Consider the following 56,108-nt stretch of genomic DNA (forward strand, 5'->3'; position numbering starts at 1 on the left):
GGTGGGCGGGGTGTTCTACGAGGGGTATCCCGGCGGCTCGGGCCTGACCTCGGGCGCGGTGTTCGGCCGCCTCGCGGGAGCCGGCGCGGCCGGCTAGTCAGGGGGTCGCGTCGGGCGTCTTCTTCAAGGGCACGCCCTCCGTCTCGCCCCCGGAGGAGTCCTCGGTGGTGGCGATGGCGACCATCATGCGCTTCTTGGCCGCGTCGACGTGGTGCCAGCCGGCGAGGTGCGCGGCGTCGGCGTCGCCCGCCTCGAGCGCGGCGAGGATGCGGTGATGCTCGGTGTTGGAGACGGGCAGGCCGCCGCCCTGAACGAGACTGCGGGCGCGGAACAGGTGCAGCTTGCTGACCAGCCGCAGGTACTCGGCCTCCATCGTCTTATTGTCGGCCCGCTGCATGATCGTGGCGTGGAACTCGAGGTTCAGCGGGTAGTAGGCATCGAAGTCGTTGGCGTCGGCGGCGGCCTGCATCGCGTCGACCTGCGCGCGCAGGTCGGCCATCAGCTCGGGCGTCATGTTCTCGCAGACGAGCCGGGCGGCGAGGCCGAAGAGCGTGCCGCGCACCTCGTAGATCTCGCGCGCCTCCTCCAGCGTGAGCTGGCGGACGAAGACGCCCCGGTTGCGGATGACGTTGACGAAGCCCTTCGCCTCGAGGCTGCGCATCGCCTCGCGCAGCGGGCCGCGGCTGGTGCCGAAGCGATTGGCGAGCTGGATCTCGTTGAGCCGTTCGCCCGGCGACAGCTCCCCCTTGATGATCAGACGTTCGAGCTCGCGCTCGAGAGCGCTGGTCAGGGAGACCGTCTTCAGGATGGCGAGATCACCGCTTTCGTTCGACATGGGCAGGGTTCAACAATTCGACGACCGCAGACGGCCAATGATCGCAGTTGTATCTGCCTATAGGCCCGATTCGCTCCCGGCAACCCTCGCGGGCCGCCGGGCGGTCTGTTGCGGCGGGGGTGTGGCCCGTCATGCCGCCTTCGCCCGTTCGATTCCGGCAACGATGCCGGCGACCATGTCGGCGGTGCCGCCCGTGCCTTTGATGTCGCCGGTGCGGCTTGCGGGATCGGCGAGCGCGGCGTCCAGCCCCTCGCGCATGTAGGCGGCGGCCCGCACCGCTTCGGGCAGGTCGTGGGCACGGCCGAGGTGCTCGATCAGCATCCGGGTGCTCTCGATCATCGCGTAGGGGTTGGCGATGCCCTTGCCGGCGATGTCGGGGGCCGAGCCGTGCGTGGCCTGCGCCATCGCCTTGGCCCCCCGGCCGATGCACAGGCCCGGCGCCATGCCGAGCCCGCCGACCATCCCCGCCGCCTCGTCGGTGAGGATGTCGCCGAACATGTTGGTGGTCACGACCGTGTCGTAGGCCCAGGGGTCGCGCAGCAGCCGCATCGCGAAGGTGTCGACGATGCACTCGTCGACCTCGACGTCCGGGTACTCCTTGGCCACCTCGTAGGCGGTGTCGACGAACATGCCGCAGCCGAGCTTGAACACGGTGTTCTTGTGCACCAGCGTCAGCTTCTTGCGCGGCCGCGAGCGGGCGATGTCGAGCGCGGCGCGCACCACCTTGCGGCAGCCCTCGACGGTGATGACGCGCACCGAAATCGTCACGTCCTCGGTCGGACGGAATTCGCCCGACCCGGCGACCACGTTGCGGTCGGGCTGGAAGCCCTCGTTGTTCTCGCGCACAATCACGAGGTCGATGTCGTCGAACAGGCAGCCGATCCCGGGATAGGAGCGGGTCGGCCGCACGTTGGCGAAGAGGTCGAAGCCCTTGCGCAGGATCGGGTGCGGATTGATCGCCCCGGGCACCTTCGGGTAGTCGCGGTGGCCGATGGGGCCGAGGATCCAGCCGTCGAGCCCTTCCAGCGTCTCCATCGTGCCCTCGGGCATGGTGTGGCCGTGGCTCTCGAGCGCGGCGGCGCCGATCGGCACGTCGGTCCAGTCGATGCCCAGCCCCGCCTTGCCGGCCGCGGCGCGCGCGACCTCGACGGAGGCGGGGACGATCTCGTGGCCGATGTCGTCGCCGTTGAGGATGCCGAGCTTCAGGCGCTTGCCGCTCATTCCGCGGCCTCCTGGCGGCCCGGGACCGAAGCCCGCGCGATGGCCGCGGGATCGGCGCTCTCGATCTTCCAGGCCTCGCCCAGCAGGCTCCGTGCGATTTCCTCGCCGACGACCAGCTTGGCCTGGTTGACGAACTTCGTCTCGAGCTGCTCGTTGCTCAGCGGCCGCTCGAGGCTGCCGATGGCGCGCTCGACGAACTTCTCCAGCGTCGTGCCGTCCTTGAAGGTGACGAGGATGCGCACCGACGCCTCGTACATGTCCGGATCGGTCTCGGCGTGGATGCGGTCGCGCAGGTCCACGATCTCGGGCAGGTTCACCACCTCGTCGGTGAAGGCGGTCGGCGCGCCGTCGCCGCGCAGCAGGGCGCTGGCGGCGGAGTGGAAGACGGAGAACTTGCCTTCGAGCCCGGTCCTGGGCGTGCGCTTGCCGGTCAGCTCGAGCACCAGCGGGTGCGACTTCAGATCGACCCGTTCGATCTCGGCGACGCGCTCGGGGCCGATCTCCTCGCGGATCTGCTGGCAGCCGTCGATGGTCGGGTGGATGACGATGCCGCAGGCGAACGGCTTGTAGCTGTTGAGCGCGCTCTCCCAGCGGCTGCCGAGCTCGCCCAGCACCTCGTCGTAATCCTGCTTGGTCGAGGTGACGTTGGCCCAGCCGCGCAGCGCCTCGATGGCCTTCTCCGAGCTGTCGTAGCCCGCCTCGGCGAGCAGCGCGGCCTTGAGCCCGTTCTGCGCGGCGCTGCCGGGGTGGAACGACTTGGTCATCGTGCCGAACATCTCGCGCAGGCCGGCGGACTGGGTCGCGGCGAGGCCGAGCGCCCACTGCATCTTCTGCTGGTCGAGCCCGAGCACCTTGCCGCAGGCCGCCGCGGCGCCGAAGACGCCGGCGGTGCCGGTGATGTGCCAGCCGCGGTCGTAGTGGTCGGGATAGACGCAGTTCGCGAGGCGGCACTCCACCTCGACCCCGACGATCAGCGCGGTCAGGAAGTCGGTGCCGCTCATCGCGCGGTGTTCGGCCAGGGCGAGCAGGGCCGAGGCGACGGGGCCGGCGGGGTGGACAATGGTCTTCAGGTGGGTGTCGTCGTAGTCGAGAACGTGGCTGGAGATGCCGTTGACGAGCGCCGCGTGCAGCGGGTCGAGCCGTTCCTGCCGGCCGATCACGGTGGAGTCGCGCGGGCCCGAGAAGGGCATGACGGCGCGGAGCGCGGCGTCGACCGTCTCGTGGTCGGCCCCGCCGACGGCGCAGCCCAGCCAGTTGACGAAGGTGCGGACACCCTCGGTGCGCACCTCGGCGGGAATGTCGGCATCGCCCAGGTTCACGATCCAGGCCGCGAGTTCGGCGGTGACTTGGCGCTCTGTCATGGTGGGGTCTTTCTCAGGTTCGAGGTGGATCAGGAGGCCCGCGGGCCGCCGAGGCGGCGCAGGGCGGTGTAGAGGCGATAGACGACGAGGATGGTCGAGCAGACGAGGAAGATGCGCATCACGTGGAAGGCGGTGACGATCTCGGCGTCGAGCTGCATCGCCTTGGCGGTGATGACCATCTCGGTCACGGCCGCCGGGGCGAGGGCGAGGAACGACGTGGTCAGCGGCAGTCCGGTCAGCAGCGCCAGCACGTTGGCGCCGCCGAAGGCGGCCGCGATCATGAACAGCGCGACGACGATCCCGGCCATGGCCACGCGCGGCAGGCCCAGCAGTACCTCCCGGCGGAAGCAGCAGCCGAGCCAGGTGCCGATCAGCAGCTGGGCGGGCAGGACGACGAATGGCGGGACCGGCACGCGGGCGATCCCGCTCGCGCCGAGGCCGATGGCGAGGAACATCGGCCCGATCAGCCAGGGGTTCGGCAGCGGCGTGCGCTTGAGCAGCCAGACCGCGCCGAAGCAGCCGGCGATGACGAGGGGCAACAGCAGCAGCGTGCCGGGATCGGCCGAGGGCGCGCCGATGACGCTGCCGCCGGTGCCGAAGGTGATGGCGAGGATCGGCACGATGGCGACGGTGCAGGACACCCGCAGCGCGTGGACCACCGCGACGGAGGCGGCGTCCGCCCCCTTCTGCTCGGCCACGTTGGCCATGTCGGCCACGCCCCCGGCGGCGGTGGCGAAGAAGGCGGTCGAGGCCCGGCATCCGGCCAGCGGGCGGAACAGGAAGGCGCCGATCATCGTGTAGGCCATGACGTAGACGGTCGCGCCGAGCATGGCCGGCAGCAGCGACAGCGTGGCGACCAGCGTCGCAGCGGTGAAGCGCATCCCCACCGCCAGCCCGATGGCGAGCTGGCCGAGCTCGCGCCCCAGCGGCACCGAGACCAGCGTCACGCCGGTGGCGGCCACGAGGCCGCAGAGGAAGAAGGGCCCCAGCATCCAGGGCAGGGGCAGGCCGACGGCGTCGGCGAGCAGGGCCCCGGCGAAAGCGAGCGCGTAGGTCAGCGCCGCCCGGCGCCACCAGGACGGGTCGCGCCACCAGCGTGGCGCGCCCCCTGTTTCGCTATCGCCGGTGACCGACACGCGGTCAGTCCAGCCGCAGCGCAGCCATCAGCTCGTCAAGCGAGGACTGCTTCTCGAAGCCGGCCACGATCTCGACGACGCGCTCGGCGCGGCTGCGGTCCCAGCCGGCGAACTCGGCGCATTCGTGGAACTTGCCGGCCACCTCGTCGTAGCTCATCGGGTGGGCGGGGCTGCCCTTGCCGAAGTCGGCCATGCCCGAGATCGTGCGGCCGTCCTTGAGCTTGATGTCGATGTAGGTCGTCATCTTGTGGTAGCCCGCGGCCTCGGCGCGGTCGTCCACGACGAAGTCGACCTTCTCGATCATCGCCTGCACGTCGGGCCGGTTGACGACCTCGTCGGTGAACTCGTTGAGCCCGCCGCGCCCTTCGATCAGCAGGATCGCCATGCAGAACTCCATCGAGAACTTCGCCTGAAGCTCGTTGGTGGGGCGATGGTGGATCAGCGCGTTGGGCATGTTCGAGTTGGTGCCGACGCGGACATGCTCGACCTGGTCGGCCTTGATGTCGTTCTCGGCGATGAGGCGCAGCATCTCGGTCATGCCGGGGTGGGTGAGCGAGCCCGACGGGTGCGGCTTGATCGAGACGCCCGGCTCGTCGAAGGTCCAGGGCGCGCCGAGCTTGCCGCGGATCGCGCCGCCGTCGTAGCCGCCGCCCGCGGCGCGGAAGAAGCCGCGCATCGCCTCGAGGATGTTGGGGCTGGCGGACCAGCCGAGATCGGCCATCTCGACGGCGACCACGCCGGATTCCGACGAGCGGCCCGCATGGAAAGGCTTGGTCATCGTGCCGAAGTTCTCGCGCAGGCCGGCGGACTGGCTGCCGGCGACGGAGAGGGCGCGCAGCAGCGTCTCCTTGTCGAGCCCGGAGAGACGCCCGGCGGCGCTGGCGGCGGCGAAGGTGCCGCAGGTGGCGGTGGCGTGGAAACCGGTCTGGTAGTGGCGCGGGTTAATCGCCTCGGCGATCTTGCACTCGACCTCCACGCCCAGGTGGTAGGCGAGCATCACGTCCGCGCCCGAGGCGCCGCGGGATTCGCCGGCCGCGAGCGCGGCGGGCAGGGCAGGGGCCGTCGGGTGCGTGAGCAGGCCGTAGACCCGGTCGGGCGCGACGGCGAGCTGCGTGTCGTCATAGTCGTCGGCGTGGATGCCGACGCCGTTGGCGAACGCGGCGAAGCGCGGCGCGACCTTCATGGACGAGCCGATGACCGTGGCACCACCGGCGCCGAGGTTGAGGGATTGCAGGTGCCGGCGCACCTTGTCGCCCGAAGCGGCGACCGAGCCGGAGAGCGCGAGGCCGAGACCGTCGAGGATCGACTTCTTGCCGTTCTCCACCACCACGCCGGGCAGGTCGGAGATGCTGGTGCCGAGCACGAAATCCGCGACTTCGGCGGTCAGGCCATCGCCCACCGCGTGCCACTCTTCCGCGCTGCTGTCGTTGTCGACGATCTTGTTCATACTGGTCCTTTCCTCATACATGCGGCGCTGCCCTCTCGGGCCTGGCCGGGTCAGCGCTAGCTAATGCGCCAAGGTGTAAACTGTCAACAGTTAGCTGATGGCAGAGAGGTCAAAGGCCGCATGCTCGTCTTCCGAGAGGCGCGCGAGCAGGCCGGTTTCCCAGCGGAGGTAGGTGCGCGAGGCCTCCATGTCGCCGTCGTGCCGGCCATGCGCGAACCACGTCACATCCTCGCGGTCGCGCAGCCTCGGCAGGCCCCCGGTCTCCACCGCCGCCCCCGCATCGCGCAGCGCGGCCATCCCGCCGGCCACCGCGACCGCGCCGCCGAGATCGCGCGCGGCATTCGCCGCGCGCCCGTCTCCGCCGTCCACCAGCATCAGGGATGTCCCCGCCCGCTCGAGCGCGGGAAGCGCTGCCCGGCAGGACCAGATCGCGCCGGCCACATGCCCCTCGCGGAAGGCTGCGGAGCTGCGCAGGTCGACCAGCCTCCCGCGGCCCCCCTGCGCCGCGAGCAGCGCCCCGGCAGCCGTCATCGTCGTCGCCGTCGTCGCGAGCTCCGGCACCGGCGCCGGCGGCACCGCGAGGTCGCGCAGCGCGTCGTCGACCCGCGCGACATGCACCTCGTAGCCCAGCGCCCGGAGCCAGAGGGCCGTGATCGCGCCGCGCAGGCCGGTGTCGTCGGCCAGCACCAGCCGCGCGGAGCGGACGGCGCAATAGGCGTCGGTCGCCTGCGCCAGCTGCACCGCCGGAACCACGCGGAAGCCGGGCAGGGGATCGGCCCCGGCCTCGCCGACGCTGCGCAGATCGAAGAGGAAGGTGCTGCGCGTCTCCTGCGCAACGAGGCGCGCGACGTCGCCGGCCGTGGCGAGGGGGATGCAGGCCTCGCCCAGCAGCGCATCGGCGCGCGCGCGGCTGACCTGCCTCTGGTCCTCGTCCAGCGTCGGCAGCTTGTTCGGTGCGCGCCCGCGCTCGAGCGGGTGGCCGGCCAGCGCCCAGCCCTGCGTCCCGTTCTCGAGCGCGAGGACCTCGACCCCGGGCGCGACCCGCCGCAGCGCCGCGGTGCCGAGCAGCCCGCGCGTGCGGCCCGCGCAGGTCAGCACGATCGGCCCGTCGAGCTCGAGCGCCGCCAGCCGATGCGGCAGCTCTGCGTTCGGCAGCCACGTCGCGCCGGGGATGGTCATCCTGGCGAACTCGTCGGCGGGCCGGCAGTCGAACACCCGCACCTCGCGCCCCTCGGCGCGCCATGCGGCGAGCTTTTCGGCGGTGATCGTCGGCGGGTGCAGTCGGGCCTCGACCAGCTCGCCGAGCACCTTCGACGGCACGTTGACGCCCTCGAACAGCGTGAGCCCCGCCGCACGCCACGCCGGGGTGCCGCCGGCGACGATGGTCAGGTCGTCGTAGCCGGCACGCGCCAGCGCCGCCGCGGCACGTTCGGAAACTCCGTCGCCGGCGTCGATCAGCAGGATCGGCACCGAGAGTCGGGGCGCCAGCTCGCCGATCCGCAGCTCGAGGGTGGTGAAGGCGCAGGGCGTCGCGAACAGCGGGTGCCCCATCGAGAACGGCCCGGCCTCGCGCAGGTCGAGAAACGCCCGCTCGCCCGGCCGGGCGAGCCAGTCGCGGGCCTCTTTCGGTGCCAGATGTCGGATCACGTCACGGCTCCCCAGATCAGGATCGCGCCGCCGCAGGCGATCAGCGCCTCGATCAGCACGGTGTGGACGCGCAGCGGCGTGCGCCGCACCAGCCAGGCTCCGGCCCAGGTGCCGGGCAGGGCGCACAGGCCCATCCCGGTGGCCAGCAGGAACATCTGCTCGGACAGCGCGCCGAGGTTGACGAGCACGGCGACCGCCGCGTCCGTCGCCGGCACCGCGGCCGGCCCGAACGACGGCAGCAGCTCCACCTCTCAGCGGCCGAGGCGGGCGAGGGGGCTGGCGTCGAAGCGCTCGCCGGACGCGAAGATGCCGGCGGCGAACGCGGCCAGCTCCCCCGACGCCTCGCCCCGCCGGCCCGAGAAGGCGAGGTTGGCCGCCGCCTTGGACCGCAACTCGTCCCGGCTCAGCGGTTCGCGCACGCCGCCGCGCAGCTGCGGCTGGCGCTCTTCGACGACCGTGCCGTCCTTGAGCTCGGCGCGGATGTGACCGGTGTAGTTCTTCGGGTACTCGTCATCGGGGTTGATGACGTACGACACCTTCGCCGCCAGCGCGCGTGCCTCCGGGTCCTGCACCGCCTCCTCGGTGAACTCGGCGAGCCCCGCGCCGCCGTGGATCAGCCCGGCGGCGATCGTGTAGGGGGAGGAGAACTTGGCCGCGTAGGCGGTCGGCGGGCTCTGCTTGAGCGCGAGCGGCTCCCACAGCCTGTGGACGGTGCCCTCGCCGACCTCGCAGGTCATCCGCTCGATCTGCTCGGGCCTGACGCCGCGCGCCTTCAGGCGGATGGCGCAGTCGATGAAAGGCTGGGTCATGGTCCCGCAGGCATAGGGCTTGAACGCGATGCGCGCGGCCTCCCAGCGGCTGCCGAGGTCGCCGAGCAGGGGGGCGAAATCGGGCTCGATCGACGGGGCGAAGGCCGCGTAGAGCCCGTGCACCCCCTCGAAGACGGAGCGCGGTCCGCGAAAGCCCGCCGCGCCCATCTGCGCGGCCTTCAGGCCCGATTGCGCCGCCCAGCCGGCGTGCATCCGCTTGGTCCAGCTCCCGTCCGCAAGGTACTCGATGATCCCCGCCGCCATCGAGGCGGCCACGCCGAGCGAGTCGCGGATTTGCTGCGGCGTCTGGTTCATGGCCGCGGCGATGCCGGCGGCGGCACCCATGGTGCCCATGATGGCGGTGGGGTGGAAGCCGGCCTTGTGGGTGGCCTTGCCCGCGACGAGGCCGAGGCGGTTGCAGACCTCGCTGCCGACGACGATCCCCTTGCCGACGTCGCGCCTCGCCAGCCCCAGCGCTTCGCCCGCGGCGAAGAGCGCCGGCACGATGACCACGCCGGCATGCATCGGGCAGCCCTCGAAGGTGTTGTCGTAATCCTCGCCATGCCCGCAGGTGCCGTTGATGAGCGCGGCGGCGGCGCTCTCGCGGCCTTCCTCCAGGCCCCAGACGGTGCAGGTCCCGGGCGTGGCGAACGCCTCGCGCGCGGCGCGGCCGTAATCCATCTCGAGCGCGGCGATGGTGAGCGCGACCGTGTCGAGTACCGTGTCCTCGGCGGCGATGCGCGCCTCCTCGGGGATGGCGTCGGGCGACAGGCCGGCGATCCACTCGGCGAGCCGGTCGGAAACGGTGGTGTCGGACTGGTGGTTCATGGCGCGCTCCTCATCCCGCTTGCGGGGGACGGTTTCACCGGGGTCGCGAATTGTCAACATTTGACGATCCGTGTGCCGGGTGGCATATCCCTGGGCGCATCAATACCCGGAGAGACGCCATGACCGCCCCCGCTTCGCTGCAATCGCTGGACGGCAAGGTCGCCGTCGTGACCGGCGCCTCGCGCCGCATCGGCCGTGCCACGGCGCTCGGCCTCGCGCGGTGCGGCGCCGACGTCGTCGTGACCGCGCGCTCCGCCCGCGACGAGATCGAGGCGGTCGCCCGCGAGATCGAGGGGCTGGGGCAGCGCGCGAAGGTGGTGATGGGCGACGTCTCCGACGAGGCGGAGGCGCGGCGCATGGGCGCGGAGGTGCGCGACGCCTTCGGGCGCGTCGACGTGCTGGTGAACAACGCCGCGATCCGGCGGCAGGTCTCCCTGCTCGAGATGTCGTTCGCGGACTGGCGCGAGATCCAAGGCGTGATCCTCGACGGCGCGTTCCTGATGGCGCGCGAGCTTCTGCCGGCGATGATCGAGACCGGCGGCGGCACGATCGTGAACATCGGCGGCCTGACCGGCCATACCGGGGCGCGCGAGCGCGCGCATGTCTGCGCCGCCAAGGCGGGGCTGGTGGGGCTGACCAAGGCGATCGCCGTCGAGTTCGCCGACAGGGGCATCAACGCGAACTGCCTCGTTCCGGGCAAGATCGGCGGCGCGCGCTCGGCGACGTCGGGCGCATCGCCGATCTCGGCCGACATCCCGCTGGGGCGCGAGGGCGACGTCGAGGAGGCGGCGGCGATGGTGGTGTCGCTCTGCCTGCCGCAGGCACGCTTCATGACCGGCCAGACGGTCCACGTGTCGGGCGGCCTCTACATGCCGTGACCTTCGCCGGCCGCCGGGGTCAGCACGGCGGCCAGCTCGCGGCAATCGTCAAGCGCCGCCACGTCGCGCAGGGCCTCCAGCATCCGCGCGGCGCCCGCATCCCCGAGCACCGGCGCGACCAGGTCGCGCGCCTTCGCCTCCACGTCCCTCGCCGACATCGGGTTCTCCGGCGTACCGTACACCGCCTTGGCGTGATGGCGCAGGCGGCGCCCGTCGGTGCAATCGATCTCGATGATCGCCTGCCGCGCCGGGGTGGCGCGGGTGAGGTCCGGGCTGGGGATGGCCTCCATCCGGGCCCGCAGCGCGCGGACCTCCGGGTCCTGCATCCGCGCCGCCTCGTGGCTGCTCGCGAAGGTGACGCCGCCGTCGATCAACGCGATGGCCAGCAGGTGCTGCAGGCAGACGTCGGGCATGTCGCGGCCGTCCACGATCGGCAGCCGGTCGTCGGGCATGATCGCGCGCAGCGCGGCGACGTCGTGGGCGCGCAGGCCATGCTCCGCGATCAGCGCCGTCACCGCGTCGAGCGCCGCCTGGATCGGTGAGCCGACGCACCACTTCTTGATCGACGCCGCCATGATCTCGTGGCGCGCGCCCAGCCCCTCGGCCAGCAGTCCGGGCGCGGCGTTCTGGGCGAAGGCGGAGATGTAGGAGTGCGTGCCGGTGAGCGCGCCGTCGCAGCCGCTCGCGCCCGAGGCGACGAAGAGGGCGGCGAAGGTGCCGTTGCGCGCGCCCATCCCGCCGAAGTCGAAGGCCTTCTCCACGTGCTCCGCGTCGCGCTGCCAGTAGGCGATGCCGGACGCCTGCTGCGTGGCGTAGGAGAGCAGGTGCTCGGCCTGCCGCGCGTCGAGCCCCGCCAGCGCTCCGGCCGCGGCGGCGGCGCCGAAATTGGCGCCGAGGCAATGGGTGGAATGGGTGCCGCTGCGCGGGCTCGTGTAGCCGAGCGCCAGCGTCGCGCGCGCGCCGATATCGTAGCCGGCGGCGATGGCGCGCAGCAGTTCGGCGCCGGTGGCGCGGCGGTGCTCGGCGACGGCGAGGGCGGCGGGCACGATGGCGCAGCCGGGATGGAAGCGCCCGCCGAGGTGCGAGTCGTCGGTTTCGTCGGCATGGGCGGCCATCGCCCCGGCGAAGGCCGCTTCGACCGGCGGCAGGCGCAGCGGCGTGCCGGGGAGGCTGACCCCGTCCGGGCGTGCGTAGGCCTCCACGTAGGCGCGCGCGCGCAGACCCGCCCGCAGCCCGCCGCCGCTGATCATCGCCGCCAGCGTATCGAGCAGATGCAGCCGGGTCTTCTCCATCACCTCCTGCGGAAGCGGCCTTCTCGCCGCGGCGGCGATATGGGCCGCGACCTGTCTGGTGACGTCGTCCGCCATGCCTGCACTCCCTCCACCGTCCGTCTCGGCTCGGCCGGATAAGATGCAAATTGTCGGCAGTTGACAAGAGCGCGGGGCCTGCCGCAGTCTTCCGGCGTGCGGACGGAGCAGGAGGCTCCGCCGCTCGAATAGGGAGGAGAAGAACCATGAACAGCTATCTGTGCAAGCTCACAGGGGGGGTCGCGCTCGGCCTCATGACCGTGGGAGCTGCCGCGCCCGCGCTGGCTCAGGACTATCCGCACGACACCGTCACGCTCATCACCCACTCGCGCGCCGGCGGCGGCACCGACGTGTTCCTGCGCGAGATGACCAAGTACCTGGGCGAGTATCTCGGGGCCGACTTCGTCGTCGAGAACGTCCGCGGCGGCTCGGGCGCCAAGGCCATGGCCGAACTGGCCCAGTCCCCGGCCGACGGCTCGAAGTTCTACGGAACCACGCCGACCTTCATCAACACGTCGCTGCTGTCGAACCCCGAATACACCTACGAGGACCTCGCCGGCGTCGCCAACGTCTTCCTCGACCCGCAGGTCGTCTACGTCCGCGCCGAGAGCCCCTACGAGAACCTGACGCAGGTCGTCGAAGCGGCGACCGCGGATCCCGGCTCGGTGGTCTTCGGCGTGACCACGCCCGGCTCCCTCGACCGGCAGGTCATGGAGAAGTTCAAGGCGCTGACCGGCGTCACCTCGCCCGTCATCACCCACGACGGCGGCGGCGAGCTGCTGATCTCGGTGCTCAACGGCACCGCGGCGCTCGGCATCGGCGAGATCCAGGAGCTCGACGCGCAGCTCGAAGCGGGCGAGGTGCGGCTGATCACCACCTACACCGCCGAGCGCCTCGAGGGCTTCCCCGACGTGCCGACGGCGCAGGAGCAGGGGATCGACCTCGTCGTGAACAAGTTCCGCGGCATCGCCGGCCCCGCCGGTCTGCCCGACGAGATCTTCGAGGCCTGGGAGACCGCGCTGCAGGAGGTGCTCGAGGACGAGGCGTTCAAGGAGTGGTACAGCGCACAGGCGCTGGTGCCGGCCTTCATGCCGCACGAGGAATACGATGCCTTTCTGGAGGACTTCGCCGCGGATCAGCAGGCGTTCTTCGTCGAATACGGCATCATCGAGTAGGCCGGGACCGGCAGGAGGAGCGTCAGCGCCATGAAGCGTCTGGACAAGGACATCTGGATCGGCCTCGTCATGCTGATCGTCGCCGTGGGCTTCTGGCTGGAGGCGGGCAAGATCCGCGTCAGCCCGCTGGACGACCCGGTCGGCGCGGCGGGCCTGCCGAAGATGCTGGCCTACGCGCTCGGCGCGCTGGCGATCCTGCTGATCGCGAGAAGCCTGATCGGAGCGGCGCTCGCCGTCGCTCCGGCCCCCGCGGTGCTGGACGAGACACCGCCCGTCCGCGAGCGGATGAAGCCGCACCTGCGCGCCATCGGCATGCTGGGCATCGGCGTCGGCTACCTGCTCGTGGTGGCGACGCTGGGCTACGCGATCTCCGTGATGGGACTGATCCTGCTCGTCTCGATCTATATCGGCGCACCCCTGGGCCTGCGCACCGTGCTCGTCGCGGTCGGAGGCGGCATCGCCTTCCACCTGCTGTTCGTCGAGTTCCTCGACATCCCGCTGCCTGCCGGTCTGCTCGGCAGAGTCGTCCCCGGCCTCGCCGGCTGATCCAGTTCGAAAGTCGAAAAGATGGAACCTTTCTCTCACGCCTGGTCGGCCCTGACGACGACTCCGGCGGCCTTCGCGGCCGTGGGCGGGGTGATCTGGGGCATCCTCGGCGGCGCGCTGCCGGGCATCTCGCCCTCGATCGCCATGGCCCTGCTGCTGCCCTTCACCTACACGATGGACCCGATCCCCGCGATCGTGCTGTTGGCCGCCACCTACGTCGGCGCCGAATACGGCGGTTCGATCCCGGCGATCCTGATCCGCACCCCCGGCACCAACGCCGCCGCCGCCACCGCCATCGACGGCTACGAGATGCAGAAGCAGGGCCGGGGCGGCGAAGCGCTCGGCATCTCGCTGGTCTCGGGCGTGATCGGCGGCATGATCGGCCTGTTCTTCCTCGTGCTGCTGACCAAGCCGCTCGCCACGGTCGCGCTCGCCTTCACGCCGCCGGCCTATTTCGCGCTCGGCGTGCTCGGGCTCAGCGTCATCGCGTCGCTGTCGTCGGGCTCGCTGATCAAGGGGCTGATGGCGGGGATCATCGGCCTGATGATCGCCACCGTCGGCACCGACCCGATCTCCGGCGTCAACCGCTTCACCTACGGCGCGCCGAACCTGCTGGGCGGCATCCCCTTCATCCTCGTGATGGTCGGCGTCTTCGCCGTCTCCGAACTGCTCGTGCAATCGGGCAAGAAGGAATATCGCCGCTCGAGCGACAGCCGCCAGATGCGCATCCGCCTGCCGAGCTGGATGACCCTGAAGCGCCTGCGCAAGCCGCAGGCCATCGGCTCCGGCATCGGCCTGTTCGAGGGCTGCATGCCCGGCGCGGGCGGCTCCATCGCGGCCTTCATGGCCTACAACGAGGCCCGCCGCTGGTCCAAGAACCCCGAGGAATTCGGCAAGGGCTCGCCCGAGGCGATCGCCGCGCCCGAGAGCGCCAACAACACCGTCGCGGGCACCGCGCTGGTGCCGATGCTGTCCTTCGGCATCCCCGGCTCGAACTCCACCGCGATCCTGCTGGGGGGCCTCTTGATCCACGGGCTGCAGCCGGGGCCGATGCTGTTCGAGCAGCACCCCGACTTCATCTACGGCCTGTTCGGCGGCCTGTTCGTGGCCAACCTGTCGCTGTTCTTCGTCGGCCTGCTGATCCTGAGCCCCGCGATCTGGCTCGTGAACCGGCCCAAGCCCTACCTGATGGCGGCGATCTACGCGCTGATCTTCTCGGGCATCTACTCCATCGATAACACGCTGTTCGACCTCTACATCGTGCTCATCGCGGGGGCGGTGGGCTACGTGATGCGGCTGCTCGGCTTCCCGTTCCTGCCGCTCGTGCTCGGCCTCGTGCTCGGCTACCTCATCGAGTCGAACTACCGCCGCTCGCTGCTGCTGACGGGCGGCGAGCACCGGGTGTTCATCGAGGACCCGATCTCGCTGGGCCTGCTGATCGTCGCGGCGCTGTTCGTCATCGGCTCGACGCTGCGCGACCTGCGCGACGCCCGGCGCAAGCGCGCGGCGGCGATGGAACTGCAGGAACCGGAGGCGTGAGGCTGCACGCGGTCCGCCCGCTGAAGCCGCAGGAGCGCCGCCCGCGCGAGGACGAACTCGCCTGGAAGATCGCCGAGGTCGCCGCCGACGGCGCGCCCGACGATCCCGCGGCGCTAGAGATGGCGGCGATGCGCATCGTCGACGACTGGGCCGTCGCGGCCGCCGCGCTCAACCGGCCCTCGGTGATCTCCGCGCGCGGCGCGGCGCTCGATACCGGGCTCCGGCCGCGCGGCGCGACGGTCATCGGCTGCGGCGACGCGCTGTTCGATCCCTACCGGGCCGGCTACGCCAACGCCACGGCGATCCGCGAGCTCGACTTCAACGACAGCTTCTTCGCCGCCGACTCCAGCCACCCCGGCGACGTGATCGGCCCGCTCGCCGCCGTCGCGCAGGGGCGGGGGCTGGATGGCATGGCGCTGCTGCGCGGGATCGTCACCGCCTACGAGATCCAGGTCGACCTGGTGAAGGGCATCGCCCTCAACCGCTACCGCATCGACCACGTCGCCCATCTCGGCCCGGCGGTGGCGGCGGGGATCGGGACGATGCTGTCGCTGCCCGTACCGGTGATCTACCAGGCGGTGAACCTCGCGGCGCAGCTCGCGGTCTCCACCCGGCAGACCCGCAAGAACCGGATCTCGTCCTACAAGGCCAACGCCCCCGGCCATGTCGGCCAGATCGCCATGCTCGCCGTCGACCGGGCGATGCGCGGCGAGAGCAGCCCGGCCCCGGTCTACGAGGGCGATTACGGCATCCTCGCCATCCTGCTCGGCGGACCCGAGGCGGAGGTGCAGGTGCCGCTACCCGAGCCGGGCGAGCCGAAGCGCGCGATCCTCGAGACCTATCCCAAGGAACACTCGGCCGGCTACCACGGGCAGGCCCTGATCGACCTCGCCTACAAGATGCGCGACCGGATCGGCCCCGAGGACGACATCCGCGACATCGTCATCCGTACCAAGGAGCTGACCCACCTCGTCATGGGGTCGGGCGCGGGCGATCCCGAGAAATGGGATCCGCATGCGAGCCGCGAGACGCTCGACCATTCCGCGATGTTCATCTTCACCGTCGCGCTGCAGGACGGCGTCTGGGACCACGACAACAGCTACGCCCCCGACCGCGTCGCCCGGCCCGACACGGTGGCGCTCTGGCGCAAGGTGCGGACCGAGGCCGACGACGCCTGGACCCGCGCCTTCACCGATCCCGCGCCGCTCGACAAGGCGCATGGCGGGCGGGTCGTGGTCACCTACGCCGACGGCTCGACCTACGAGGAAGAGCTCCGCGTCGCCAACGCCCACCCGCGCGGCGCGCGCCCGTTCGGGCCGGCTGAATACCGGGCCAAGTTCCTCGATCTCGCCGGGCCGGCGGTGGACGGGGTGGAATGCGCCCGTTTCCTCGGTGCCGTGGAGCGGATGATGGCCGGCGGGCTGGACGACCTGACGCAGCTCTCGCTGCAAGCCAGGCCCGGCATCCTCAGGGAGGCATCGCCGGGCCTGTTCTGACCCTCGCGCCGTCAGGCCGCCGCGCGCGCCTTCTGCCGGACGAGCGTCGCGGCGAGGCGGAGCGCGGTCTCCGATGCCCCGGTGTCGGCCTTGCCCTGACCGACGATGTCGTAGGCGGTGCCGTGGGCGGGGGTGGTGAAGATCGTCTCGAGCCCGGCCGTGACCGTGACGCCCTTGTTGAAGCCACGCAGCTTCGTCGCGATCTGTCCCTGGTCGTGATACATCGCCAGCACGCTGTCGAACTCGCCCGCGAACGCCTTGAGATAGACCGTGTCCGAGGGGAAGGGGCCGGTGCAGTCGATGCCCTTGGCCGCCATCTCCTCGACCGCGGGGCGGATGATCTCGATCTCCTCGCGGCCGAACAGCCCGCCCTCTCCGTTGTGCGGGTTGAGCGCGGCGACGGCGATGCGCGGCGTCTCGATCCCCGCCTTGCGCATCGTGTCGTGCGCCAGCTGCAGCGCCCGGCAGATGTTGGGCCCGGTGATCTGATCCACCGCCTCGCGCAGCGAGACGTGGCTGGTCACGCGGGTCATCCACTGGCCCTCGAGCACGTTCATCTCCGAGAACGGCCCCTCGTGCGCCAGCAGGTGGGCGAACATCTTGTGCTCGTCGGGAAACTCCCAGCCACCCAGGAACATCGCCCGCTTGTTGAGCGGGGCGAAGCTGATGGCGTCCACCTTGCCCGCCCTGGCGAACTCGATGGCGCGCGCGAGCGTGTCGCCGGTGAGGCGGCCCGACGTGGGGTCGGGCTCGCCGAGGGGCAGGGCGTCGGGGTCGATGTTGCCGAGGTCCACGATCGGCACGGCATCGCCGTCGAAGGTCGCCTTCGCCGGGCTCTCGACCGGGGCGAGCGTCAGCTCCACCCCGGCGAAGCGGGCGCCGCGCTCGATGACGCGCGCGTCGCCCACCAGCACGATCCGCGCCACCTCGGCCAGGCGCCCGTCGTGCACGATGCGCGCGACGAGTTCGGGTCCGATCCCGGTGCAGTCGCCCGGTGTGAGGGCGATGACGGGTCTGTCGTCTTGCATGCTCGCCTCCTCAGCTCAGCGCGTCGGCGATGGCCTTGCCGCAATCCACCGTGCCCAGCGGCCCGCCGAGGTCGCCGGTGCGCAGCTTCTGCTCGCTCAGCACCGTCTCGATGGCCTGCACGATGCCGTCGGCGGCCTCCTTGTGCCCCAGGTGCTCGAGCATCATCGCCCCGGCCCAGATCTGGCCGACCGGGTTGGCGATGCCCTTGCCCGCGATGTCGGGCGCCGAGCCGTGGACCGGCTCGAACAGCGACGGGAAGCGGCCGGTGGGGTCGATGTTGCCCGAGGGGGCGACGCCGATGGTGCCGGTGCAGGCGGGGCCGAGGTCGGACAGGATGTCGCCGAACAGGTTGGAGCCCACGACCACGTCGAACCAGTCGGGGTTGAGCACGAACTGCGCGGTGAGGATGTCGATGTGGTACTTGTCGACCTTCACGTCGCCGTAGTTCTTGGCCATCTCCTCCACCCGCTCGTCCCAGTAGGGCATGGTGATCGAGATGCCGTTGGACTTCGTCGCCGAGGTCAGGTGCTTGGCCGGGCGGCTCTGGGCCAGCTCGAAGGCGAACTTCAGGATGCGGTCGGTGCCGTGCCGGCTGATGACGGTCTCCTGCACGACGATCTCGCGGTCGGTGCCCTCGTACATCTTGCCGCCGATGGAGGAATATTCGCCCTCGGTGTTCTCGCGCACGACGTAGAAGTCGATGTCGCCCGGCGCGCGATTGGCCAGCGGGCTGGGCACGCCGGGCATCAGCCGGACCGGGCGGAGGTTGACGTACTGGTCGTACTCGCGGCGGAACTTCAGCAGCGAGCCCCAGAGCGAGACGTGATCGGGCACCACGTCGGGCCAGCCGACCGCGCCGAAGAAGATCGCGTCGCTGCCCTCGAGGCGGGTCTTCCAGTCCTCGGGCAGCATCTCGCCGGTGCGGCCGTAGTAGTCGCAGGAGGCGAAGTCGTGCTCCTTGAAGTCGAAGGAGAGGTCATAGCGCTTGGCCGCGGCCTCGAGCACGCGCAGCCCCTCGGGCACCACTTCCTTGCCGATGCCGTCGCCGGCGATGACGGCGATGTTGAGCTTGTTGGATGTCATGTCGTCTCCTTGTCGAAACCTGGGGCGCGCCGCGTGGGGCGGGGCCTGCGATACTGGTGATGGGTGGCGCGGCCCTCGCCGCGAAGCGCAGGGGCCGCCGCGGCGGCCCCTGTCGTCGTCTCAGTCGCCCGGAGGCAGCGACGAGGCCCGTCGCGCCATCCTCGCCCGGCCGGCGCGCAGGGCGCCGCCGATGAGCGGGCTGGCAAGGCTGAGCGCGGTGAGCACGTAGAACAGGTTGGCGATCCAGCTGTGGAAGAACAGCGTCCAGTCGCTGTCGAAGATGATCATCGCCTGGCTCCAGTTCTTCTCGAGCAGGCCGCCCAGCACCAGTCCCATCACGAAGGGCGCGGGCCCGAACCCGTGGCGCATCGCCACGAAGCCGATGAGCCCCGAGCCCAGCATCACCCAGACGTCGAACATCTGCTGCTGGTAGGCGTAGGCGCCCACGATCGAGAAGCAGAACACCGCCGGCCACAGGAAGGTGCGCGGGATCAGGGTGATCATCGAGAACACCTTGGCGCCGGCCAGACCCACGAACAGGAAGGCGAAGTTGGCGATGAACATGGCGATGAAGATCGCGTAGAGGATCTCGGGCGTCTCGCGCATCAGGAACGGGCCGGGACGGAAGCCGTGCATGATCAGTGCCGCCAGGATCACCGCCGTGGTGCCCGAGCCGGGGATGCCGAGCGCGAGCGTCGGGACCATCGCGCCGGAGGTGCCGGCGTTGTTGGCGGCCTCCGGGCCGGCGATGCCCTCGACCGAGCCCTTGCCGAACTCCTCGGGCGTCTTCGACCAGCGCTTGGCCTCGTTGTAGCCCATGATCGCGGCGACGGTGGTGCCTTCGGCGGGCAGGATGCCGACGATGGTGCCGATGCCGGACGAGCGCAGGATCGTCTTCCAGATGCGGCGGACGTCGTCCATGCTCGGCAGCCGGATCGCCACGTCGCGGATCCGCTCGAGCGCGGTGGTGTGCAGGCTCGCCTGCTTGAGCAGCTCGGCGATGGCGAAGACGCCGATCAGCACCGGCACGAAGTCGATCCCGTCATAGAGGAACGTCGTGCCGAAGGTGAACCGCTCGACCCCGGTGACGAGGTGGATGCCGACGACGCTGACCAGCACGCCGAACATCCCCGAGATCAGGTTGCGCGGCGCCGACTTGCCGCTGATCGCGGCGAGCATCGACAGGCCGAACAGCGTCAGGGCGAAGTATTCCTGCGGCCGGAAGCTCAGGGCGACCTTCGCCAGCAGCGGCGCGGCGATGATGAAGGCGACGAGGCTGAGCAGGCCGCCGCTGACGCTCGAGATGGCCGCGATGCCGAGCGCGCGGCCGGCTTCGCCGCGCTGCGCCATCGGGTAGCCGTCGAGCGCCGTCGCCACCGCGGGGGGCGCGCCGGGCGCGTTGATGAGGATGGCCGTGATCGAGCCGCCGAAGGTGCCCGCGCAGTAGAGCGCGGCCATCATCGAGATGGCGACGACGGGCTCCATGCCGATGGTGAAGGGCAGCAGCAGCGCTACGGCCATGGTGGAACTGAGGCCGGGCAGGGCGCCGATCACCACACCAAGCAGCACGGACATGAAGATCAGTCCGAGGCTGGTCGGCGTAAGGATCAGCTCCATGCCTGTCATGATGGCGTCGATATTCAAGTCCGTCTCCTATAACGGGGTAGGCTCCGGGCACGCATCAGCGCAGCAGGTCGCCGAACAGGCCGCGGGGGAAGGTCACCTGCAGCACTTCCGAGAACAGGAAGAGCACGGCGAGCGGGAAGATCACGATGAAGGGGATCAGCAGTTTCCACCGGCGTTCGCCCCACAGCAGGGGAAGCGCGGCGGTCACGAGGACCAGCGCCGGCAGGGCGCCCAGCAGGGGCATGGCGGCCACGAGCGCCAGCAGCAGGCCGGCGGTGATCAGGACGATCGGCTTCAGCGGCTCCGCGCGCTCCTCGTCGAGGTCGATGCCGCTCTTGAGCTTGCGATGGTACTCGAACGGGATCAGCAGCGAGATCGCCGCGATCACGCCCAGCACGAGGCGGGGAAAGGTCGGCGGCTGGACGTTCTGTGCCAGCGAGTCGGGCACGGAATCGAACCAGAAGGTGCGCAGGTAGAGCGCGGCGCAGATGCTCAGGACGATGAAGGTGACCCAGATGTCGGGCCGGTGGACCCGGAAATTGGGGGAGCCATCGGCCCCCCCGTTCCCGATCCCGGCCTTGCGGGATGTCTCGTTCATGGCTTGGTCCGTTCAGCGGTCGGTCATGCCGAGGTCGCGCAGGGCCTCGAGCGAGACGTTGTACTCGTCCTTGAGCTGGGCGTCCCACTCCTCGGCACCGGCCACGTTGCTCTCCGGGTCGAGACCGCTGGAGCGCAGGTAGTCCTCGAACCGCTCGCTCGACATCGCCTCGAGGATCATCTCCTCGATCTCCGCGACGATGGCCGGATCGGTGTCGCCGTGGACGAAGTAGCCGCGCGTGGTGGTCACGGAGACGTCGTGGCCGTTCTCGTAGGTCGAGGGGACGTCCGGCAGGTCGCCGACGCGCTCGGGGTAGAGCACCGCGATGGCGCGCAGGTCGCCTTCCTGGATCTGCGGCAGCGCTTCCGAGATGTTCGCCAGCGAGGCGTCGACGGCGCCGGAGCGCAGCGAGGTGATCATGTCGCCACCACCGCCGAAGGGCACGACGCGGATCTCCGCGTCGGCCGCACCGGCCCAGCGCGAGATGCCGATGTGCTCGGTGCCGCCGACCTGCGCCACGCCCCAGGTCAGGGCCTGGTCCTGCGAAGAGTCGACCAGCTGGTCGTAGCTCTCGATGTCGCTGTCGGCGCGCACCACGATGACGGACGGGTCGTCCATCGCGCGGGCGACGCCCTGCAGCTGCTCGATCTCGACGGGCGAGTTGCCGCGCGCGATCGTGTAGAGGTGGGTCTGGGTGAGCGCGAAGATGGTGTGGCCGTCGGGGCCGCGATCCACGAGGTACTCGTGCGCCGCGCGGGCACCGCCGCCCTGCTTGTAGACAACGCGGATGTCCTCGTCGATCAGGTCACGCGCCTCTTCCATCCACATGCGGATGGTGGTGTCCGTGCCGCCACCGGCGGAGGAGTGGGAGACCACTTCCACAGTGTCGCAGGGCCATTCTTCCGGCGAGCAGTCGTTCTGCGCGCTGGCCGCGAACGGGGCGAGCGCGAAGGCGGCCAGGCCCGGGATAAACGTCTTTGCAATCGTCATGTCTTAGGTTTCCTCCCTAGTTTGCACCACCAGCGCCGTCCGTGTTCGGCGAGGCAGCGAAGGGGGGCTGACGAGTCCCCCTCACGGCCGGACGCTAGAGACTGAATCGCAAACTGTCAACAATAGGCAGAAGCGCTCGCCGCGTGACGTGGATGGCCGATGGTGGCGGGCTCGGCAAGCGAGGGCGAACAGCAGGCGGCCCCCGGTGGGCGAATCCGCGCCGATGGGTTTCACCTGCCGCCGGCGGCGCGGGGCAGGCCCGGCACCCGGACGGCGGGATCGGCTGATCGCCGGGCCGTCAGGCCGGGCGGAGCGGGCCCGGCCGGCTGGCGTTCAGCAGCTGAGGCAGGATCGCCTTCCAGGCCTCGAGGATGGCGCGGAAATAGGCGGGGTCGTCCTTGAGCACGGTCTGCACGCCCATCCCCCGCACGAGGCAGACGGTCATGTTGAGCGCCACGCGGGTCGTCGCCGGCTGGCCCTCGGCCTGCTTCTCGAACTCGCTCCAGATCCCGTCGAGCGCGGCGTGGAAGTCGCGCACGACGGGCTTCATGCGGCCGCGCAGCTCGCTGTCGGTGCGGGCCTCGTTGATGAATTCCAGCGACAGGAAGAAGAAGCGGCCCGAGAACATCTGCCAGAGGAACTCGACGAATTCGCCGAGGCTGATCTCCTGGGCCGCGACCGCTCCCGCGAGCTGGCGGATCTCGCGGGTGTTCTCGCGCAGCAGCTCCTCCATCGCCGCCACGATGATGTCGGAGCGGGTCGGGAAATGGTGCAGCAGCGCGCCGCGCGACACGCCGGCGCGGCGGGAGAATTCGGGGGTGGAGGCGGACTTGAAGCCCACGTCGTAGATGACCTCGAGCGCGGCCTGCACCAGCTTGCGCCGCGTGGTGGCGCTGCGCGCCTGGGCGGGCCTGTCGCCGCGCCTCGTGGATGTCGTCTCGTTCGTCACGGGCTCCTCCTCTCCTCGCCGAACCGGGGACGGGCGGTCAGTAGGCAAGCGACGGCAGCCACAGCGAGATGATCGGGAAGGCGATCAGGATGACCAGCGTCAGCAGGTCCATCGCCAGGAACCAGGTGATCCCCCGGAAGATCTCGGGCAGGCTCACCCTGTTGTTGAGCGCTCCGTTGATCATGTAGACGTTCAGCCCGATCGGCGGCGTGATGAGGCCGATCTCCAGCAGCTTGATGACGATGATGCCGAACCAGACCGGGTTGATCTGGGCCTCGTTCACGAGCGGCACGAGGATCGGGAGCGTCAGCAGCAGCAGGCCGATGCTGTCGATCAGCATTCCCAGCACCAGGAAGATCACCGCCACCGCGAAGAGGATCCACCAGGTCTCGGTGCTCACCGAGAGGATCGCGTCGGAGAAGGCGCGCGGGAAACCCGACAACGCGAGGAAGCGGGTGAAGAACAGCGAGCCGATGAGGATGAGGAAGATCGACGCGGTCGAGACGACCGCCTGCGTCACCGCCTCGAACAGCGCGCTGCGCGTCAGCTTGCGCCGAACCACGGCGATGACCAGCGCCGCGAAGGCGCCGAGGGCGCCGGCCTCGGTCGGCGAGAACACCCCGGTGAAGATGCCGCCCAGCACCACGAGGATCAGCGTCGGCAGCGGCCACACGTCGCGGAACGCCTCGCGCCGCTCCTCAGGGGTCGGGTTGATCTCGACCGCGCCGGCGAGGGACGGGTTCAGCTTCACGCGGATGACGATCATCGCCATGTAGATCAGCGCCGACAGCAGCCCCGGCAGGAAGCCCGCCATGAAGAGCTGGCCCACCGAGACCTGCGCATAGACCCCGTAGAGGATCAGCAGCACCGAGGGCGGGATCAGCGAGCCGAGCGTGCCCGACGCGGCGATGGTGCCGGTGGCGAGGCCCCGGTCGTAGCCGTTGTTGAGCATCTCCGGCACCGCCATGCGCGACATCGCCGAGGCGGTCGCGACGGACGAGCCGGAGGCGGCGGCGAAGAAGGCGCAGGCGCCGACCGAGGTGATGGCGAGGCCGCCTGGCAGGCGGGCGAGGTAGAGCCGCAGCGCCAGGAACAGGCCGCGGGTCATGTCGGTGGAGGAGCAGATGAAGCCCATCAGCAGGAACATCGGCGCCGCCGACAGCTCCCACTGGCCGACATAGTCGAACGGCGTCGCCGAGATCATCCCCCAGGCGACGTTCATGTTGAACATGACCGCGATGCCGCCGATCGAGACCAGGCCGAGGGCGAGCCCGATCGGAACCCGGATCGCGATCAGCACGAGCGCCAGGACGACACCCGCGATGCCGATTTCGAGATTGCTCATGTCGTCCTCTCCGGGAGCGCGCCGCGCGATGTCACAGCGGCTGCCGCCGCACGACCGCCCGCAGCAGGTTCGCCATCACCGCCAGCAGGACGCCGGCGAATCCGATGGGCAGCGCCCAGCGCGCCGGCCAGATGTAGAAACGGAAGTTGCTCATCGCCTCCTCGGCGCGCCCGGTGGCGCGGATGGCGTCGTCGAGCGATTGCCAGAAGAGCATGCCGAAGAACACCAGCCCGAGGATGCAGGCGAAGATGTAGAGCCCGAGCTGCACCGGCGCGGGCATCATCTGGGCGAACAGGTCGACCCGGATGTTCTCGTTGCGGAACTCGACGTAGCCCAGCGCGAGGAACACCAGCGCCACCATGTAGTAGAACGAGACCCACTCAAGGGTGCCGACGATCTGCCCGTTGACGAAGTAGCGCACCCCCACGTCGATGGTGATGTGCGCCATCATCAGCAGCATCACGACGCAGGCCGCGGCGACGGTGCCGATGTTGAGCCAGCGGATGATCCCGAGGATGAGTTGCATGGCGGGGCTCCGCGTGCTGGTCGTGGGGGCGCGGGCCGGTCCGGAGACAGGCCCGCGCTGGATCTCAGTTCACGCCGTAGGTGGTGGCGTCGATCTTGCTGAAGATCTCTTCCATGGCGAGCGCGGTCAATGCGTCCTCGTCGGTCGTGTCGACGTCCGCCAGCAGGTCGTCCCACTTCTGCATCGTCGCCTCGAAGTCGCTGATCAGCGCTTCGGGATCGGCGACGCCGAAGTCGGTGCCGGCCTTCTCGGCGGCGGCGGAGGAGGTGCGATCGCGAAACTCGGCGACGTGATCGGCCAGGTCCTGCTCGGGTTCGTAGACGTTGCCGCCGGCGGCCTGCGAGGCCTCGAGGCCGGCCTCGACCTTATCGTTGTAGGCGATGACCATCCGCGCCATCGACCGCGCCGAGGCTTCCATCAGCACTTCGCGCTGCTCGGGGGTGAGGCCGGCCCAGAAGTCGGGGTTGTAGCCCCATTGCGGACCCGACCAGTACATGCCGGTCGACAGCAGCGTCGTGTGCTCGGCCACCTCGAGCAGCGAGCGGTCGACGAGGTCGCTGGCGGCGTTCGTCGCGCAGTCGAGCGTGCCGCGCTCGAGGCCGGTGTACATCTCGCTGGAGGGCACGTTGACGGGGATGCCGCCGGCTTCCTCGACCCAGACCGACACCGCGGAGCCGGCGGTGCGGATGCGCTTGCCGCGCATTTCCTCGAGGTTGCGCACCGGGCTCGAGCACATCAGGACGTAGGCCGGGGTGGCGTAGGCGCCGAGGTAGACGAGGCCCTTGTCCTCCCACTCCTGCAGCTGCACCTCGTTGTTCATCGAGAAGTCGGTGACCGCGAAGATCGCCTGCACCGGGTCGGAATAGGCGAAGCCCAGCTCCTGCACGGCGTTCGAGACCGGCAGGTCGGAGGGCGTGTAGATGGCGGCGTGGTGGGCCACCTGCACGACGTTGTCCTGGATCCCCTGGAGCGCGGCGCGCGGGGCGAGCAGGACGGTGCCGGTGTAGACCTCCGGATCGAGGTCGCCGCCGGACAGCTCCTCGACGAGCTCGGCCCAGCGGATGTAGCCTTCGCCCGACATCGGCACCGCGCCGTCGTAGAAGCTGTTGGCGATGAAGGTCGTCTGCGCGCTCGCGGCGCCGGTCGTCAACAGACCGGCGAGCGCCGTGTAGGTGAGCAGTTTCTTCATGGTCTTCTTCCCCGTTGGTTGGTGGTTCTTCGCGTCAGCGCAGGCTCGAGGCGACCTTGACCGCCTCGCCGCCCTTGAGGATCAGCGGCATGTGGGCGCCCTGGCCCGTCAGCAGCTCCAGGTCGTCGAGCGGGTTGCCCTCGACGGCGATGATGTCGGCATGGGCGCCGGGGGCGATGGTGCCGATCTCGCCCTCCATCCGCAGGACCTTCGCGGCGTCCACCGTGGCCGAGCGGATGACCGCGTCGGCGGGGATGTAGCGCCCGCGCAGGGGGAACTCGCCGGACTGCTCCGTCTGCATGCCCCCGAGCAGGTCCGAGCCGTAGCCCATCAACACGCCGGCGGCGTGCATCTTCTCCAGCCGCTCCAGCCCGTGCTCGCGCACGTCGGCGACCTTCGCCACCGATTCCGGCGGCAGCCCGAACTCCGCGCCACGGCGGGCGAGCAGGTCGTAGGTGATGTTGGTGGGCACGACCGGGATGCCCTCCCGGGCGACGCGGGCGATGGTGTCGTCGCCGATCAGGTTGCCGTGCTCGATGCACTCGAAGCCGCAATCGAGCGCCCGCACGATGGCCTCGTCGGCGTAGAGGTGCCCCGTCGCGTAGGTGCCGAAGTTGCGGGCGATCTCGACCAGCGCCTTCAGCTCGTCGATGGAATAGACGAGGTAGCCGATCGGGTCGGAGGGCGAGGACACGCCGCCGTCGGCCATGACCTTCACGAACTGCGCCCCGTTCTTGATCTCCTCGCGGGCGGCCCGCTGGACCTCGGCCACGCCGTCGCACAGCCGGCCCATCGCGCCGAGGCTCTGGTCGTACCAGGCCGCCGAGCGGTTGTCGTAGGGCCCGCGATAGTCGGTGTGCCCGCCGGTCTGCGACAGGGCCTTGCCGCAGATCACGAGCCGCGGGCCGAGGAAGATGCCCTCCTCCACGGCCTGCTGCAGCCCCCGGTCGGCGCCGCCGAGATCGCGCACGGTGGTGAAGCCGCGCATCAGCATGTTGCGCATCAGCACGCTGCTGCGCGCGGCCACGAGCGAGTCGGGCAGGGAGGCGTTGAGGCCCAGGTCGGCCGTGGTCGCGATCACGTGCACGTGGCAGTCGATCAGCCCCGGCATGACCGTCAGGCCGGCGAGATCGAGCACCTCGTCGGTGTCGGTCGCGGCATTGGCCCCGACCTCGCGGATGCGGCCGTCCTCGATCACGATGTTCATCGGATCGGTGGGTTCGCTCGCCGTTCCGTCCACGATTCGCGCGTTCTTCAGTAGTCTGGTGGTCATGTCGCCTCTCTGGTCGGGCGCACGGCGTCGCCGCGGCTCCGGTCGTCGTTCGCGGGCTGCCGTTCAGGCCGCCGCCGTGGCCTTGCTCGCGTGCCAGCTCTCGATGAAGGCCAGCGCGGCCTGCAGGTCGACCACGTCGACGTAGCGCCGCCCGAGGTCGCGCAGGTTGTCGCGGTGGGGCTGCTCCTCGATGTCGCCCACGCAATCCTCCGGAACCAGCGTGCGGTAGCGGTGGCTGAAGGAGTCGATGGAGCTGGCCCGGATGCAGCCGCTGGTGTTGCAGCCGGTGACGATGACGGTGTCCACCCGCTCCTTGGCGAAGTAGTCGGCCACGCCGGTGTTGAAGAAGATCGACGGGCCCTTCTTGGTGACGAAGAGGTCGTAGTCGGGATCGAAGATGCGCGGGTCGAGCGCGGCGCTGGGGTGGTCATGGCGGAAGGTCTCGCGCACCGCGGTGATCTTCCAGTAGGGCATCTCGCGTTCGTTCATGTAGGCGGTGTTGCAGGTCGCGACCGGCACGTCGCACGCCCGCGCCACGTCCAGCAGCTTCGCGGTGTTCTCCAGCGCGCGCATCACCAGCGGCGCGCCGCCCAGCGGATACTGCGACTCCGTAAAGCCCTTCTGGAAATCAACCACCACGATGCCCGGCTTCGACCCGGTCCCGACCGGGATCTCGCCGTAGCTCCGCTGCTTGTAATCGTCCTGCGCCGACATGCGTCCATCCTCTCGTGAAAACTCCGCCGATCCTTCTCCGGCAAAAACAATCAGTCAAGACTGTTTTTACCGACCGCCGGCCATCCCGGCCCCCGGCTGCCGGAATCGCGGCTGGTTGCCTTCGGGATGGGCGAAATGGCGACGCACTCTGCCGGGGCGGGGAGGGGGCAGAACGAACCGGCCGGGCTCGCCGCGCGTTCGCTGTGAAGCCACCGCCGCCACACGGAAAAAGCCATGGACCGGACCCCGCCGCCCCGGGAGCGCATCGGCGTCATTTCCGACACCCACGGCCTGCTCCGACTCGAGGCGCTCGACGCGCTCGACGGGGTCGGCCACATCCTGCACGCCGGCGACATCGGCGAGCCGGCCCATCTCGAGACGCTGGGACGGATCGCGCCGGTGACGGCGATCCGCGGCAACATCGACCGCGGCCGCTGGGCCGAGGCGCTGCCAGAGAAGGTGACCGTCACCCTCGGGGGGCTGCGGATCCACATGATCCACGACCGCAAGGCCCTGCGGACCGATCCGGTCGCCGAGGGATGGGACGTCGTGATCTCCGGACATTCCCACAAGCCGGGCATCGACGGCACCGGCACGCCGCTCTGGCTCAATCCCGGCGCCGCCGGCCCGCGCCGCTTCCGCCTGCCGATCACGCTGGCATTCCTCTGGAGCGAGGCCGGCCGGCCCCGCGCGACGATCCACCCGCTGCCGGTCTGACCCGGCCAGCCGGCGAGAAAGGCGGGCTCAGTCGCGCCCGGAGAGCGCCGCGCGCATCTCGGCGATGAGCTCGCCGATCCGGTCGCCGGCGCGCAGCAGGCTGCCGCCGAGCAGGTAGACGCAATCCTCGCCGTATTGCGCCATCATGTCGGGCAGGCGCTCGGGCGACATGCCGCCGCCGGGGCTGGGCAGGATCGCGGGGCCGAGGCCCTCGGGGTCGCGGCAGGCGCGCACGATCTCCTCGCACTCGTCCACCGAAAAGCCGAAGCGGCCGCCATGGTTGGGGAAGACGGAGATGTCGGCGCCCGCCAGCCGCATCAGCTGGCCGAACAACATGCCGTGCCCGTAGCCGTGGTCGGGCGAGAGCACGTAGGGGCCGAGGTGGCTCGGATGGGCCATGATCGGCAGGTCGAAATCGGGGTCCTGCGCCAGCTCGAACATCGCGTCGAACCCGTGAAGGCCCGGGATCAGCAGGATGCCGTGCGCGCCGCTCTCCTTGGCGTAGTAGGCCTGGTCGCGGAGCTGGTGGGGCGGGCCGCAGAGGTTGGCGAAGTAGAGCGCCTGCGTCGTGTCGCCCTGGTCCCGGCGCTCCGCGTTGGCCCGGCCGACCGCCTCGGCGCAGGCCCCGATCCGCTCCCGGAAGGGCGCGGCGTCCTGGTTGGCGAGGCCGTGGTCTTCCTTCACGATGTCCGCGCCGGCGACCGCCGAGAGGTAGCAGAGCCGGGCGAGGGTCTCGGCCGAGCTGCCCTGCGGCTTGATGACCGGACAGACGAACCCGCCGCTGGCGCGGCCGGTCAGCCGGCGCACCCCGGCCGCGCCGAACCGGGCCCCGGGGAAGCGCTCGGCGAGCGCGGCGTCGGGCGCGAGGTCCACGGCCTTCACGCCGCGCAGGATCGAGGCGTTGCCGAGGATCACGTTGAGCAGCTGCGGCAGCTCGCGCCCGACCGCGTCGACATGGTAGCCGATCAGCGCCGTCCACACGCCGCCGCCGCGCGCCGTCACCGACTCGACCCGCCCGAGGACCACGTCCTCGACATAGCCCGCCGGCACCACGTCGCGGGGGATCTCCACCGTGTCCTCGAGCGCGATGGAGGCCGCCCGGGCCGCGGCGTCGGCCTCGTCCTCGGCGACGATGCGGTAGGTGACGACGAAGCGATCCATCAGAGGCCCTCGGCCTTGGCCAGCGAGTGCACCGCCTCGACCCGCGCCTGGGCGAGGTCTTCCTCGGTGATGCCGAGCGGCTGGCCGAGCAGGTCCTCGACGCCGCGGGTCAGGGCGAGCGCGTCGAGCCCGTAGTAGCGCATCAGGTAGGCGCGGCTGCCGCCGTGGGCGTAGGTGTCCTTGAGCCCGAGCCGGCGCAGCTTCTTGCCGATGCCGTTGTCGGCCATGACCTCGGCCACCAGCGAGCCGATGCCGCCCTCGGTGACGTGGTTCTCCAGCGTGATCACCCCGCCCCTGACCGCGCCGATGTGGTCGAGCAGCGCGCCCGCGTCGAACGGCTTGATCGTGTGCAGGTGCAGGTGGCGCACCGAGACGCCGGCGGCCTCGAGCGCGCGGGTGGCGCGCATCGCCTCCTCGGTGGTGATCCCGGCGGTGACGATCAGGACGTCGTCGCCGAGGCTGATCTCGCGCATCTCGCCGACCTTGATCGGGGTGTCGAACAGCCGCGGGACGGAGCCGCGCAACACCCGGCAATAGACCGGCCCATCGATGCTGTCGGCGGCGGCGCAGATGCTCTCGACCTCGGTGGCGTCGCCGGTCTCGAGGATGGTCATGTTCGGCATCGAGCGCATCACCGCGATGTCCTCGATCGCCTGGTGGGTCATGCCGCCCGGGGTGGTGATCCCCGGCAGGAAGCCCATGATCCGCACCTTGCGGCGCGGATAGGCGATGGAGGCCATCAGCTGGTCGTAGGGGCGGCGGTAGGTGAACACCCCGAAGGTGTGCACGAAGGGCCGGAAGCCGGCGAGGCCGAGGCCGCCGCAGAAGCTCATCATGTTCTGCTCGGCCATGCCCATCGACAGGAACTGGTCGGGGTGGTTGTCGCGGAACTTGTCGATCTCGCAGGACGAGGTCAGGTCGGCGGAGATGCAGAGCACGTCCGGGTTGGCGAGGGCGTGTTGCTCGAACGCGCGCTCGTAGGGGCGGTTAACCATGTCTACCATCGGGTGGCCTCCGGCTCAGTGGGCGTAGTCGATGGGATCGACGCCCAGCGACTGCGCGATCGAGGTGTTCATGCGGGCGCGTTCCTCCTCGGACTTGAAGCGCACGTAGTGCAGGCGCGGGAACCGCTCCTCGAGGATCGGCATCGTGTGGAACGGGTTGGTCTGCGCCAGGATGATCAGCGGCTTGCCCTCGTGCGGGGTCTTCACCGCCTCGCGCATGGCGTCGAGGTCGTGGCCGTCGATCTCGACCGCGACGGCGCCGAAGGCCTCCATCTTGGTCTTGATGTCGCCGACCTCCATGACGCTGTCCATGGCCCCGTCGCATTGCTGGTTGTTGACGTCCATGATCGCCAGGACGTTGTCGATGCGGTGGTGCGCGCAGGCCTGGATCGCCTCCCAGGTCTGGCCCTCCTGGACCTCGCCGTCGGACATGAACACCCAGACCCGGCCGCTCTCGCCGCGCCGGCGGCGGCCCCAGGCGAGGCCGGCGGCGGTGGAGAGGCCGATGCCGAGGGTGCCGTTGTGCACCTCCATGCCGGGGCTGTGCTCGGCGCCGATCATCTCGACCGACGAGCCGTCCTGGTTGAACATCTCGAGCCCCTCGGCCGCCATCCGCCCGGTCTCGACCAGGGTGGCGTAGGCGACGAGCGCGTAGTGCGCGGGCGCGATGAACAGCCGGTCGAGGTCGGGCTCGAAGGGGCCGTTGTAGCCCGCCCCGGTGTGGTAGTCGGGATTGTCGGCGTGCGGCACGCCGCCGAAGGGCTTCGGGATCATCGGCAGGGTCGGCGCGCCGAGATTGAGCTCTTCGTTGTAGAGCCAGGCCAGCTGCTCGGCCGCCGAGCAGGCCTGCGACAGGTAGCCGCCGTTGTTGCGCATGGCGTGCTCGAACACCCGCCGCCGGATGCCGAGCGCGATGTCTTCTGTGGTCTGGTGGTTTCTCATGCACTCTCCTCGAGGAAGGTCTCCTGCGCCCGCTTCATCGCCAGCAGGCTCTCGGCGAAGGGCGGGCGGGCAATCCCATGTTCGGTGATGATCCCCGCGATCAGCCGGTGCGGCGTGACGTCGAAGGCGGGGTTGAAGGCCGGGGCGCCATCGGGGGCGATGGATTGGCCGTTGATGGCGAGGATCTCGCTGTCGTCGCGCTCCTCGATCTCGATGTCGTCGCCGGTCGCGGTCGAGAAGTCGATCGTCGACATCGGCGCGGCGACGTAGAAGGGCACGCCGTTGTCGGCGGCCGCGAGCGCCAGGTTGTAGGTGCCGATCTTGTTGGCGACGTCGCCGTTGGCGGCGACCCGGTCGCAGCCGACCACCGCGATGTCGACGTCCCTGGTGCGCATGATGTGGGCCGAGGCGCCGTCGACGACGATGGCGTGGGGGACGCCGAACTGCAGCAGCTCGAACGACGACAGCTTGGCCCCCTGCAGCCGCGGCCGGGTCTCGTCGATGTAGGCGAAGACCTCGTGGCCGGCCTCGTGGGCGCTGCGGATGATGCCGAGCGCGGTGCCGAGGTCGACGGTGGCGAGCGAGCCGGTGTTGCAATGATGGAAGAAGGTGACCTTCCGCGGCAGGATCTTCAGCGCCTGCTCTGAGATCGCGCGGTTGACGGCGATGTCCTCGGCCTCGATGCGCCGCGCCTCGCGGTCGAGCGCGGCGAGCAGCGCCTCGCTGTCGCCGGCCCCGGACCAGACCGCGCGCATCCGGTTCAGCGCCCAGGACAGGTTCACCGCCGTCGGCCGGGCGGCGCGCAGCACCGCGTCGGCCTCGCTCAGGCGCGCCTGCAGGTCCTCGCCCGCCCCGGCCGCGCCGCGCGCCGCCTGCAGGATGCCGAAGGCGGCGGCGACGCCGATGGCGGGGGCGCCGCGCACGGTCATGTCGTGGATCGCCCCGGCGATCTCGGCCGGGGTGGTCAGCTCCAGGTAATGCACCTGCTGCGGCAGGGCCTTCTGGTCGATCAGCTTCAGAATGCTGCTGTCGTCCAGCCACTCGATCGCGCGAAACCCCATCAGTCTCTCCTGTTGGCTATGTCTGCCGCCAGCCGCCGCACCTCGGCCTTCACCGGCTCGGTCGGCGTCGTCGGGCGCCCGTCGGCGACGAGGGCCCGGCCCCGCGCCAGCACGTGGCGCACTTCGCTGCGCCCGGCGCTGAAGACGAGCGTCGAATAGGGGCAGTAGGACGGCACGTTGTGCGGCGCGTCGGTGGCGACGACGGTGATGTCGGCCTGCTTGCCGACCTCGAGGCTGCCGGTCCGCGCGCCGAGCCCCAGCGCCATGGCGCCGCCGGAGGTGGCCATCGCGACGAGGTCGCGGGCGGGCAGGGTGTCGGAGGTGCCGCTGCGCAGGTTGTGGACCAGCGCCGCCAGCCGCATCGTGGCGAACATGTCGAGGTCGTTGCCGCTCGCCGGCCCGTCGGTGCCGAGCGACAGCGTCACGCCGCTCGCCCGCATCTCGCCGATCGGCGCCATGCCCGAGGCGAGCTTGGCGTTGGAGAGCGGGCAATGGGCCACGCCCGCGCCGGCATCGGCGAGCAGGGCGATCTCCTCGCCATCGAGATGCACCGCATGGGCGAGCAGCAGCGGCTGTTCCAGCAGGCCCGCCCGCTCGAGCGCGCGCACCGGCGTGGTGCCGTAGGCGTCGCGCACCAGCTGCATCTCCCAGGCCGCCTCGGCGGCGTGGATGTGCACCCCGCAGCCCGCCGCCCGCGCCAGGTTGGCGATCTCGGCGAGCTTGTCGGCGTCGAGCGTGTAGCAGCCGTGCGGCAGCAGCATCGGCTGCACCCCGTCGACCCCGGAATACCGCTCGAGAAAGCCCTCGGTGTAGGCCATGCGCTCGGCCCAGCCCATGCCGTCCACGCCCTCGACGTTGAGCATCGGCGGGCCCGAGGTGAGCCCCATCCCGACCCGCTGCGCGGCGGCGATGGTGGCCTCGGGGTACCAGTACATGTCGAGGAAGTGGGTCACGCCGCTCAGCGCCATCTCGGCGATCGCGAGCTCGGCGCCGAGCTCGACGCTGGCGGGGCCGATGTGCTCCGCCTCGGCGCGCCAGACGGTGCGCAGGAAGCCGTCGAGGTCGACGTCGTCGGCGAGGCCGCGGAACAGCGTCATCGCGGCGTGGCAATGGGTGTTGACGAAGCCGGGCAGGATGATCCCGCCTTCGGCGTCGATCACCCGCTCGGCGCTCAGCCCGGCGGCGTCGGCATCGGCGCCCACGTGGCTGATCCGCCCGCCGGTCACCGCGACATACCCGGCGTCGTGCCGGGTGAAGTCGCCGTCCATGGTCAGCACCACGCCGCCGCGGATCAGGGTGTCGACGCGCATCTCAGGCCTCGACGGCCGGCAGCCCCGGGATCAGGGCCTGCATCAGCGCCAGCAGCTTGGGCTCGATGATGCGGATCGACTCCCAGACCTCGGCCTCGTTGGTTACGTGGCTGTCGGCGGTGGAGCTGACCGCGATATTGGTTACCGCCGAGAGCGCCAGCACCCGCACGCCCATGTGCCGCGCAGCGATCACCTCGGGGACGGTGGACATGCCGGCGAGGTCGACGCCGGCGAGCTTGAGCAGGCGGATCAGGGCAGGGGGCTCGAAGCTGGGGCCGACGAGGTGGCCGTAGACGCCGCGGGCGATGTCGGGGGAGAGCGATTGCACGAGGTCGATCAACTCGGGGTCGTAGGCGCGGTTCATCGACACGAATCGCTCGCCGATCCCGGGGTCGTTGGGCCCGCGCAGGGGGTCGTGGCCGCTCGCGACCGCCAGCGACAGGTGGTCCTCGATGGCGACGAGGTCGCCCACCTGCATGCCCTCGCCCATGCCGCCGGCGGCGTTGGTGAAGATCGCCGTCTGCGCGCCGAGCGCCGCCATCACCCGCATCGGGAAGGCGACCTCCTGGGCCGAGTAGCCCTCGTACATGTGGACCCGGCCGCGCATCGCCACACAGGCGCGGCCGAACAGGGTGCCCACCATCAGCACCCCGTCGTGGCCCTGCACGGTGGAGACCGGGAAGTGCGGGATGTCGGCGTAGGGGATCGTCGTGCCGTCGAGGTGATCCGCCAGCGGACCGAGGCCGGAGCCGAGCGTCAGCGCGATCTCGGGCACCATGTCGGTCCGGGCACGGATCGCCGCGACGGCGTCGGACAGCTTGGCGTTCAACATGTCGGATCCTCCGGAAGGCGCACGGCACGACGATCCATTACACGCCGCCGACCGCGAAGTGAAGAAAATAAACAAATGGCACCCACATTGACATTTGCCTAGAAATGCGGATCGCTGCGGGCGCAGGAGCATCGCGCCGCGCCCCTCGCCGGAGGCCGGGAGCGGAGCGGGTCGAGGCGGTGCAAGATGTGACCGGATCCCGTCTGGATTCCGGCGGGAGCCACACCGTATGAACGACGACAGGAACGACACCGGCGTGAACACCACAGGGAGGCCACATCAGATGGCAAAGACACTGAACACCGCACTGGCCGCAGGACTCGCGGTCGCGACACTCGGCACCGCCGTCCACGCGCAGGACAAGTCCATCATCTACGTCACCCCCAACCCGATCGGGAACAACCCCTTCCTCGTGCTGGGCCAGGAGGGTGCCGAAGCCGCGGGCGAGGCGCGCGGCGCCGAGGTGATCACCTACGAGAGCGACGCGCCGCAGGCGATGCTGGAGAACCTCTACGCCGCGGCGAGCGTCGGCGCCGACATCGTCGTCGCGATGAGCTTCTCCGCCGTCGACGGCGTCATGGAAGTCGCGCCCACCGCGCCCGACACGCAGTTCCTGCTGGTCGACGCCTGCACCGACCAGGAGCGCCCGGATAACGTGCACTGCGCCGTCTTCCGCGAGCACGAATCGTCGTTCCTGATGGGCGCCATCGCCGCGATGACCACCGAGACCGGCACCGTCGGCGTCATCGGTCCGATCGACATCCCCTTCATGCACCGCTTCACCGACGGCTTCGCTGCCGGCGTGGCGCATGTGGATCCCGAGGTGACGGTCGAGACCCGCTGGGTCGGCGGCCAGAACCCGTTCTCCGATCCGGTGCGCGCCAAGGAGCAGGCGCTGGCGCTCGACGCGGCCGGGGCCGACGTCATCTACGCGGCGGCGGCCGGCGGCTCGTTCGGCGTGTACGAGGCGGCGGCCGAGAGCGGCTTCGTCACCATGGGCGTCGACACCAATCTCTGCGGCGTGGCGCCGGGCACGATGTACGACGTCGCCCTGAAGCGGGTCGACCAGGCGGTCCTGCAGTCGATCGAGGCCATCGAGGCCGGCGAGGCGGCGACCTTCGCCTCCTACGGCCTCGCCGAGGGCGGGATGAGCGCAATGGCCGTCGAGGGCGGTGACGCGCTCGCCGAAAGCGGCTGCCTGATCGCCGACGACGCCGAGGTCGCTGCCGAGATCCGGAGCCTCGCGGAGCAGATCGTGGCCGGCGAGGTCGTCGTCGACGACCCGATGATGGCGAACTGAGCGCCGACACCGAGACTGACGGACCGCTGGGGGTGACCGTGCCAGATACCGAGACCTCACCGCCAGCGGTCTGCCGCCTCAACGGCGTCAGCAAGGCGTTCGGACCGACGAAGGCGCTGCAGGACGTGTCGATCGAGGTGCGCGAGGGCGAGTTCCTCGCGCTGATCGGCGAGAACGGTGCCGGCAAGTCCACCGCGATGAGCATCCTGTTCGGCCTGCTGGAGCCCGACGAGGGCGGCGTCGAGATCATGGGCCGGCCGCGGAAGATGCGGTCGGCCCGCGACGCCATCGCGGCGGGGCTCGGCATGGTGCACCAGCACTTCATGCTCTACCCCGACCTGACGGTGCTGGAGAACATCATCGTCGGCCAGGAAGACACCGGCCGCAGCGGCCGCATCGCGCTCGGCGAGCACCGCGCGGCGGCGCAGCGCATCCTGCAGGAGTTCGACTTCTCCATTGACCTCGACCGCAAGGTCGCCGACCTGCCCGTCGACGCCCGCCAGCAGGTGGAGATCGTCAAGCTGCTCTACCGCGGCGCCTCCGTCGTCATCCTCGACGAGCCCACCGCCGTGCTGACCCCGCAGGAGAGCATCGCGCTCTACAAGATGCTGGCGCGGCTGCAGGCGCAGGGGACGTCCATCGTCCTGATCACCCACAAGCTCGACGAGGTCATGGACAACGCCGACCGCATCCTCGTCCTGCGGCGCGGCCGCCTCGTCGCCGAGCGCGATGCGCAGGCCACCGACAAGACCGAGCTCGCCGAGCTGATGGTCGGCAGCAACATCGAGATCATCGCCAAGCGCGACGCGACGCGCCCCGACGTCGCGCTGTCGATCCGCGACCTCACCGTCCGCCGCCGGCAGGGCAAGGCGGCGCTGGCGGAGGTGAGCTTCGACGTGCGCAAGGGCGAGATCTTCGGCATCGCCGGCGTCTCCGGCAACGGCCAGAAGGAGCTGGTGAACGCCCTGGTGGGGCTGGAGGACGCCGAGGGCGCGGTCCAGCTCGCCGGCCGCGACGTGCTCGGGCTCGACGTGGCGGCGCGGCGCGCGCTCGGGCTGGGCTACATGGCCGAGGACCGCATGGCCATGGGGCTGGCGCAGCCGGCGACGATCGCGGAGAACCTGATCTCTGGGCGCGAGGGAACGACGGACTTCTCATCGCGCGGCTTCCTCGACAAGCGCCGCATCCGCGACTTCAGCCGCGACCTGATCGCCCGTTTCGACATCCGCACCCCCTCCGAGCGGCACCGGGCGGCGAAGCTGTCGGGGGGCAACCAGCAGAAGGTCGTCGTGGCGCGCGAACTCTCGGCGCGGCCCGCCGTCCTGGTGATCGAGAACCCCTGCTGGGGCGTCGATGTCGGGGCGATCACCTTCATCCACAAGCAGATCCTGGAACTGGCGGAGATGGGCTGCGCCATCGTCCTCGTCAGCAGCGACCTCGAGGAGCTGTTCGCGCTGTCCGACCGGGTGGGCGTGCTCTGCGACGGCGAGCTGACCGCGATCTTCGAGCGCGGCGAACTCGACGCGATCGCCGTGGGCGCGGCCATGTCGGGCCAGCGAAAGGACACCGCCGCATGAACGCCTCGCTCCGCGTCCTCCTCGTGCCCCTCGCCCTGGTGGCGGCCGGCCTCCTCGCGCTGCTCGCCTTCGACGCCACGCGCGCGGCCGTGGCCGCGTTCCTCGACGGCGCCTTCGGCGGGCGCAACAACTTCAACCTCTACTCGACCCTCGGCCGGTTCTCGATCCTGCTCGGGCTGGCGATGTCGGTGCTGGTGTCGTTCCGCGCCGGCCTGCTCAACATCGGCGCCGAGGGCCAGCTCGTGCTCGGCGGCCTCACCGCGGCTCTGGTCGGGGTCTACCTCCCCGCGCCGCCGCTCGTGGTGGCGCTGGCGGCGCTGCTGGCGGCGATGGCGGTCGGGGCCGGCTGGGCGGTGCTGGCGGGGCTGATCGAGCGGGGCGCCAACGTGCCGCTGCTGATCGGCTCGCTGCTGCTCAACTACCCGGCCTCCTACATCGCCTCCTATGCCGTCTCGCACCCGTTCCGCGACGTCAACAGCGGCGCCACCCAGTCCTTCCGCATCATGGGCGAGGCGAGCCTGCCGCGCTTCACCGGCACCATCCTCGATTACGGCATCCTGCTGATCGGCGGCACCGCGCTGCTCGTCATCCTGCTCGAGCGGACCAGCGTGTTCGGCTACCGGGTGCGGATGCAGGGCTACAGCTACCCCTTCGCCCGCGCCTCGGGCTACCCGACCCACAAGCTCTACTACCGCACCCTGATGATCAGCGGCGCCATCGCCGGCATGACCGGCTTCGTCGCGGTGTTCGGCATGAACCAGCGCTACATCGACGGCATGCTGACCGCGCCGCTCTACGCCTGGACGGGCATCGCGGCGGTGCTCATGGCGGCGATTATCCCCTGGGCGACGCCGCTGACGGCGTTCTTCTTCGCCGCGCTGGCGACGGGGGCGATCGGCATGGAGCGCAGCGTCGGCATCCCGCGCGAGGTCGGCCAGATCATCCAGGCCGTGATCGTCCTCTACCTGTCCGGGGTGGCGGGCAAGATGCTGTCCAACCTCGGCGGGAAGGGGCGCTAGCGATGTTCTTCGACGCCGCCCTGATCGAATCCATCCCCCGGCTGTTCACGCCGGTCCTGCTGGCCGCCATCGGAAGCGCCCTGTGCGACCGGGCGAACGTGTTCAACATCGCGCTCGAGGGCATGATGCTGATCGGCGCCTTCGCCGCGGTCGTGGGCACCTTCTACACCGGCAACGCCCTGGCGGGGCTGGGGCTTGCCATCGTCTCCGGCGCCCTGTCGGGGCTGGTCTTCGCCTATTTCGGCGTGACCCGCGGCGGCGACCACATCATCGTCAGCATCGGCTTCAACGTGCTGGCCATCGGCCTCACCGCCTTCCTGCTGGGGCGGATCTTCGGGGTCTCGGGCCAGTTCGACGACCCGGCCATCGTGCAGCTGCCCCGGATCCACCTCGGCCCGGTCGCCGACATCCCGCTGATCGGTCCGTTCGTGTCGGGGCAGTCGATCCTCGTCTGGCTCGCGATCTTCCTCGTCGTCGCCGTCACCTGGCTCCTGAAGAACCACAAGTACGGCCTGCGGCTGCGGGCGGCGGGGCAGAACGCGGCGGCGATGCGCACCGTCGGGGTGTCGCCGGAGCGGGTCAAGACGGCCGCCGTGATCGCCTGCGGCGTGCTCTGCGCCATGGGCGGGGCGCAGCTTTCGATCTCCAACGTGACGCTGTTCACCGAGGGCATGAGCGCGGGGCGCGGCTGGATCGCGCTCGTCATCATGATGATGTGCAGCGCGCGCCTGCCCTGGATCCTGCCCACCGCCATCCTGTTCGGCCTCGTCGACGCCTTCGGCTTCCGGATGCAGGGCCTCGGCCTGCCGCAGCAGCTCACCGAGAGCATGCCCTACGTGCTGGCGATCGTCGTGCTGATGCTCGTCTTCCGGAAGCGGACCGCCCGATATGCCCGCTAGCGGCCGCCGGGCCCGCGGCGAGGTGCAGTCGCGCACCGAGCAGCAGATCATCGAGGCGGCGTGGTGCTACTTCAAGGACGACATGAGCCAGGCCGACATCGCCGCCCGCCTCGGCCTGTCGCGCAGCACGGTGGTCAATTACCTCGCGTTGGCGCGGGCGCGGGGCTACGTGCGGGTGTCGCTGCATCCCGAGATCTTCCGCCAGCGCGAGATCGCCGAGGAGCTGAAGCGCAAGTTTGCCCTGAAGGACGCGCTCGTGGTCCCCGGCCAGCCCGACGATCCCGCCGCCGACCTGCTGCGGGTGGCGCGCGCCGCCGCCGACTGGCTGCCGGAGCTGCTGACCGCCGGCGACCGGCTCGGCGTGTCCTGGGGCGAGACGGTCTACCACATCTCCACCGAGGTCGAGGCCATCGCCATCCCCGGGCTCGACATCGTGCAGCTCGTCGGCTCGCGCGCGACGCCGCTGGGCTTCGCCGCCGAGACCTGCTCGGCCAACCTCGCCACCGCCTTCTCGGCCAATTGCATCAACCTCCACGCCCCGCTCCTGGTCCAGAGCAGCGACCTCGCCGAGATGCTGCGCCGCGAGCCGGTCATCGCCGCCCAGCTCGACGCGATCCGCACCTGCAACAAGGTGCTGTTCGCCGCCGGCTCCGTCGGCTCCGACAGCCACGTCGTCCGCAGCGGCGTCGTCAGCGAGGCGACGCTGGCGGCCTACCAGGCCCGGGGCGCGGCGGCGGTGATCTGCGGCCGCTTCATCGACCGCGACGGCAACCCGATCCCCGGCGAGATCGACGCCCGCATCATCGGCACCACCATCGACGAGATGCGCGGCAAGGAGCTGGGCCTCCTCGCCGCGGCCGGGGCGGACAAGACCGAGCCCACGCGCGCCGCGCTCCGCGCCGGCTTCACGACGCACCTCGTCACCTGCTCGGAGATCGCCGCCGGGCTGCTCGCCGATGACTGACCACACCAAGACCGATGGGAACCGCCCGATGGACAAGACGGACCTGCCCCTGACCGCGATGCACTGGGGCACCTACCGGGCCGAAAGCGACGGCAAGACCCTGCGCGCCCTGCACCCGTTCGAGGAAGACGTCGATCCCTCGAACATCGGGCAGGGCTTCTTCGGCGTGCTCGACGGCCCGACGCGGGTCACCGCGCCGATGGTACGCAAGGGCTGGCTGGAGGACCCGGATGGGCGCAACCGCGACAGGCGCGGCTCCGACGCGTTCGTCGCGGTGAGCTGGGACGAGGTCGAGGGCCTGATCGCCGACGAGCTGACCCGCGTGCGCCGCGACTTCGGCAACGAGGCGATCTACGCCGGCTCCTACGGCTGGGCCAGCGCCGGGCGCTTCCACCACGCGCAGGGCCACCTGCGGCGGTTCCTGAACCTGAACGGCGGCTTCACCCGCTCGGTCAACACCTACAGCCTCGCCGCCGGCGAGGTGATCTGCGAGCACGTGATCGGCGGCTTCTGGGTCGCCGCGGCCGACACCACCGACTGGCAGAGCATCGTCGAGCACACCGAGCTGTTCGTCGCCTTCGGCGGCCTGCCGCTGCGCAACGGCCAGATCTCCCAGGGCGGCACCGGCCGGCACCGCCAGCGCGAGGCGATGCTCAACGCCCGCGCCAACGGGGTGGAGTTCGTGTCGATCTCGCCCCTGCGCGACGACGCCATCGACGCCCTCTCCGCCCAGTGGATCGCGCCGCGGCCCTCGAGCGACGTGGCGATGATCCTCGCCCTCTGCCACTGCCTGCTCGACGAGGGGCTGCACGACGCCGACTTCCTCGCCAGGTACACCGTCGGCTTCGAACGCTTCGCCGACTACCTGACGGGCAAGACCGACGGCGTCGCCAAGACCGCCGCCTGGGCCGCCGCCATCTGCGAGGTCGAGGCCTCGGCGATCGTCGACCTGGCGCGGCGGATGCACCGGCAGCGGACGATGATCTCGGCGAGCTGGTCGCTCACCCGGCAGGACCACGGCGAGCAGCCCTTCTGGGCGACGATCACCCTGGCGGCGATGCTGGGCCAGATCGGCCTGCCGGGCGGCGGCTTCGGGCTCGGCTATTCGGCGGTCAACTCGATGGGCCTCGAGAACCGCAGCCTCGCCCACGCGGCGATGCCGCAGGGGACCAACCCGGTCGAGACCTACATCCCCGTCGCCCGCATCAGCGACATGCTCGAGAACCCGGGCGCGGAGTACGCGTACAACGGCCGCACCCTCACCTATCCCGACACCCGGATGATCTGGTGGGCCGGCGGCAACCCCTTCCACCACCACCAGGATCTCAACCGCCTGCGGCAGGCCTGGACGGCGCCCGACACGGTCATCGTCAACGACTGGTGCTGGACCGCCACCGCGCGACATGCCGACATCGTGCTGCCCTGCACCAACCCGCTCGAGCGCCGCGACGTCAGCATGGGCGGCCGCGACCCCTACATCGTCGCCATGGAAGCCGTCTCCGCCCCGCCGCCGCTGGCACGCGACGATTACGAGATCTTCCGCGGCCTCGCCCGCCGGATGGGGCAGGAAGAGGCCTTCACCGAGGGCCGGGACGCCGAGGCGTGGCAGCGCCACCTCTACGCGCTGAGCTGCCAGCGCGCCGCGGGCGAGGGCGTGACGCTGCCCGACTACGACACCCTGCGCGAGCGGCGCTGGCACAAGGTCGAGGCGCCGGCCGAGCCCAACGTGATGTTCCAGCGCTTCCGCGCCGATCCCGAGGCCCACCCGATCCCGACCCGGAGCGGCAAGATCGAGATCTGGTCCGCCGAGATCGCCGGCTTCGGCTACGACGACTGCCCCGGTCACGTGACCTGGATGGAGCCCTACGAGTGGCTCGGCGACGCCGCGGCGGACGAGCTGCACCTGATCTCCAACCAGCCCCACACCAAGCTGCACTCCCAGCTCGACCAGGGCCCGGTCAGCCAGGGCGCGAAGCGGGGCGGCCTGGAGCGCGTGCGGCTCAACCCCGCCGACGCCGCCGCGCGCGACATCTCCGAGGGCGACGCGGTGGAGCTCTTCAACGCCCGCGGCGCGTGCCTCGCCCGCGTGGTCCTCGACGACGCCCTGCGGCGCGGGGTCGTGCAGATGGCGACCGGCGCGTGGTTCAAGCCGTCGCCGGAGCGGCCCGAGCTATGCCTGAACGGCAACCCCAACGTGCTGACGGCCGACCGGGGCACGTCGAAGCTGGCACAGGGCCCGACGGCGCACACCTGCCTGGTGAGGATCCGGAAGACGGCGCAGCGCTGAAAACGCGCGGGCGCGGGCGGCATTGACGCTTTGCCTCGTTATCATGCTAATGAGATAACCAAAGCGGTCCCACACTGGGGCCCTCGTGCGAGGTTGTCCCTGTATGCCCACCGTTCTCGTCGCCGGCCTGTTCCACGAAACCCACAGCTTCCTCGCCGCCCGCACCGGGCTCGACGCCTTCGAGCGCTCGGTGCTTGTCGAGGGGCCGGAGCTGATCGCGCGGCTGGCGGGCAACGGCTCGCCGATGGACGGCGCGCTGAGCGTGGCGCAGGCGCGCGGCTGGAAGGTGATCCCGTCGATCCACATGGCCGCCGATCCCGCCGGGCTGGTCGAGGCGGCGGCGGTGGCGCGCTTCGACGACCGCTTCTTCGCCGACCTCGCGGCCCGTGCGGGGGCGCTCGACGGCATCTGCCTGATCCTGCACGGCGCGATGGTCAGCGAGGACCGCGACGACGTCGAGGGTGTCCTGCTGGCGCGGCTGCGCGCCGAACTGCGGCAGGCGGGGCGGGGCGACGTGCCGGTGGTGGCGGTGCTCGACCTCCACGCCAACGTCTCGCGCGGGATGGTCGAGAACGCCACCGCCCTCGTCGCCTACCGCGAGAACCCCCACGCCGACGCGCGCGACACGGCGGTGCGCGCCGCCGAACTGCTCGACGAACTGATGCGCGCGCCCACCAAGCTGCGCGGCCTGCACCGCCCGACGCCCCACGTGCTGCCCCCCACCGGCGTCGGCTCGGCCTCGTCGCCGATGCGCGAGGTGCTGGCGGCGGCGCGCGAGATCGAGGCGACGGACCCGGACGTGCGCGTCGTCAACGTCATGGCGGGCTACGCCTACGCCGACATCGCCGATTGCGGGTTCAGCCTGAACCTCTTCACCACCGGCGATGCGGCGCGGGGCGAGCGCCACCTCGACACCCTGGAGGGCGTCCTCGAGGCGCACCTCGCGGCGGGCTACCCGCAGGAGGAGACGCTCGACGCGGTGCTCGCCCGCGTCGACGCGCTGCCGCCGGGGGAGGGGCCGGTGCTGCTGGTCGAGGCGGCCGACAACATCGGCGGCGGCGCGCCGGGCGACGCCACCGACATCCTCGGCCCGCTGCTCGCCACCGGCCGCACCGGCATCGTCGCCGCCCTCGCCGACCCGGAGGCCGTCGCCGAGTGCAAGGCGGCGGGGCAGGGGGCGCGGGTGCGGCTGGCGGTCGGCGGCAAGACCGATGGCCACCACGGCGCTCCCGTCGAGATCGAGGGCGAGGTGGTGCACCTGAGCGACGGGGTGTTCGAGCTCGAGAACCCGCACTCCCACCTCGCCTCGATGCGCGGCACCCGCATCGAGATGGGCGACAGCGCGGTGGTGCGCACGGGCCAGGCCGAGATCCTGCTGACCACCTACAAGACCGCGCCGATGGACCTCGGCCACCTCCATTCCCAGGGCATCCGCCCCGAGGAGGCCGACCTCGTCATCGTCAAGGCCGCCGTCTCGCACCGCGCCGCCTACGACCCGATCGCGCGCGCCTCCTTCAACGTCGACAGCGCCGGGCTCTGCACCAGCAACCTCACCCGGCTCCCCTATCGCAAGCTCGCGGGCAAGCGCATCGCCCTCGACGGCAGCCGGGCGGGGTAGGCCGATGGCGCTCACGGCGGGCGAGAGCGGCACGATCTACGCCAACCCGGCGCCGCTCCTGGTCAGCCGGCAGGCCGCGTTCCCCGGCCTCGTGGCGCTGCCCGGCGGCGACATCCTCGCGATGTTCTCCATCGGCCAGGCCTTCGACGCCGCCGACATGCGCGCCCATGTCTGCCGCAGCCGCGACGGCGGGCGCAGCTGGTCGGAGCCGGTGCGGATGCACGCCGCCGAGCGGGCGGAGTCCGAGAGCTTCAAGCCGGTGCTGCTGCCCGACGGGCGGCTGCTGGCGACGGGCTACGTCTTCGAACGCCCCGACGACCTCACCCCCATCGCCGACCCGGTGACGCAGGAGCTGCTGCCCATGCGCAACCGCGCCGCCATCTCGCACGACGGCGGCCACACCTGGTCGGAGCCGCACGCCTTCTCCGTCGACGGCGCCGCGCTCGAGCTCTCCGGCCCGGCCATCGCGCTCGACGACGGCACGCTCCTCGCGGCGGGCGCGCCGTTCCACCTGCGCCCCGAAGGGCAGGAGGGCTGGCTGATCGAGAGCCGCGACGGCGGCACGAGCTGGTCGCGCCGGTCGGTGTTCTTCGCCGGCGGGCATGTCGCGCCGTGGGAATGCCGGCTCTGCCGCATGGGCGACGGGCGCATCGCGGTGCAGGTCTGGGCCTACGACCTCGCCGCGCAGGCCAACCTCGACGTCCAGCTGTGCCTCTCCGACGACGACGGCCACAGCTTCGCGCCGCCGCTCGCCACCGGCATCCGCGCGCAGGCGTCGAACCTGATGTCGCTCACGCACGACCGCCTCCTCGCCATCCACGCCCATCGCGAGGCCCCGGCGGGGCTGGTGCTGCGCGAGATGCGCGCCGGCGCGGGCGCGGACGCGGTCGAGGTGCTCTCCGAACTGGCGCTGTTCGGCGGCGCGGACCGGGCGGCGCACAGCGGCGGCGGCATCGTCGGCCAGTTCGCCAGCCTGCGCTTCGGCCAGCCGGGCCTGCTGCGGCTGTCGCCCCGCGAGGCGCTCGCCTGCTGCTGGATGGTCGAGGACGGCCAGCACGTCATCAAGAGCTGGCCCATCGGCCTGCCGGAGCCGGGATGAGCGGCGCGGAGGGGCCGGCGCGGGCGCAGAGCGACTACGACAAGCTGCGCCGGCTGCCCTTCTTCTACCTCTCGACGCTGCTGACGGGCACGGCGGTGATCTGCACCATCGGCGCGCCGATGGCGATGTTCGCCGCCGAGCTGGGGCTGGCGGAAGACCGGATCGGCCTGCTGGCGGGGATGATGCCCGCCTTCCAGGCGCTCGGCGTGCTGACGCTGCCGATGATCACCCGCTTCGGCAGCCGCCGCATGGCCGGCACCGCGCTCGCCGCGCGCTATCTGTTCCTGACGCTGTTCTTCGCCGCGCCGCTCTTCGCCGCCCGCCCCGACACCGCCTTCGCCATCCTCGCCGTCGCGATGCTGGGCTTCGCGATCTGCCGCAGCCTCGCCGAGGCGGCGCTGGTGCCGTGGAGCCAGGAGTTCATGCCCCGCGCCGTGCGCGGGCGGATCGCGGGGCGGATGGCGCTGGTCTACCTGCCGGTGGCGCTGATCGTGTCGTGGGCGACGCGGATGTGGCTCGACGCGAGCGAGGGGCTGACGCGGTTCTACCCGATCTTCGGCGTCGGCATCGCGGTGGGCATCGCCGGTGCGCTGATGCTGTTCGGCCTGCGCGGCGGCGCGCCGGCCCCCGTCGCCGCCCGGACGCGCGGCTACCGCGACTTCGGCGAGCCGCTGCGCGATCGCAACTACGTCGTCTTCCTCGTCGCCTCGGCGCTGCAGAACCTGGTGATGACGGCCATCGCGCTGTTCCTGCTGCTCTATTTCCGCCAGCGCGTCGGCCTCAGCTCGGGCACGCTGGTGTTCATGGCCGCCTTCATCCCCGTCGGCGCGGCGGCGGGGACGCTCGCGGCGGGCTGGTTCGTCGACCGCTACGGCACCCGCGCGATCCGCGTCGCGCTGCAGGCGGGGCAGGTGGCGCTGCTGGTGGCGCTGGCGCTCGCGGGCGGGCGGTTCGGGCCGATGGTGCCGCTCGTGGCGGCGGTGTTCTTCGCCGTCGGCTTCCTGTTTCAGTCCTCCATCGCCGTCGCCAACGTCTACATGCTCAACGTCGTGCCGCCGTCCTCGAAGGAGAGCTACACCGTGCTGCACTACGCGGTCGACGGCGTGGTCGCCGGCGTCGTCACCTTCGCCGCCGGCTTCCTGCTCACCTGGATCGGCCCGCGCCGGATCGAGGCGCTGGGCCTGACCTTCGGCAACTTCGAGGCACTGTTCCTGCTCGCGGCGCTGGTGACGCTCGTCTCCGCCTGGTGCTTCGCGACGTTGCGCGAGGACGGGGCGACGACGGTGCGCGACTTCGTCGGCCACTTCGCCACCGGCAGCCCGCTGCGCGCGCTCTGGGGGATCAACCGCTACGAGCGGCGCACCTCCGAGCAGCGGCGGCGCGAGCTGGCCTTCGGCTTCGGCTTCAGCGGCAGCCTGCTGGCCAAGGAAGAGCTGATCGAGGCGGTGCGCGATCCGAGCTTCGACGTGCGCCACGAGGCGGTGCGCGCGCTCGGGCGGCTTGGCGCGCATCCCGACGTGGTGCGGGCGCTGCGCGGGCTGCTCGAGGGCGACAGCCCCGCCGAGCTGCGCTACGCCGCGATCGAGGCGCTCGGCCGGCTGCCCGCGCCCGACTGCGCCCCGCTGATCGCGGCGGCGCTCGAGGATGCCTCGCCGCTGATGCGCGCCCGCGCCCTGCGCAGCCTGGGCGATCTGCGCCACGTCGAAAGCCTGCCGCGGATGCGCGCGATGCTGGCGAGCGATCCCGCGCCCGACTGCCGCCTCGCCGCCGCCTCGGCGCTGGGCAAGCTCGGCGACGGCGATAGCGTCGCGGCGCTGATGGATCTCTGCCTCGGCGCGCCCGGCGGCCCGCCGCTCGACGAGGGCCGGGCCAAGGTGGTGCTGCTGGCGGTCGCCAAGATCCTGCGCTGCGAGAAGGCGTTCGCGCAGATCCTGCGGCTCGAGGAGCGGGGCCGGGGCGTCGCGCTCGCGGGCCAGTTCCTGCGCCTCTCCCACGCGGTGCGCGCGCTTCCGGGCGGCGAGGCGCAGGCGAAGCGGCTGGCGCGCTTCGCCGCCGACGAAGACGTCGCCGACCCGGCCGCCGCGCGCGCCTGCCTGCTCGATCTGCGCCCGCTGCTCGCCCGGTCCGCCGACGCGGCGCTGCTCGCCGTCCTCGACCGCGCCGCCCACGCGCCCGCGCCGCAGCCCGCCCTGGTGGTGCTGCTGCTCGTCGCCGTCCAGCGCCACCTGAGGCCCTAATCCGCCCGGTAGAGCTCCCGCCCGCCCACGACCGTCGCCCGCACCGCGTGCGTCACCGGGTCGAGCACCGCGAAATCCGCCAGCCGCCCGCGCCGCAGGCTGCCGAGGTCGGCCTCGCGCCCCAGCACCCGCGCCGGCACGAGGCTGGTGGCGTGGGCCGCGCGCACGAGGTCGGTCTCGCCGAGGCGCAGGAAGTTGAGCATCGCCTCTTCGGGCGTCAGCGACGAGCCGCAGAGCCCGCCCCTGTCGTCGCGCACCGCGTGGCCCTTGCGGCTGTGGACCCGGTAGCCCGGGTAGAACTCGAACGAGGTGTCCTCCGCCCCGGCGAACTTCATCGCGTCGGTCTCGAGGAACACCCGGTGCGCGGGCAGCTGCGCGAGCAGGCGCACGAAGCCGGGGTCGGTGTGGATGCCGTCGCAGATCAGCCCCAGCGGCAGGTCGCGCTCGGCGAGCAGGGCGTCGGGGAGCGAGTAGGGGTGCAGGCCCATGCCGTCGTAGGGCAGGGGCGGCATCACGTTGAACATGTGGGTGACCGCGTCGATCCCCCAGCCGACATAGCGCGGCACGTCGTGGGGCGCGGCGGCGGAATGGCCGAGATGGACCGACACCCCCTCCGCCTTCAGCGCGCGCACGAACGCCTCCGCCCCGGGCAGCTCGGGCGCGAGCGTCACCGCCGCGAGCCGCCCGCCGGCGGCCTCGCACATCGTCCGCGCCAGCTCCGCGCCCGGCCTCGCGAGGTTGTCGGGGTTGTGCGCCCCCGCGAGCGCGAAGCACGGCCCTTCGCTGTGCACGCCCAGTGCACGCGCGGCGCACGCCTCGTCGCACTGTGCGGCGAGCGCCGCGAGCACCTCCACCATGCGCGGCGTCGGGGTGCAGCCGAACGACGGCAGGAACCCGGTGCACCCGGTCGAGAGCAGGAATTCCGACGCCGCCGCCACCGCCCCCGGCTCCGCGTCGCCGTAGAGGTGGCGGAACATGCCGTGCTGAAGCAGGTCGATCATGCCGGGAAACAGCACCGCGCCGCCCCCGTCGATCACCTGCCAGTCGCTCCCCGTCGGCGCGTCGCGCGGGAGGAAGCCGGCGATGCGTGCGCCCTCGATCAGCAGGTCGCGCGGGTCGAGCCCGCCGGGGGTGACGCTCGTGACGTTGCGCCAGCGTTGATTGACACTCATGGGGATGCCACTATTACCATGTTATCATTTTAACAGGTCAATCAAATGCCGCAACAGGACAGCGCCCACGCCGGCCGCCGCGTCTGCGTCACCGGCTCCACGCAGGGGATCGGGCTCGGCATCGCCCGCGCCTTCGCCCGCTCCGGCGCGCGGCTGGTGCTGAACGCGCACATCCCCGACGACGGCGGCGCGCTGGCGCAGCTGTCGGGGCAGGCCGAGGCCCACTACGTCCGCGCCGACCTCGCCACCCGCGACGGCTGCCGCGCCCTGATCGCCGGCGCGGCGGAGCGGCTCGGCGGCGGCCTCGACACGCTCGTCTGCAACGCCGGCGGCTTCTTCGACACGCCCCTCGACCAGCTCGACGCCGACGCCCTCGACCGCACCTTCGACCTCAACGTCAAGGGCTACCTCTACTGCGCCCAGGCCTTCGCCGAGCAGGCCCGCCCGGGCGCGAGCATCGTGCTGATCGGCTCCACCAACTCGCTCGCCGCCGAGAAGGACAGCGTCGCCTACGACGCCTCCAAGGGCGCGGTGCTGATGCTGGTGCGCTCCCTCGCCGTCAGCCTCGCCGAGCGCGGCATCCGAGTGAACGGCGTCGGCCCCGGCCTCGTCGAGACCCCGCTCACCCAGGCCGGCCTCGACCGCCCCGGCGTACGCGCGCGGGTGACGTCCCAGATCCCCGCCGGCCGGCTCGGCCAGCCCGACGACATCGGCGGCGCGGTCCGCTTCCTCGCCTCCGACGACGCCGCCTACATCACCGGCCAGATGCTCTATGTCGACGGCGGCATCCTCGCCCAGCAGATGTCGTGGAGCCCCGCGTGAACACCCAGCTCGCCCCCCGCCACCTCCGCCTGCGCGAGCTGCTGCTGCACCGCTGGAAGGCCGACGGGCTGCAGGTGGGCGACCGGATCGAGAGCCAGAACGAGATCGCGCGGTTCTGCGACTTCTCGCTGATCACCATCGTCAAGACGCTCAAGGACCTCGAGGCCGACGGCATCATCCGCCGCCAGGTCGGCAAGGGCTCGTTCCTCGTGCGCGCGCCCTGGACGGAGGCGCACCACCGGGTCGGGTTCTTCTACAACCGCGACGTGGTCGGCGGCGGCATCTTCGACAACGACTTCTACACCCGCCTGGTGGTGGCGCTCGAGAAGGCGGTGGTGTCGGACGGGCACGAGTTCATCCTCGGCAGCTTCACCAACGCGAAGATGCCGATGGCGGTGTGGGAGGCGCTCGACGTGGTGCTGCTCACCTCGATCACCGGCGAGACGAGGCTCGACTTCCTCGACACCGCCGCCACGCAGGTCAGCGTCATCGACCAGACCCTCGTGCACCCCAAGGTCCACTCCTACCGGCTCGACTACGACGACGCCTTCCGCGAGATGTTCCGCAGCTTCGACGGGCCGCGCAAGGTGCTCTACCTCGACAGCGAGATCGCCTCGAACGAGCAGAAGCGGCGGCGCGACGCGATCGTGAAGGCGCGCGAGGAGTGCGGGCCGGATTGCGTGCTCGAGGTGATCAAGGTCAACCAGGAGCGCGAGCCCGAGCGGACCGCGCCGTTGCTCGAGGCCCTGCAGGCGCACGCTCCCGACGTGGTGCTCGGCTACATGCACCGCGACTGGAAGGCGCTGATCCGCGACCACGCTCCCGGCGTGCGGATCTTCTCCTACGGCATCGACAACGCCGCGCCGGGCTTCGTCGTGCGCTCCGACGAGTGGATGGAGGACATCGTTCCCAAGGTCTACGCCAACCTCGCCAACCGCAAGGCGCGCGGCGCGGTGCACGGCTTCCCCGCCCGCTTCGAACCCTGACACCCCGACCGAAAGGACTGACGCACGTGCTCAAGATCATCGACAAGGGCGCCCGCTCGACGCTCCCCTTCAGCCCCGCCATCCGCGCGGGCGACTTCGTCTACGTCTCCGGCCAAGCCTCGGTGGACCGCGAGGACGGGCGCATCATCAACGGCACCTTCGAGGAGGAGATGCGCCGCTCGATCGAGAACCTGCAGGTGATCCTCGAGGCGGAGGGGCTGACGCTCGACCACGTGATCAACGTCAAGTGCTACCTCGGCAGCCCCGACGACGGCGCCGAGCACAACCGCATCTACCCCGAGTACTTCAAGGACCCGCTGCCCACCCGCTCGACCATCTCGGGCGTGCTCGGCACGCTGCTGAAGTACGAGCTCGACGCCGTGGCCTACGCCCCGCTGACCCGCCAGCAGGCGCAGCGCGACTGAAGCGGCGACGTCAGAAGAAGGTGAGCACCCCGTCGACGACGTCGTAGGCGTCGTCGACCACCGGCAGGAAGCGCCACTTGTCGAACGCGGTGCAGGGGTGCGAGATGCCCGAGGCGATCATGTCCCCGACCTGCCAGTTGGAGGATTCCGGCAGGCGCACGAAGGCGTGCTGGTCGTTGGTGGCGAAGATCTCCGCCTCGCCGACGTCGCGCCAGCCCGCGCCGGGGCGGAAGCGCGCCAGCGGCACCGGCAGCCCGGCGTCGTGCGGCACGTCGCGCTTGCCCATCGTCAGGAGCGCGAGCCCGGGCTCGGGGCGCGACTGCACGTAGGACCACACCTCCAGCGCCGGCTTCAGCTGCCCCGACCACGCCCGCGCCGGATCGCGCCGGGCGGCCTCCTGCGCGGCGACGTAGGCGCCCGAATCGTTGGTCACGTAGCAGCCGCTGCGCAGCACGACCCGCACCGGGAGCGGCAGTTTTAGCGTCGCGAAGCGCTCGGCGATCAGGTCGAAATGGGCCGAGCCGCCGCCGGTGAGGATGACTTCGTCGAGCCCCGCGAGCAGCGCCGGGGGCAGGGCGGCGGCGATGTCCACGACCGTTTGCGCGAAGGCCCGCACCGGCGCGTCGCTCTCGGCGAGGCCGGGGACGACGCCCTCGAACGCCGACACTCCCGCGAAACGCACCAGCGCCGGGTCGGCCTGCGCGATGGCGTCGGCGAGCGTCAGCGCCGCGTCGCGGGTGCGCACGCCGGTGCGCCCGCCAACCACGCCGACCTCTAGCAGCAGCCCCACAGGGCGGGGCGCGCCTGCCGCCGCGAGGTGGCCGACGAAGTTGGCGAGATGCGCGGGCGAATCGACGAAGCAGAACAGCTCCAGCGCCGCGTCCGCCTCGAGCATCGCCGCCACCGCCGCGACGTTCGCGCGGCCCACCACCTGGTTGGCGATGATGATCCGGCGCACCCCGAAGCGGTGCATCACCAGCGCCTGCTGCACCGTCGCCGCCGTCAGCGCCCAGGCCCCGTCGCGCAGCTGCTCGGCGAAGATCTGCGGCGCCATCGTCGTCTTGCCGTGCGGCGCGAAGGACAGGCCGCGCTCGGCGAGCCAGGCGCCGAAGGTGGCGGCGTTGTGGTCGAGGTGACTGCGCCTGAGCAGCATCAACGGCAGCGGCAGGTCCTCGGCGAGCACGTTCCAGCCCTGCCGGCCGATCTCCTCGAGCGGGAACGGCGCGGCGGTGCCGGGCACGCCCTTGGTGCGGCCGTCGAGCATCGTGCGGCGCAGGTCGTCGAGCTTCATCACAGGTCTCCGAACGCCTCCACGGCCGCGTCGGCGTAGCGGCTCAGCGCCAGCACGTCGGCGCCGACGTTGAGGAAGTTGTAGCCGAGGTCCGCGTGGCGCGCGACGTCGGCCTGGCTGCAGACGGTGGCGGCGATCTTGCCGTGCTTGCGCGCGACCTTCGCCACGGCCACGCGGGCGGCCTCCACCTCCTCGTGGTCGATCTGGCCGGGGATGCCGAGGCGGATCGAGTAGTCGCCCGGCCCGAACAGCAGCCCGTCGACACCGTCGATCGAGGCGATCCTCTCGATCTGGTCGAGCCCCTCCGGGTCCTCGATCTGGTGCAGCACGAAGCGTTCGCTGTTGGCCTGCGCCATGTAGTCGGCCAGCGCGACGCGGGTGAAGCGGGCGTCGGCGTTGCCGCCGTCGACGGCCCGGCGGCCGAGCGGGGCGAACTTGGTCATGTCGCGCACCTCGCGGGCATCCTCGGCGCCCATCACGTGCGGCACGATCAGCCCGCTCGCGTCGAGCTCGAGCCCGCGCACGTAGTCGCTGTAGCTGCCGCGCGAGACCCGGATCGCGGTGTCGACGCCGTAGAGCCGGGCGGCGCGGATCTGGTGCTCGAGCTCGGTCCAGCCGGCGCCGACATGCTCCATGCAGAGCCAGATCACGTCCGGCCCGGCGCTGGCGAAGATCTCCACCGCGCGCGGATCGACGGTGTTCATCTTCAGGCTGCGCGCGACCTTGCCGGCGCGGATGCGCTCGAGCACGCGGCTGGGCCGCATCGCGACGGGGCCGCTTTCGCGGGCGGCGTAGGGGCTGTCGGTCATGTCAGGGATCCTTGGTTGTCATTTCGCGGTGTAGCCGCCGTCGACGGGAATGTTGGCGCCGGTGATGTAGGCGGAGGCGTCGGAGGCGAGGAAGACGACGACCCCCTTCAGATCGGTGTCGTTGGCCATCCGCCCGAGCTGGGTGCGCGCCGAGTAGGCCGCGACGAAGGGCGCGGGCTGGCCGGCGAGGAAGCCGCCGGGGGAGACGGTGTTGACCCGGATCCCGTCGGGACCGAAGATCGACGCCGCCCAGCGGGTGAAGTTCTGCATCCCGCCCTTCTCGTAGAAATAGGCGGGGGAGGGGCGGGCGTGCATGTCGGTCCCCGCGTAGTTCGCCGGCTCGACGCCGACGCTGCCCATCATCGAGCCGATGTTGACCACCGAGCCGCCGCCGCGCCGCTTCATCCCCTCCGTCACCGCGTGGGTGAGGTAGAACAGCGCCGAAGCGTTGATCCTGAGCGAGCGGTCGTAGGCCGCCATCGGCCCGCCCCAGACGGCGTCGGGCTCGCGGGTGACGGCGTTGTTGACGAGGATGTCGCAGCCGCCCGACTCCGCGGCGACGCGCGCGACGGTGGCGTCGATGGACGCCTCGTCGGAGAGGTCGAGGGGCAGGGGGCGGACGTCGTGGCCGCGCGCGCGCTCCTCGTCGGCCACCGCCTCGAGCGCCGCCAGCCCGCGCGAGGCGATGTAGGTGCGCGCCCCCGCCTCGGCGAGCGCGGCGACGATCTGGCGCCCGTAGAGCCCGGCCCCGCCCGTCACCAGCGCCACCTTGCCCGCCAGCGACAGGCACTCCATCACGTCGCTCATCCGTCCGCTCCCGTGTCCGCCGCGATATCCGCCAGCGCGATCTCGGCGCCGCCCCGCGCGCGGCTCTCGATGCCGCCGATGACGAGCTGCATCAACTCGCGCGTCTCCGCCCACGGCACCGGCGCCACGCCGCTGCGCATCCACGCCATCGCCGCGCGCAGCTGGGCGGCGAAGGCGTGGTAGGTGTCGTGCGAGCGCAATTGCACGCCGCCCTCCGTCCCCGCAAGCGTCAGCAGCCCCGCGCCCCCGGAGAGATCGCGGATCACCGCGAGCGTCACGTCGATCCCGTCGCGGTGGCGCAGGTGGAGGATGTTGCGCGCGCCGTCGCCGGTGTTGCGGATCGTCTCGAAGCCGGGCCCGGTGATCGGCATTATCGCCTCCAGCGCGTGGATACCGTAGGTCTCCCACGACTTCGCCATCGTCATCGAGACGTGCCGCAACCGGCCGAACTCGTGCGTCGCCCGGTGGTAGGGCGCGAACTCCTTGGCGTAGCGCATCGCCGACGAGCTCAGGATCGGCCGGCCCGCGTCGATCCAGCGCGAGAACCGGCGCAGGTCGTCGCGGCTGTCGCAGAGCGGCTTGTCGATGAACACCGGCAGCCCGGCCTCCACGAAGGGGCGCGCGCGGGCGACGTGCTCGCCGCCGATGTCGGTGGCCACGATCACCGCGTCGACCTGGCCGATGACGTCCTCGGGGCGGCTCACCACGTTGGCGATCCGGGCCACGCGCGCGACCTGCTCGGCGTCCGCGGGATCGTCGCAGCAGACATGCGTGACCTCGACGCCGGGGATGCCCAGCGTCTCGACGGGCTGGCGGGCGATGTAGGAGCGGATCACCGCGTAGGGGCAGTCGGCGAGGGCGTCCGGGTCGTAGTGGCCGTTGAGGATGATGCTCCAGGAATACGGGTGGCCGTTGCCCTCGGTCATGCCGAGCATCGCCAGCCGCAGCGGGCGGTCGTCGCCGAGCGGGAAGGTCACCATGCGCTCCAGCCCCCGTCCACCGAGAGCACCTGCCCGGTCACGTAGCTCGCCGCGTCCGAAAGCAGGAACAGCGCCGGCCCGGCGGTCTCGTCGCGCCGGCCCATGCGGCCGAGCATGCAGTCGCGGGCGAGGTTGGCGATGAAGTCGGGATGGGCCGTCTGCACCGCCTCGGGCGGGAAGGGCCCGGGGGCGATGGCGTTGACGCGGATGCCGCGCGGCGCGAAGTGGCTGGCCATCGTGCGCGCCATCTGGCCGACGCCGGCCTTGGTCGCGCCGTAGTCGACGGGGTTGGGGGGCATGTCGCCGGGGTAGTTCGCCGGGTCGGGCGAGACGATCCCGTACATCGAGCCGTAGAACACCATCGACGCGCCCGCCGCCATGTGCGCGGCGGCGGCGCGCGCGATCAGGAAGGTGCCGGCGAGGTTGATCCGCGCGGTGCGCTCGAAGTCGGCGGCGGTGATCTCGTCGAAGGGCTTGTTGCTCGACCCGGCCGTCGCGAGCACCAGCCCGTCGAGCCGCCCGGACAGCGCCGCCGCTTGCGCGACGCAGGCGAGGATGGAGCCCTCGTCGCCCATGTCGAGCGCCAGCGTCTCGACCCGGCCCGTGCCGGGGCCTGCGCGCAGCGTCTCCGCCGCCTCGGCGAGCCGTCCGGCGTGGATGTCGGCGATGGCGACGTGCCCGCCCTCCGCCCGGATCGCCTGGCAGACCGGCAGCCCGAGATAGCCCGCGCCCCCCGCGACCAGCACCGTCCGCCCCTCCATCGAGAGCAGCCCGCTCATGCCGCCGCCTCCCGTCCGGCCAGGTCGATGAACCGCCGCTCCTGCCACGACCGCTTCGCCGCGAGCGCCAGGGCCAGGTTGGTGCGCGCCTCGGGCAGGGTGGCGAGCGGGTCCGGGCGGCCGTCGAGCGCGTCGAGCATGGTGTCGGCCTGGATCGTGAAGCGCGCCTGGTGGGCCTGCATCGGCACCATCCCCTCCATGAAGTCGCGCGACTGGCTCCAGTGGCCGCTGTCGTCGTCGGCGAACGACAGCGTGGCGTGGTCGAGCTGCAGGTTGCCCCCGGTGCCGATGAACTCCGAGCAGGCGACGTTGCGGCGCTGGAACTGGTTGATCGTCAGGTTCGCCATCGCGCCGCTCGCGAAGCGGATCGAGATCAGGCAGGTGTCCTCGGTCTCGCTGCCCTCGAGCACCATCCTGTCGTACATCGCGCTCACCGTCACCGGCTCGCCGAGCAGCGAGATCA

52 protein-coding genes (2 of these 52 only partly in view) are annotated in these 56,108 nt (G+C 71.1%); 19 read left to right on the forward strand and 33 right to left on the reverse strand.

The annotated features are described in order from the left end of the window. Window positions 1-97, forward strand: the 3' portion of a protein-coding gene (tcuA, locus tag OG2516_RS00635; RefSeq protein WP_040614859.1) for an FAD-dependent tricarballylate dehydrogenase TcuA. 1,370 nt of this gene lie to the left of the window's left edge; only the last 97 of its 1,467 coding nucleotides appear in the window; the start codon falls outside the window, past its left edge; its stop codon occupies window positions 95-97. On the opposite strand, the gene OG2516_RS00640 is transcribed toward tcuA, so the two are convergent. The 8 genes from OG2516_RS00640 to OG2516_RS00675 form a co-directional block, all read right to left on the reverse strand. After that, window positions 98-835: an FCD domain-containing protein gene (locus OG2516_RS00640; protein WP_007253648.1), complete on the reverse strand. Its 738-nt coding sequence runs from the start codon at window positions 833-835 to the stop codon at window positions 98-100. 129 nt (window positions 836-964) lie between these two features. After that, window positions 965-2,056, reverse strand: coding sequence for an isocitrate/isopropylmalate dehydrogenase family protein (locus OG2516_RS00645; RefSeq protein WP_007253649.1), 1,092 nt, complete (start codon window positions 2,054-2,056; stop codon window positions 965-967). After that, window positions 2,053-3,417 carry an MmgE/PrpD family protein gene (locus OG2516_RS00650; protein WP_007253650.1) on the reverse strand — a complete coding sequence of 455 codons (1,365 nt, stop codon included), beginning with the start codon at window positions 3,415-3,417 and terminating at the stop codon, window positions 2,053-2,055. Before OG2516_RS00650 ends, OG2516_RS00645 begins: the two co-directional genes overlap by 4 nt. 29 nt (window positions 3,418-3,446) lie before the next feature. After that, window positions 3,447-4,553 carry an AbrB family transcriptional regulator gene (locus OG2516_RS00655; protein ID WP_007253651.1) on the reverse strand — a complete coding sequence of 369 codons (1,107 nt, stop codon included), beginning with the start codon at window positions 4,551-4,553 and terminating at the stop codon, window positions 3,447-3,449. A 4-nt stretch (window positions 4,554-4,557) separates the two neighbouring features. Next, window positions 4,558-6,000: an MmgE/PrpD family protein gene (locus OG2516_RS00660; protein ID WP_007253652.1), complete on the reverse strand. Its 1,443-nt coding sequence runs from the start codon at window positions 5,998-6,000 to the stop codon at window positions 4,558-4,560. 90 nt (window positions 6,001-6,090) lie between these two features. After that, window positions 6,091-7,647, reverse strand: coding sequence for a rhodanese-like domain-containing protein (locus OG2516_RS00665; RefSeq protein WP_007253653.1), 1,557 nt, complete (start codon window positions 7,645-7,647; stop codon window positions 6,091-6,093). Next, window positions 7,644-7,895: a hypothetical protein gene (locus OG2516_RS00670; protein ID WP_007253654.1), complete on the reverse strand. Its 252-nt coding sequence runs from the start codon at window positions 7,893-7,895 to the stop codon at window positions 7,644-7,646. The genes OG2516_RS00665 and OG2516_RS00670 overlap by 4 nt, the downstream gene beginning before the upstream one ends. Window positions 7,896-7,898: 3 nt before the next feature. Further along, complete coding sequence (locus tag OG2516_RS00675; protein ID WP_007253655.1) at window positions 7,899-9,284, reverse strand: MmgE/PrpD family protein; 1,386 nt, start codon at window positions 9,282-9,284, stop codon at window positions 7,899-7,901. 119 nt (window positions 9,285-9,403) lie between these two features. Here OG2516_RS00675 and OG2516_RS00680 point away from each other — a divergent pair, with 119 nt between their 5' ends. Further along, window positions 9,404-10,162, forward strand: coding sequence for an SDR family NAD(P)-dependent oxidoreductase (locus OG2516_RS00680; RefSeq protein WP_007253656.1), 759 nt, complete (start codon window positions 9,404-9,406; stop codon window positions 10,160-10,162). Here OG2516_RS00680 and OG2516_RS00685 read toward each other — a convergent pair. Further along, complete coding sequence (locus tag OG2516_RS00685; RefSeq protein WP_007253657.1) at window positions 10,150-11,529, reverse strand: MmgE/PrpD family protein; 1,380 nt, start codon at window positions 11,527-11,529, stop codon at window positions 10,150-10,152. The two genes, OG2516_RS00680 and OG2516_RS00685, sit on opposite strands and share 13 nt — an antisense overlap. Window positions 11,530-11,675: 146 nt before the next feature. Here OG2516_RS00685 and OG2516_RS00690 point away from each other — a divergent pair, with 146 nt between their 5' ends. The 4 genes from OG2516_RS00690 to OG2516_RS00705 are packed head-to-tail and all read left to right on the forward strand — an operon-like array spanning window position 11,676 to window position 16,225. Beyond that, window positions 11,676-12,644 carry a Bug family tripartite tricarboxylate transporter substrate binding protein gene (locus OG2516_RS00690; protein WP_007253658.1) on the forward strand — a complete coding sequence of 323 codons (969 nt, stop codon included), beginning with the start codon at window positions 11,676-11,678 and terminating at the stop codon, window positions 12,642-12,644. 30 nt (window positions 12,645-12,674) lie between these two features. Further along, entirely contained in the window at window positions 12,675-13,190 is a 516-nt protein-coding gene (locus OG2516_RS00695; protein ID WP_007253659.1) for a tripartite tricarboxylate transporter TctB family protein, read from the forward strand. Between the two features lie 21 nt (window positions 13,191-13,211). Next, on the forward strand, window positions 13,212-14,729 hold the full coding sequence (locus OG2516_RS00700; protein ID WP_007253660.1) for a tripartite tricarboxylate transporter permease: 1,518 nt from the start codon (window positions 13,212-13,214) through the stop codon (window positions 14,727-14,729). Further along, complete coding sequence (locus OG2516_RS00705; RefSeq protein ID WP_007253661.1) at window positions 14,726-16,225, forward strand: MmgE/PrpD family protein; 1,500 nt, start codon at window positions 14,726-14,728, stop codon at window positions 16,223-16,225. The genes OG2516_RS00700 and OG2516_RS00705 overlap by 4 nt, the downstream gene beginning before the upstream one ends. A gap of 11 nt (window positions 16,226-16,236) precedes the next feature. Here OG2516_RS00705 and OG2516_RS00710 read toward each other — a convergent pair whose 3' ends face one another. The 11 genes from OG2516_RS00710 to OG2516_RS00760 form a co-directional block, all read right to left on the reverse strand. Further along, the gene (locus OG2516_RS00710; RefSeq protein ID WP_007253662.1) at window positions 16,237-17,253 is read right to left on the reverse strand and encodes a PdxA family dehydrogenase; all 1,017 of its coding nucleotides are present in this window, start codon (window positions 17,251-17,253) and stop codon (window positions 16,237-16,239) included. Between the two features lie 10 nt (window positions 17,254-17,263). Continuing rightward, window positions 17,264-18,337: a tartrate dehydrogenase gene (locus tag OG2516_RS00715; protein WP_007253663.1), complete on the reverse strand. Its 1,074-nt coding sequence runs from the start codon at window positions 18,335-18,337 to the stop codon at window positions 17,264-17,266. Window positions 18,338-18,457: 120 nt separating this feature from the next. Further along, a complete protein-coding gene (locus tag OG2516_RS00720; protein ID WP_007253664.1) occupies window positions 18,458-19,981 on the reverse strand; it encodes a tripartite tricarboxylate transporter permease in 1,524 nt (507 codons plus the stop codon). Window positions 19,982-20,018: 37 nt separating this feature from the next. After that, window positions 20,019-20,561, reverse strand: coding sequence for a tripartite tricarboxylate transporter TctB family protein (locus OG2516_RS00725; RefSeq protein WP_007253665.1), 543 nt, complete (start codon window positions 20,559-20,561; stop codon window positions 20,019-20,021). Window positions 20,562-20,573: 12 nt separating this feature from the next. Further along, window positions 20,574-21,551 carry a Bug family tripartite tricarboxylate transporter substrate binding protein gene (locus OG2516_RS00730; protein ID WP_007253666.1) on the reverse strand — a complete coding sequence of 326 codons (978 nt, stop codon included), beginning with the start codon at window positions 21,549-21,551 and terminating at the stop codon, window positions 20,574-20,576. Between the two features lie 298 nt (window positions 21,552-21,849). Then, the gene (locus OG2516_RS00735) at window positions 21,850-22,500 is read right to left on the reverse strand and encodes a TetR/AcrR family transcriptional regulator (protein ID WP_007253667.1); all 651 of its coding nucleotides are present in this window, start codon (window positions 22,498-22,500) and stop codon (window positions 21,850-21,852) included. Window positions 22,501-22,537: 37 nt separating this feature from the next. Continuing rightward, window positions 22,538-23,845, reverse strand: a complete 1,308-nt coding sequence (locus tag OG2516_RS00740; RefSeq protein ID WP_007253668.1) for a TRAP transporter large permease — start codon at window positions 23,843-23,845, stop codon at window positions 22,538-22,540. 31 nt (window positions 23,846-23,876) lie between these two features. Continuing rightward, window positions 23,877-24,371 (reverse strand): TRAP transporter small permease subunit, encoded by a 495-nt coding sequence (locus OG2516_RS00745; RefSeq protein ID WP_007253669.1) that lies wholly within the window; start codon window positions 24,369-24,371, stop codon window positions 23,877-23,879. A gap of 64 nt (window positions 24,372-24,435) precedes the next feature. Beyond that, window positions 24,436-25,560: a C4-dicarboxylate TRAP transporter substrate-binding protein gene (locus tag OG2516_RS00750; RefSeq protein ID WP_007253670.1), complete on the reverse strand. Its 1,125-nt coding sequence runs from the start codon at window positions 25,558-25,560 to the stop codon at window positions 24,436-24,438. 34 nt (window positions 25,561-25,594) lie between these two features. Beyond that, complete coding sequence (locus OG2516_RS00755; protein ID WP_040614861.1) at window positions 25,595-26,833, reverse strand: metal-dependent hydrolase family protein; 1,239 nt, start codon at window positions 26,831-26,833, stop codon at window positions 25,595-25,597. Between the two features lie 63 nt (window positions 26,834-26,896). Next, the gene (locus OG2516_RS00760; protein WP_007253672.1) at window positions 26,897-27,547 is read right to left on the reverse strand and encodes an isochorismatase family protein; all 651 of its coding nucleotides are present in this window, start codon (window positions 27,545-27,547) and stop codon (window positions 26,897-26,899) included. Between the two features lie 234 nt (window positions 27,548-27,781). Between OG2516_RS00760 and OG2516_RS00765 the strand changes: the two genes are divergently transcribed. Further along, the gene (locus OG2516_RS00765; protein WP_007253673.1) at window positions 27,782-28,264 is read left to right on the forward strand and encodes a metallophosphoesterase family protein; all 483 of its coding nucleotides are present in this window, start codon (window positions 27,782-27,784) and stop codon (window positions 28,262-28,264) included. A gap of 27 nt (window positions 28,265-28,291) precedes the next feature. On the opposite strand, the gene OG2516_RS00770 is transcribed toward OG2516_RS00765, so the two are convergent. The 6 genes from OG2516_RS00770 to OG2516_RS00795 are packed head-to-tail and all read right to left on the reverse strand — an operon-like array spanning window position 28,292 to window position 34,574. Further along, window positions 28,292-29,425, reverse strand: coding sequence for a RuBisCO large subunit C-terminal-like domain-containing protein (locus OG2516_RS00770; RefSeq protein WP_007253674.1), 1,134 nt, complete (start codon window positions 29,423-29,425; stop codon window positions 28,292-28,294). Further along, window positions 29,425-30,429: a transketolase family protein gene (locus OG2516_RS00775; RefSeq protein WP_007253675.1), complete on the reverse strand. Its 1,005-nt coding sequence runs from the start codon at window positions 30,427-30,429 to the stop codon at window positions 29,425-29,427. Before OG2516_RS00775 ends, OG2516_RS00770 begins: the two co-directional genes overlap by 1 nt. 15 nt (window positions 30,430-30,444) lie before the next feature. After that, window positions 30,445-31,371: a transketolase gene (locus tag OG2516_RS00780; protein ID WP_007253676.1), complete on the reverse strand. Its 927-nt coding sequence runs from the start codon at window positions 31,369-31,371 to the stop codon at window positions 30,445-30,447. Next, complete coding sequence (gene mtnA / locus OG2516_RS00785; RefSeq protein WP_007253677.1) at window positions 31,368-32,432, reverse strand: S-methyl-5-thioribose-1-phosphate isomerase; 1,065 nt, start codon at window positions 32,430-32,432, stop codon at window positions 31,368-31,370. The genes OG2516_RS00780 and mtnA overlap by 4 nt, the downstream gene beginning before the upstream one ends. Further along, window positions 32,432-33,742: an amidohydrolase family protein gene (locus OG2516_RS00790; RefSeq protein ID WP_007253678.1), complete on the reverse strand. Its 1,311-nt coding sequence runs from the start codon at window positions 33,740-33,742 to the stop codon at window positions 32,432-32,434. Before OG2516_RS00790 ends, mtnA begins: the two co-directional genes overlap by 1 nt. 1 nt (window position 33,743) lies before the next feature. Then, window positions 33,744-34,574, reverse strand: coding sequence for a purine-nucleoside phosphorylase (locus OG2516_RS00795; protein ID WP_007253679.1), 831 nt, complete (start codon window positions 34,572-34,574; stop codon window positions 33,744-33,746). A gap of 283 nt (window positions 34,575-34,857) precedes the next feature. Between OG2516_RS00795 and OG2516_RS00800 the strand changes: the two genes are divergently transcribed. The 9 genes from OG2516_RS00800 (at window position 34,858) to OG2516_RS00840 (ending at window position 47,574) form a co-directional block, all read left to right on the forward strand. After that, on the forward strand, window positions 34,858-35,874 hold the full coding sequence (locus tag OG2516_RS00800; RefSeq protein ID WP_007253680.1) for a BMP family ABC transporter substrate-binding protein: 1,017 nt from the start codon (window positions 34,858-34,860) through the stop codon (window positions 35,872-35,874). A gap of 38 nt (window positions 35,875-35,912) precedes the next feature. Continuing rightward, on the forward strand, window positions 35,913-37,451 hold the full coding sequence (locus tag OG2516_RS00805; RefSeq protein ID WP_156799323.1) for an ABC transporter ATP-binding protein: 1,539 nt from the start codon (window positions 35,913-35,915) through the stop codon (window positions 37,449-37,451). After that, complete coding sequence (locus tag OG2516_RS00810; protein WP_007253682.1) at window positions 37,448-38,470, forward strand: ABC transporter permease; 1,023 nt, start codon at window positions 37,448-37,450, stop codon at window positions 38,468-38,470. Before OG2516_RS00805 ends, OG2516_RS00810 begins: the two co-directional genes overlap by 4 nt. 2 nt (window positions 38,471-38,472) lie before the next feature. Further along, the gene (locus OG2516_RS00815) at window positions 38,473-39,369 is read left to right on the forward strand and encodes an ABC transporter permease (RefSeq protein WP_007253683.1); all 897 of its coding nucleotides are present in this window, start codon (window positions 38,473-38,475) and stop codon (window positions 39,367-39,369) included. After that, window positions 39,359-40,333 (forward strand): sugar-binding transcriptional regulator, encoded by a 975-nt coding sequence (locus OG2516_RS00820; protein ID WP_007253684.1) that lies wholly within the window; start codon window positions 39,359-39,361, stop codon window positions 40,331-40,333. The genes OG2516_RS00815 and OG2516_RS00820 overlap by 11 nt, the downstream gene beginning before the upstream one ends. Beyond that, window positions 40,326-42,620, forward strand: coding sequence for a molybdopterin-dependent oxidoreductase (locus OG2516_RS00825; protein WP_245544261.1), 2,295 nt, complete (start codon window positions 40,326-40,328; stop codon window positions 42,618-42,620). The genes OG2516_RS00820 and OG2516_RS00825 overlap by 8 nt, the downstream gene beginning before the upstream one ends. A 103-nt stretch (window positions 42,621-42,723) precedes the next feature. Further along, entirely contained in the window at window positions 42,724-44,238 is a 1,515-nt protein-coding gene (locus tag OG2516_RS00830) for a M81 family metallopeptidase (RefSeq protein ID WP_007253686.1), read from the forward strand. Window positions 44,239-44,242: 4 nt separating this feature from the next. Next, window positions 44,243-45,337: a sialidase family protein gene (locus OG2516_RS00835; RefSeq protein WP_007253687.1), complete on the forward strand. Its 1,095-nt coding sequence runs from the start codon at window positions 44,243-44,245 to the stop codon at window positions 45,335-45,337. Then, on the forward strand, window positions 45,334-47,574 hold the full coding sequence (locus tag OG2516_RS00840; protein ID WP_007253688.1) for an MFS transporter: 2,241 nt from the start codon (window positions 45,334-45,336) through the stop codon (window positions 47,572-47,574). Before OG2516_RS00835 ends, OG2516_RS00840 begins: the two co-directional genes overlap by 4 nt. On the opposite strand, the gene OG2516_RS00845 is transcribed toward OG2516_RS00840, so the two are convergent. Beyond that, window positions 47,571-48,746, reverse strand: coding sequence for an N-acetylglucosamine-6-phosphate deacetylase (locus OG2516_RS00845; protein ID WP_007253689.1), 1,176 nt, complete (start codon window positions 48,744-48,746; stop codon window positions 47,571-47,573). The genes OG2516_RS00840 and OG2516_RS00845 overlap by 4 nt on opposite strands. A 45-nt stretch (window positions 48,747-48,791) precedes the next feature. On the opposite strand from OG2516_RS00845, the gene OG2516_RS00850 reads away from it, so the two are divergent. The 3 genes from OG2516_RS00850 to OG2516_RS00860 are packed head-to-tail and all read left to right on the forward strand — an operon-like array spanning window position 48,792 to window position 50,979. Further along, a complete protein-coding gene (locus tag OG2516_RS00850; RefSeq protein ID WP_007253690.1) occupies window positions 48,792-49,568 on the forward strand; it encodes an SDR family NAD(P)-dependent oxidoreductase in 777 nt (258 codons plus the stop codon). Next, a complete protein-coding gene (locus tag OG2516_RS00855; RefSeq protein WP_156799254.1) occupies window positions 49,565-50,554 on the forward strand; it encodes a GntR family transcriptional regulator in 990 nt (329 codons plus the stop codon). Before OG2516_RS00850 ends, OG2516_RS00855 begins: the two co-directional genes overlap by 4 nt. A 26-nt stretch (window positions 50,555-50,580) precedes the next feature. Continuing rightward, a complete protein-coding gene (locus OG2516_RS00860) occupies window positions 50,581-50,979 on the forward strand; it encodes a RidA family protein (protein ID WP_007253692.1) in 399 nt (132 codons plus the stop codon). 10 nt (window positions 50,980-50,989) lie between these two features. Here OG2516_RS00860 and OG2516_RS00865 read toward each other — a convergent pair whose 3' ends face one another. The 6 genes in view from OG2516_RS00865 to OG2516_RS00890 are tightly spaced (at most 18 nt apart) and all read right to left on the reverse strand, a layout consistent with a single transcriptional unit that may run on beyond the window. Beyond that, window positions 50,990-52,270, reverse strand: coding sequence for an amino acid deaminase (locus OG2516_RS00865; RefSeq protein ID WP_007253693.1), 1,281 nt, complete (start codon window positions 52,268-52,270; stop codon window positions 50,990-50,992). Beyond that, window positions 52,270-53,079 carry an HpcH/HpaI aldolase family protein gene (locus OG2516_RS00870; protein WP_007253694.1) on the reverse strand — a complete coding sequence of 270 codons (810 nt, stop codon included), beginning with the start codon at window positions 53,077-53,079 and terminating at the stop codon, window positions 52,270-52,272. The genes OG2516_RS00865 and OG2516_RS00870 overlap by 1 nt, the downstream gene beginning before the upstream one ends. A gap of 18 nt (window positions 53,080-53,097) precedes the next feature. After that, window positions 53,098-53,886, reverse strand: coding sequence for an SDR family NAD(P)-dependent oxidoreductase (locus OG2516_RS00875; protein WP_007253695.1), 789 nt, complete (start codon window positions 53,884-53,886; stop codon window positions 53,098-53,100). Further along, the gene (locus OG2516_RS00880; RefSeq protein WP_007253696.1) at window positions 53,883-54,866 is read right to left on the reverse strand and encodes a Gfo/Idh/MocA family oxidoreductase; all 984 of its coding nucleotides are present in this window, start codon (window positions 54,864-54,866) and stop codon (window positions 53,883-53,885) included. The genes OG2516_RS00875 and OG2516_RS00880 overlap by 4 nt, the downstream gene beginning before the upstream one ends. Beyond that, entirely contained in the window at window positions 54,860-55,645 is a 786-nt protein-coding gene (locus tag OG2516_RS00885; RefSeq protein WP_007253697.1) for an SDR family NAD(P)-dependent oxidoreductase, read from the reverse strand. The genes OG2516_RS00880 and OG2516_RS00885 overlap by 7 nt, the downstream gene beginning before the upstream one ends. Next, window positions 55,642-56,108 carry the end of a Gfo/Idh/MocA family protein gene (locus OG2516_RS00890; RefSeq protein WP_007253698.1) on the reverse strand. Its footprint extends 568 nt past the window's final position, so only the last 467 of its 1,035 coding nucleotides appear in the window; its start codon lies off the right edge, out of view; it ends in the stop codon at window positions 55,642-55,644. The genes OG2516_RS00885 and OG2516_RS00890 overlap by 4 nt, the downstream gene beginning before the upstream one ends.

This window comes from Oceanicola granulosus HTCC2516 (assembly GCF_000153305.1).
Classification (GTDB): domain Bacteria; phylum Pseudomonadota; class Alphaproteobacteria; order Rhodobacterales; family Rhodobacteraceae; genus Oceanicola; species Oceanicola granulosus.

Bases quoted from the DNA above. Each gene is read 5' to 3' on its own strand.
- OG2516_RS00640 (WP_007253648.1), bottom strand. From the start codon at position 835: ATGTCGAACGAAAGCGGTGATCTCGCCATCCTGAAGACGGTCTCCCTG.
- OG2516_RS00645 (WP_007253649.1), bottom strand. From the start codon at position 2,056: ATGAGCGGCAAGCGCCTGAAGCTCGGCATCCTCAACGGCGACGACATC.
- OG2516_RS00650 (WP_007253650.1), bottom strand. From the start codon at position 3,417: ATGACAGAGCGCCAAGTCACCGCCGAACTCGCGGCCTGGATCGTGAAC.
- OG2516_RS00660 (WP_007253652.1), bottom strand. From the start codon at position 6,000: ATGAACAAGATCGTCGACAACGACAGCAGCGCGGAAGAGTGGCACGCG.
- OG2516_RS00675 (WP_007253655.1), bottom strand. From the start codon at position 9,284: ATGAACCACCAGTCCGACACCACCGTTTCCGACCGGCTCGCCGAGTGG.
- OG2516_RS00680 (WP_007253656.1), top strand. From the start codon at position 9,404: ATGACCGCCCCCGCTTCGCTGCAATCGCTGGACGGCAAGGTCGCCGTC.
- OG2516_RS00685 (WP_007253657.1), bottom strand. From the start codon at position 11,529: ATGGCGGACGACGTCACCAGACAGGTCGCGGCCCATATCGCCGCCGCG.
- OG2516_RS00690 (WP_007253658.1), top strand. From the start codon at position 11,676: ATGAACAGCTATCTGTGCAAGCTCACAGGGGGGGTCGCGCTCGGCCTC.
- OG2516_RS00695 (WP_007253659.1), top strand. From the start codon at position 12,675: ATGAAGCGTCTGGACAAGGACATCTGGATCGGCCTCGTCATGCTGATC.
- OG2516_RS00700 (WP_007253660.1), top strand. From the start codon at position 13,212: ATGGAACCTTTCTCTCACGCCTGGTCGGCCCTGACGACGACTCCGGCG.
- OG2516_RS00710 (WP_007253662.1), bottom strand. From the start codon at position 17,253: ATGCAAGACGACAGACCCGTCATCGCCCTCACACCGGGCGACTGCACC.
- OG2516_RS00715 (WP_007253663.1), bottom strand. From the start codon at position 18,337: ATGACATCCAACAAGCTCAACATCGCCGTCATCGCCGGCGACGGCATC.
- OG2516_RS00725 (WP_007253665.1), bottom strand. From the start codon at position 20,561: ATGAACGAGACATCCCGCAAGGCCGGGATCGGGAACGGGGGGGCCGAT.
- OG2516_RS00730 (WP_007253666.1), bottom strand. From the start codon at position 21,551: ATGACGATTGCAAAGACGTTTATCCCGGGCCTGGCCGCCTTCGCGCTC.
- OG2516_RS00740 (WP_007253668.1), bottom strand. From the start codon at position 23,845: ATGAGCAATCTCGAAATCGGCATCGCGGGTGTCGTCCTGGCGCTCGTG.
- OG2516_RS00745 (WP_007253669.1), bottom strand. From the start codon at position 24,371: ATGCAACTCATCCTCGGGATCATCCGCTGGCTCAACATCGGCACCGTC.
- OG2516_RS00750 (WP_007253670.1), bottom strand. From the start codon at position 25,560: ATGAAGAAACTGCTCACCTACACGGCGCTCGCCGGTCTGTTGACGACC.
- OG2516_RS00755 (WP_040614861.1), bottom strand. From the start codon at position 26,833: ATGACCACCAGACTACTGAAGAACGCGCGAATCGTGGACGGAACGGCG.
- OG2516_RS00760 (WP_007253672.1), bottom strand. From the start codon at position 27,547: ATGTCGGCGCAGGACGATTACAAGCAGCGGAGCTACGGCGAGATCCCG.
- OG2516_RS00765 (WP_007253673.1), top strand. From the start codon at position 27,782: ATGGACCGGACCCCGCCGCCCCGGGAGCGCATCGGCGTCATTTCCGAC.
- OG2516_RS00770 (WP_007253674.1), bottom strand. From the start codon at position 29,425: ATGGATCGCTTCGTCGTCACCTACCGCATCGTCGCCGAGGACGAGGCC.
- OG2516_RS00775 (WP_007253675.1), bottom strand. From the start codon at position 30,429: ATGGTAGACATGGTTAACCGCCCCTACGAGCGCGCGTTCGAGCAACAC.
- OG2516_RS00780 (WP_007253676.1), bottom strand. From the start codon at position 31,371: ATGAGAAACCACCAGACCACAGAAGACATCGCGCTCGGCATCCGGCGG.
- mtnA (WP_007253677.1), bottom strand. From the start codon at position 32,432: ATGGGGTTTCGCGCGATCGAGTGGCTGGACGACAGCAGCATTCTGAAG.
- OG2516_RS00790 (WP_007253678.1), bottom strand. From the start codon at position 33,742: ATGCGCGTCGACACCCTGATCCGCGGCGGCGTGGTGCTGACCATGGAC.
- OG2516_RS00795 (WP_007253679.1), bottom strand. From the start codon at position 34,574: ATGTTGAACGCCAAGCTGTCCGACGCCGTCGCGGCGATCCGTGCCCGG.
- OG2516_RS00800 (WP_007253680.1), top strand. From the start codon at position 34,858: ATGGCAAAGACACTGAACACCGCACTGGCCGCAGGACTCGCGGTCGCG.
- OG2516_RS00810 (WP_007253682.1), top strand. From the start codon at position 37,448: ATGAACGCCTCGCTCCGCGTCCTCCTCGTGCCCCTCGCCCTGGTGGCG.
- OG2516_RS00815 (WP_007253683.1), top strand. From the start codon at position 38,473: ATGTTCTTCGACGCCGCCCTGATCGAATCCATCCCCCGGCTGTTCACG.
- OG2516_RS00820 (WP_007253684.1), top strand. From the start codon at position 39,359: ATGCCCGCTAGCGGCCGCCGGGCCCGCGGCGAGGTGCAGTCGCGCACC.
- OG2516_RS00825 (WP_245544261.1), top strand. From the start codon at position 40,326: ATGACTGACCACACCAAGACCGATGGGAACCGCCCGATGGACAAGACG.
- OG2516_RS00830 (WP_007253686.1), top strand. From the start codon at position 42,724: ATGCCCACCGTTCTCGTCGCCGGCCTGTTCCACGAAACCCACAGCTTC.
- OG2516_RS00835 (WP_007253687.1), top strand. From the start codon at position 44,243: ATGGCGCTCACGGCGGGCGAGAGCGGCACGATCTACGCCAACCCGGCG.
- OG2516_RS00840 (WP_007253688.1), top strand. From the start codon at position 45,334: ATGAGCGGCGCGGAGGGGCCGGCGCGGGCGCAGAGCGACTACGACAAG.
- OG2516_RS00845 (WP_007253689.1), bottom strand. From the start codon at position 48,746: ATGAGTGTCAATCAACGCTGGCGCAACGTCACGAGCGTCACCCCCGGC.
- OG2516_RS00850 (WP_007253690.1), top strand. From the start codon at position 48,792: ATGCCGCAACAGGACAGCGCCCACGCCGGCCGCCGCGTCTGCGTCACC.
- OG2516_RS00865 (WP_007253693.1), bottom strand. From the start codon at position 52,270: ATGAAGCTCGACGACCTGCGCCGCACGATGCTCGACGGCCGCACCAAG.
- OG2516_RS00870 (WP_007253694.1), bottom strand. From the start codon at position 53,079: ATGACCGACAGCCCCTACGCCGCCCGCGAAAGCGGCCCCGTCGCGATG.
- OG2516_RS00875 (WP_007253695.1), bottom strand. From the start codon at position 53,886: ATGAGCGACGTGATGGAGTGCCTGTCGCTGGCGGGCAAGGTGGCGCTG.
- OG2516_RS00880 (WP_007253696.1), bottom strand. From the start codon at position 54,866: ATGGTGACCTTCCCGCTCGGCGACGACCGCCCGCTGCGGCTGGCGATG.
- OG2516_RS00885 (WP_007253697.1), bottom strand. From the start codon at position 55,645: ATGAGCGGGCTGCTCTCGATGGAGGGGCGGACGGTGCTGGTCGCGGGG.